Origin of the sequence: Pseudogulbenkiania ferrooxidans 2002 (genome assembly GCF_000174355.1) — a bacterium.
GTDB lineage: Bacteria > Pseudomonadota > Gammaproteobacteria > Burkholderiales > Chromobacteriaceae > Pseudogulbenkiania > Pseudogulbenkiania ferrooxidans.
On record NZ_ACIS01000002.1, the window covers coordinates 395695 to 452331 of the forward strand.

Annotated in this window: 51 protein-coding genes and 1 pseudogene (1 of these 52 only partly in view); 25 read left to right on the forward strand and 27 right to left on the reverse strand. The window is 64.2% G+C overall.

What is annotated here, in order from left to right:
* Positions 1-29: 29 nt before the first annotated feature.
* From FURADRAFT_RS20795 to pcaG, 4 genes are all read left to right on the forward strand, one after another.
* Positions 30-1175 (forward strand): sensor domain-containing diguanylate cyclase, encoded by a 1146-nt coding sequence (locus FURADRAFT_RS20795; RefSeq protein ID WP_008952938.1) that lies wholly within the window; start codon positions 30-32, stop codon positions 1173-1175.
* A gap of 59 nt (positions 1176-1234) precedes the next feature.
* On the forward strand, positions 1235-1933 hold the full coding sequence (locus tag FURADRAFT_RS20800) for a putative bifunctional diguanylate cyclase/phosphodiesterase (RefSeq protein ID WP_236261544.1): 699 nt from the start codon (positions 1235-1237) through the stop codon (positions 1931-1933).
* Between the two features lie 292 nt (positions 1934-2225).
* A complete protein-coding gene (gene pcaH / locus FURADRAFT_RS04535; RefSeq protein ID WP_008952940.1) occupies positions 2226-2966 on the forward strand; it encodes a protocatechuate 3,4-dioxygenase subunit beta in 741 nt (246 codons plus the stop codon).
* Entirely contained in the window at positions 2963-3592 is a 630-nt protein-coding gene (gene pcaG / locus FURADRAFT_RS04540; protein ID WP_008952941.1) for a protocatechuate 3,4-dioxygenase subunit alpha, read from the forward strand. The genes pcaH and pcaG overlap by 4 nt, the downstream gene beginning before the upstream one ends.
* Before the next feature lie 134 nt (positions 3593-3726).
* Here pcaG and FURADRAFT_RS04545 read toward each other — a convergent pair whose 3' ends face one another.
* Both FURADRAFT_RS04545 and FURADRAFT_RS04550 read right to left on the reverse strand, forming a co-directional pair.
* Entirely contained in the window at positions 3727-6252 is a 2526-nt protein-coding gene (locus FURADRAFT_RS04545) for a PEP/pyruvate-binding domain-containing protein (protein WP_008952942.1), read from the reverse strand.
* A complete protein-coding gene (locus FURADRAFT_RS04550; RefSeq protein WP_008952943.1) occupies positions 6249-6899 on the reverse strand; it encodes a TetR/AcrR family transcriptional regulator in 651 nt (216 codons plus the stop codon). Before FURADRAFT_RS04550 ends, FURADRAFT_RS04545 begins: the two co-directional genes overlap by 4 nt.
* Before the next feature lie 154 nt (positions 6900-7053).
* Between FURADRAFT_RS04550 and FURADRAFT_RS04555 the strand changes: the two genes are divergently transcribed.
* Positions 7054-8001, forward strand: a complete 948-nt coding sequence (locus FURADRAFT_RS04555; RefSeq protein ID WP_008952944.1) for a LysR substrate-binding domain-containing protein — start codon at positions 7054-7056, stop codon at positions 7999-8001.
* 79 nt (positions 8002-8080) lie between these two features.
* On the opposite strand, the gene FURADRAFT_RS04560 is transcribed toward FURADRAFT_RS04555, so the two are convergent.
* From FURADRAFT_RS04560 to FURADRAFT_RS04595, 8 genes are all read right to left on the reverse strand, one after another.
* Complete coding sequence (locus FURADRAFT_RS04560) at positions 8081-8509, reverse strand: universal stress protein (RefSeq protein WP_008952945.1); 429 nt, start codon at positions 8507-8509, stop codon at positions 8081-8083.
* Positions 8510-8524: 15 nt separating this feature from the next.
* The gene (locus tag FURADRAFT_RS04565; protein ID WP_008952946.1) at positions 8525-9262 is read right to left on the reverse strand and encodes a TerC family protein; all 738 of its coding nucleotides are present in this window, start codon (positions 9260-9262) and stop codon (positions 8525-8527) included.
* A gap of 90 nt (positions 9263-9352) precedes the next feature.
* A complete protein-coding gene (pcaC, locus tag FURADRAFT_RS04570) occupies positions 9353-9739 on the reverse strand; it encodes a 4-carboxymuconolactone decarboxylase (RefSeq protein WP_008952947.1) in 387 nt (128 codons plus the stop codon).
* A 35-nt stretch (positions 9740-9774) separates the two neighbouring features.
* Positions 9775-10554 carry a 3-oxoadipate enol-lactonase gene (gene pcaD / locus FURADRAFT_RS04575; RefSeq protein WP_008952948.1) on the reverse strand — a complete coding sequence of 260 codons (780 nt, stop codon included), beginning with the start codon at positions 10552-10554 and terminating at the stop codon, positions 9775-9777.
* Complete coding sequence (locus FURADRAFT_RS04580) at positions 10555-11895, reverse strand: 3-carboxy-cis,cis-muconate cycloisomerase (RefSeq protein ID WP_008952949.1); 1341 nt, start codon at positions 11893-11895, stop codon at positions 10555-10557.
* An 86-nt stretch (positions 11896-11981) separates the two neighbouring features.
* Positions 11982-13184: a 3-oxoadipyl-CoA thiolase gene (gene pcaF, locus FURADRAFT_RS04585; RefSeq protein WP_008952950.1), complete on the reverse strand. Its 1203-nt coding sequence runs from the start codon at positions 13182-13184 to the stop codon at positions 11982-11984.
* 8 nt (positions 13185-13192) lie between these two features.
* The gene (locus tag FURADRAFT_RS04590; RefSeq protein WP_008952951.1) at positions 13193-13849 is read right to left on the reverse strand and encodes a 3-oxoacid CoA-transferase subunit B; all 657 of its coding nucleotides are present in this window, start codon (positions 13847-13849) and stop codon (positions 13193-13195) included.
* Between the two features lie 12 nt (positions 13850-13861).
* On the reverse strand, positions 13862-14545 hold the full coding sequence (locus FURADRAFT_RS04595) for a 3-oxoacid CoA-transferase subunit A (protein ID WP_040652431.1): 684 nt from the start codon (positions 14543-14545) through the stop codon (positions 13862-13864).
* Positions 14546-15140: 595 nt separating this feature from the next.
* Here FURADRAFT_RS04595 and FURADRAFT_RS04600 point away from each other — a divergent pair.
* The 3 genes from FURADRAFT_RS04600 (at position 15141) to aroQ (ending at position 18538) form a co-directional block, all read left to right on the forward strand.
* On the forward strand, positions 15141-17078 hold the full coding sequence (locus tag FURADRAFT_RS04600) for a bifunctional sugar phosphate isomerase/epimerase/4-hydroxyphenylpyruvate dioxygenase family protein (RefSeq protein ID WP_008952953.1): 1938 nt from the start codon (positions 15141-15143) through the stop codon (positions 17076-17078).
* Positions 17079-17235: 157 nt separating this feature from the next.
* The gene (locus tag FURADRAFT_RS04605; protein ID WP_008952954.1) at positions 17236-18069 is read left to right on the forward strand and encodes a shikimate dehydrogenase family protein; all 834 of its coding nucleotides are present in this window, start codon (positions 17236-17238) and stop codon (positions 18067-18069) included.
* A 13-nt stretch (positions 18070-18082) separates the two neighbouring features.
* Entirely contained in the window at positions 18083-18538 is a 456-nt protein-coding gene (gene aroQ, locus FURADRAFT_RS04610; protein WP_008952955.1) for a type II 3-dehydroquinate dehydratase, read from the forward strand.
* Positions 18539-18690: 152 nt separating this feature from the next.
* On the opposite strand, the gene FURADRAFT_RS04615 is transcribed toward aroQ, so the two are convergent.
* The 10 genes from FURADRAFT_RS04615 to FURADRAFT_RS04660 all read right to left on the reverse strand — a co-directional run bounded on the left by FURADRAFT_RS04615 (position 18691) and on the right by FURADRAFT_RS04660 (position 30783).
* A complete protein-coding gene (locus FURADRAFT_RS04615; protein WP_008952956.1) occupies positions 18691-19419 on the reverse strand; it encodes a 4'-phosphopantetheinyl transferase family protein in 729 nt (242 codons plus the stop codon).
* A gap of 26 nt (positions 19420-19445) precedes the next feature.
* Positions 19446-20462: an NAD(P)-dependent oxidoreductase gene (locus FURADRAFT_RS04620; RefSeq protein ID WP_008952957.1), complete on the reverse strand. Its 1017-nt coding sequence runs from the start codon at positions 20460-20462 to the stop codon at positions 19446-19448.
* A 33-nt stretch (positions 20463-20495) separates the two neighbouring features.
* Entirely contained in the window at positions 20496-21458 is a 963-nt protein-coding gene (locus FURADRAFT_RS04625) for a TauD/TfdA family dioxygenase (protein ID WP_236261536.1), read from the reverse strand.
* A 66-nt stretch (positions 21459-21524) separates the two neighbouring features.
* Positions 21525-24098, reverse strand: coding sequence for a non-ribosomal peptide synthetase (locus FURADRAFT_RS04630; RefSeq protein WP_008952959.1), 2574 nt, complete (start codon positions 24096-24098; stop codon positions 21525-21527).
* A gap of 1 nt (position 24099) precedes the next feature.
* Complete coding sequence (locus FURADRAFT_RS04635; protein ID WP_040652363.1) at positions 24100-26556, reverse strand: Pls/PosA family non-ribosomal peptide synthetase; 2457 nt, start codon at positions 26554-26556, stop codon at positions 24100-24102.
* A gap of 14 nt (positions 26557-26570) precedes the next feature.
* Positions 26571-27584 carry a 2,3-diaminopropionate biosynthesis protein SbnB gene (gene sbnB, locus FURADRAFT_RS04640; RefSeq protein WP_008952961.1) on the reverse strand — a complete coding sequence of 338 codons (1014 nt, stop codon included), beginning with the start codon at positions 27582-27584 and terminating at the stop codon, positions 26571-26573.
* A gap of 11 nt (positions 27585-27595) precedes the next feature.
* Entirely contained in the window at positions 27596-28627 is a 1032-nt protein-coding gene (gene sbnA, locus FURADRAFT_RS04645; RefSeq protein WP_008952962.1) for a 2,3-diaminopropionate biosynthesis protein SbnA, read from the reverse strand.
* A gap of 413 nt (positions 28628-29040) precedes the next feature.
* Positions 29041-29457, reverse strand: coding sequence for a cupin domain-containing protein (locus FURADRAFT_RS04650; protein WP_008952963.1), 417 nt, complete (start codon positions 29455-29457; stop codon positions 29041-29043).
* A 34-nt stretch (positions 29458-29491) separates the two neighbouring features.
* The gene (locus FURADRAFT_RS04655) at positions 29492-30247 is read right to left on the reverse strand and encodes an SDR family oxidoreductase (protein WP_008952964.1); all 756 of its coding nucleotides are present in this window, start codon (positions 30245-30247) and stop codon (positions 29492-29494) included.
* A gap of 98 nt (positions 30248-30345) precedes the next feature.
* Complete coding sequence (locus FURADRAFT_RS04660; protein ID WP_008952965.1) at positions 30346-30783, reverse strand: carboxymuconolactone decarboxylase family protein; 438 nt, start codon at positions 30781-30783, stop codon at positions 30346-30348.
* A gap of 116 nt (positions 30784-30899) precedes the next feature.
* On the opposite strand from FURADRAFT_RS04660, the gene pdxR reads away from it, so the two are divergent.
* The 9 genes from pdxR to FURADRAFT_RS04705 all read left to right on the forward strand — a co-directional run bounded on the left by pdxR (position 30900) and on the right by FURADRAFT_RS04705 (position 38770).
* The gene (gene pdxR / locus FURADRAFT_RS04665) at positions 30900-32339 is read left to right on the forward strand and encodes a MocR-like pyridoxine biosynthesis transcription factor PdxR (protein WP_008952966.1); all 1440 of its coding nucleotides are present in this window, start codon (positions 30900-30902) and stop codon (positions 32337-32339) included.
* Positions 32340-32368: 29 nt separating this feature from the next.
* The gene (locus tag FURADRAFT_RS04670; RefSeq protein ID WP_040652365.1) at positions 32369-32566 is read left to right on the forward strand and encodes a hypothetical protein; all 198 of its coding nucleotides are present in this window, start codon (positions 32369-32371) and stop codon (positions 32564-32566) included.
* A gap of 139 nt (positions 32567-32705) precedes the next feature.
* Positions 32706-33689, forward strand: coding sequence for a LysR substrate-binding domain-containing protein (locus tag FURADRAFT_RS04675; protein WP_008952967.1), 984 nt, complete (start codon positions 32706-32708; stop codon positions 33687-33689).
* A 200-nt stretch (positions 33690-33889) separates the two neighbouring features.
* On the forward strand, positions 33890-34948 hold the full coding sequence (locus FURADRAFT_RS04680; RefSeq protein ID WP_008952968.1) for a proline racemase family protein: 1059 nt from the start codon (positions 33890-33892) through the stop codon (positions 34946-34948).
* An 11-nt stretch (positions 34949-34959) separates the two neighbouring features.
* Positions 34960-35898 (forward strand): ornithine cyclodeaminase family protein, encoded by a 939-nt coding sequence (locus tag FURADRAFT_RS04685; protein ID WP_008952969.1) that lies wholly within the window; start codon positions 34960-34962, stop codon positions 35896-35898.
* 130 nt (positions 35899-36028) lie between these two features.
* Positions 36029-36937, forward strand: a complete 909-nt coding sequence (locus FURADRAFT_RS04690; protein ID WP_236261538.1) for a DMT family transporter — start codon at positions 36029-36031, stop codon at positions 36935-36937.
* Positions 36938-37151: 214 nt separating this feature from the next.
* A complete protein-coding gene (locus FURADRAFT_RS04695) occupies positions 37152-37736 on the forward strand; it encodes a helix-turn-helix domain-containing protein (RefSeq protein ID WP_008952971.1) in 585 nt (194 codons plus the stop codon).
* The gene (locus tag FURADRAFT_RS04700; RefSeq protein ID WP_008952972.1) at positions 37736-38266 is read left to right on the forward strand and encodes a GNAT family N-acetyltransferase; all 531 of its coding nucleotides are present in this window, start codon (positions 37736-37738) and stop codon (positions 38264-38266) included. The genes FURADRAFT_RS04695 and FURADRAFT_RS04700 overlap by 1 nt, the downstream gene beginning before the upstream one ends.
* 63 nt (positions 38267-38329) lie before the next feature.
* Complete coding sequence (locus FURADRAFT_RS04705; protein ID WP_008952973.1) at positions 38330-38770, forward strand: DMT family transporter; 441 nt, start codon at positions 38330-38332, stop codon at positions 38768-38770.
* Positions 38771-38961: 191 nt separating this feature from the next.
* On the opposite strand, the gene FURADRAFT_RS04710 is transcribed toward FURADRAFT_RS04705, so the two are convergent.
* Positions 38962-39723 carry a class II glutamine amidotransferase gene (locus FURADRAFT_RS04710; RefSeq protein ID WP_201441921.1) on the reverse strand — a complete coding sequence of 254 codons (762 nt, stop codon included), beginning with the start codon at positions 39721-39723 and terminating at the stop codon, positions 38962-38964.
* Between the two features lie 360 nt (positions 39724-40083).
* Between FURADRAFT_RS04710 and FURADRAFT_RS04715 the strand changes: the two genes are divergently transcribed.
* The 5 genes from FURADRAFT_RS04715 to FURADRAFT_RS04735 all read left to right on the forward strand — a co-directional run bounded on the left by FURADRAFT_RS04715 (position 40084) and on the right by FURADRAFT_RS04735 (position 46609).
* On the forward strand, positions 40084-41475 hold the full coding sequence (locus FURADRAFT_RS04715; protein ID WP_008952975.1) for a purine-cytosine permease family protein: 1392 nt from the start codon (positions 40084-40086) through the stop codon (positions 41473-41475).
* A 15-nt stretch (positions 41476-41490) separates the two neighbouring features.
* The gene (locus FURADRAFT_RS04720) at positions 41491-42267 is read left to right on the forward strand and encodes an SDR family NAD(P)-dependent oxidoreductase (protein WP_008952976.1); all 777 of its coding nucleotides are present in this window, start codon (positions 41491-41493) and stop codon (positions 42265-42267) included.
* Positions 42268-42647: 380 nt separating this feature from the next.
* Positions 42648-43667 (forward strand): helix-turn-helix domain-containing protein, encoded by a 1020-nt coding sequence (locus FURADRAFT_RS04725; RefSeq protein WP_040652367.1) that lies wholly within the window; start codon positions 42648-42650, stop codon positions 43665-43667.
* A 452-nt stretch (positions 43668-44119) separates the two neighbouring features.
* Complete coding sequence (locus FURADRAFT_RS04730; RefSeq protein ID WP_050773212.1) at positions 44120-45268, forward strand: branched-chain amino acid ABC transporter substrate-binding protein; 1149 nt, start codon at positions 44120-44122, stop codon at positions 45266-45268.
* Between the two features lie 303 nt (positions 45269-45571).
* On the forward strand, positions 45572-46609 hold the full coding sequence (locus tag FURADRAFT_RS04735; RefSeq protein ID WP_008952979.1) for an IS5 family transposase: 1038 nt from the start codon (positions 45572-45574) through the stop codon (positions 46607-46609).
* Between the two features lie 277 nt (positions 46610-46886).
* Here FURADRAFT_RS04735 and FURADRAFT_RS04740 read toward each other — a convergent pair whose 3' ends face one another.
* From FURADRAFT_RS04740 to FURADRAFT_RS04755, 4 genes are all read right to left on the reverse strand, one after another.
* Positions 46887-48116 (reverse strand): MFS transporter, encoded by a 1230-nt coding sequence (locus FURADRAFT_RS04740; RefSeq protein ID WP_008952980.1) that lies wholly within the window; start codon positions 48114-48116, stop codon positions 46887-46889.
* A gap of 240 nt (positions 48117-48356) precedes the next feature.
* Complete coding sequence (locus FURADRAFT_RS04745) at positions 48357-49727, reverse strand: MFS transporter (protein ID WP_008952981.1); 1371 nt, start codon at positions 49725-49727, stop codon at positions 48357-48359.
* Between the two features lie 77 nt (positions 49728-49804).
* A complete protein-coding gene (locus tag FURADRAFT_RS04750; protein WP_008952982.1) occupies positions 49805-50683 on the reverse strand; it encodes a shikimate dehydrogenase family protein in 879 nt (292 codons plus the stop codon).
* A 501-nt stretch (positions 50684-51184) separates the two neighbouring features.
* Positions 51185-52270: a porin gene (locus tag FURADRAFT_RS04755; RefSeq protein ID WP_008952983.1), complete on the reverse strand. Its 1086-nt coding sequence runs from the start codon at positions 52268-52270 to the stop codon at positions 51185-51187.
* 617 nt (positions 52271-52887) lie between these two features.
* Here FURADRAFT_RS04755 and FURADRAFT_RS04760 point away from each other — a divergent pair.
* Both FURADRAFT_RS04760 and FURADRAFT_RS20070 read left to right on the forward strand, forming a co-directional pair.
* Complete coding sequence (locus tag FURADRAFT_RS04760) at positions 52888-53754, forward strand: IclR family transcriptional regulator domain-containing protein (protein ID WP_008952984.1); 867 nt, start codon at positions 52888-52890, stop codon at positions 53752-53754.
* Between the two features lie 52 nt (positions 53755-53806).
* Positions 53807-54299 (forward strand): annotated as a pseudogene (locus FURADRAFT_RS20070) (transposase).
* Between the two features lie 14 nt (positions 54300-54313).
* On the opposite strand, the gene FURADRAFT_RS04765 reads toward FURADRAFT_RS20070, so the two are convergent.
* Positions 54314-54838 (reverse strand): LexA family protein, encoded by a 525-nt coding sequence (locus FURADRAFT_RS04765; RefSeq protein ID WP_008952985.1) that lies wholly within the window; start codon positions 54836-54838, stop codon positions 54314-54316.
* Positions 54839-54841: 3 nt separating this feature from the next.
* Positions 54842-55882 carry a selenide, water dikinase SelD gene (selD, locus tag FURADRAFT_RS04770; protein WP_008952986.1) on the reverse strand — a complete coding sequence of 347 codons (1041 nt, stop codon included), beginning with the start codon at positions 55880-55882 and terminating at the stop codon, positions 54842-54844.
* A gap of 18 nt (positions 55883-55900) precedes the next feature.
* Here selD and mnmH point away from each other — a divergent pair, with 18 nt between their 5' ends.
* Positions 55901-56637, forward strand: partial view of a tRNA 2-selenouridine(34) synthase MnmH gene (gene mnmH / locus FURADRAFT_RS04775; protein ID WP_008952987.1) — the 5' portion only. It continues 304 nt past the right edge of the window; 737 of the gene's 1041 nt are visible here — the first part of the coding sequence; its start codon is at positions 55901-55903; the stop codon falls past the right edge of the window.

Genomic DNA, 56637 nt, shown 5'->3' on the forward strand with positions numbered 1-56637 from the left:
ACTGAAAAGTATGGTTGGAGGCAAAGATCATGACGACACCAAAGGTTGCGGGAAACGATGCGATCGGGGCGATCGGGGCCAGCTGCGTCACCCCGGCCGACTACGCCCGCCTGTGCCGCGCGCTGCGCACCCTGAGCGCGGGCAACCGGGCGCTGGCGCGGGCGCCGGACGAGCAAACCTTGCTGCAGGACATGTGCAACGCCATCGTCGAGCAAGGCGGCTACCGCATGGCCTGGATCGGCTACATCGAGCACGACGAGCACCAGACCATTCGCCCGATGGCCCATGCCGGCGTCGAAGACGGCTTCCTGCAACTGCTCGATTTGACCTGGTCCGAGCAGAGCACCACACCGTCCGGCCTCGCCATCCGTACCGGCCAGCCGCAGGTCGGGCATGACGTCCTGAACGACCCCGCCCTGGCCACACTGTTCGAGGAACAAAAACGGCGCGGCTATGCCGCGGCGAGCGCCTATCCGCTGGTGATCGACGGCGAAATCGGCGGCAACCTGAGTATTGTCGCCGGCGAATACAACGCTTTCGGCGAGGAAGAGTTGCGCGTGCTCAGCGAGTTGGCCGAAGACGTCGCCTACGGCATCAGCGCCCTGCGCAGCCGGGTGCGCCACCAGGAGGCCGAAGCGGCCATGCACCGCATGGCGTATTACGACCAGCTCACCGGGCTGCCCAACCGTACCCTGTTTCTCGAACAGCTCGGGCGCATGATTGCTTCCTCGAGCCCCCCCTTCCGCCCGTTCACCGTGGGCATCCTCAACGTCACCCAGTTCCGGGAAATCAACGACGTACTGGGCTACCAGCAGGCCAACGAACTCTTGCTGCAGGTGGCTGCCCGGCTACAGCCGCAGATCGACCAGGGGTATTTCCTCGGGCGCGTGAGCGATAACGAGTTCGCCATTCTGCAGCCCAACACCGACGCCGAGCGCGCCTCGCAAGAGGCGCTGCGACTGTTGCGCCAGTTCGACGAGCCGCTCACCGTGGCCGGCATCCAGGTCGATGCGCGGCTGCGCATCGGACTCTCGCTGTTTCCGGGGCACGGCCAGGAGCCGGACGCGCTGATGCGGCGTGCCACCATGGCGTCGCGCCAGGCCCTGCACTCGGCGGTGAACTACACCATCTTCAACGGCAGTCTCGACAAGAATGCACCCGCCACGTCTCGCTGATCGCCGAACTGCACCATGCCATCGAGCATGACGAGCTTCGCCTCTACTGCCAGCCCAAGATCCAGTTCGACACCGGCAAGCTGTGCGGCGCCGAGGCGCTGGTGCGCTGGCAGCACCCCGAGCGCGGACTGGTCGAGCCCGACCTCTTCATCAAGCTGGCGGAGCAGGCCGGCATGATCACCTCGCTCACGCATTGGATACTGGAAGCGGCCTTCCGGCATATCTACACGCTGGAACAGGCCGGGCGCCCCAGCCCGCTGGCGGTCAACCTGTCGGCGCGCGACCTGCTCGACCCGCGCCTGGCCGAGCGCATCCGCGGCCTGTTCCTCACCTGGGGCATCGACCCCACCCACCTGCAATTCGAACTGACCGAAAGCGCCCTGATGGACGACCCCGGCGGCGCGCTGGCCACGCTCAACCAGCTCAAGGCGCTCGGGGTGCAACTGGCGGTGGACGACTTCGGCACCGGCTATTCCAGCCTGAGCTACCTGCAGCGGCTGCCGGCCGACACCATCAAGATCGACCAGTCGTTCGTTGGCGCCATGATCGCCGACCAGGAGTCGGACACGATCGTACGCTCGACCATCGACCTGGGGCACAACCTGGGGCTGCACGTGGTGGCTGAAGGCGTGGAAAACCGCGACATCTGGAACCGGCTGGCGACGCTGGGCTGCGACATCGCCCAGGGCTACTTCGTCAGCCGGCCGATCCCGGTGGAGCAGTTCGACAGTTCCTGGCACACCACGCTCGCAGCCTGACCGAGCCTCGCCCGCGCACCCCACTCGCCGCTCAGACCCGGATGGCATGCCATCCGGCACGCCACTGTCGACAGGCCGGTGATGGCAGCGCCTCGCCGCTGCGCCACATAACCATAATTAAATATTATGGATAATTCGCCAATATCTCATTATCCATAACCTTGTTTCTTACATAGACTCTCCCTACCGACCTTGCTGCACATCAAGCATTTGCAACACCAGGCAGCAGGGTGAGGCAACACACAGTACCTGGCCCACCACAAAGATAGTGGCACCTACCAAGGAGACATGCATGAACCGCTCTAGCGATCAGTACGGCGAGTTCTACCAGCGCGACCGCAGCGTGCACCCGCCCGCTTACGCGCCCGACTACAAGACCAGCATTCTGCGTTCGCCCAAGAACGCCCTGATTTCGCTGCAGAACTCGCTGTCGGAAATCACCGGCCCGGTGTTCCGCCAGGACGAACTGGGTCCGCTCGACAACGACCTGATCCTGAACTACGCCAAGGACGGCCTGCCGATCGGCGAGCGCATCATCGTACATGGCTTCGTGCGCGACGAGAACGGCCGCCCGGTGAAGAACTCCCTGGTGGAAGTGTGGCAAGCCAACGCCGGCGGCCGCTACCGCCACAAGAAGGACCAGTACCTGGCGCCGATCGACCCCAACTTCGGCGGCTGCGGCCGCGTGCTGACCGACGACAACGGTTACTACTTCTTCCGCACCATCAAGCCCGGTCCGTACCCGTGGCGCAACCGCGTCAATGACTGGCGCCCGGCGCACATCCACTTCTCGCTGTCGGGCGACGGCTTCGCCCAGCGCCTGATCACCCAGATGTATTTCGAGGGCGACCCGCTGATCGCCACCTGCCCGATCGTGCGCTCCATCAACAATGAAGAAGCCGTGCGCACCCTGATCGCCCCGCTCGACCGCCATGCCTTCGTGCAGCTCGACAGCATGGCGTACCGCTTCGATATCGTGCTGCGCGGCCGTCGTGCCACGTTGTTTGAAAACCGCATCCAGGGGGCGAAATGATGGTCAACCAGCTCAACTACCTGAAAGAAACCGCCTCCCAGACCGCCGGCCCGTACGTGCACATCGGCCTGGCGCCGCACGCCGCCGGTTTCGACATCTTCGAGAACAACTTCTCCAACGTGCTGACGACCCCCGCCACCCGCGGCGAGCGCATCCGCATCGAAGGCCGCGTGATCGACGGCTCCGGCACGCCGCTGCGCGACGTGCTGCTGGAAATCTGGCAGGCCAACGCTGACGGCCGCTACAACCACCCGGCCGACACCCAGGACAAGCCGCTCGACGACAGCTTCCGCGGCTGGGGCCGCGCCTGCTCCGACTTCGAAAGCGGCCTCTACACCTTCGAGACCATCAAGCCGGGCGCCGTCGAGGGCCGCCACGGCCGCACCATGGCGCCGCACATCAACCTGTGGATCGTGGCGCGCGGCATCAACATCGGCCTCAACACCCGCATCTACTTCTCGGATGAAGCCGAAGCCAACGCCAAGGACCCGGTGCTCAACCTGATCGAATGGGAAGTGCGCCGCAAGACGCTGATCGCCCAGCGCGAAGAGCGCGACGGTGAAGTGGTGTACCGCTTCGACGTGCGCATCCAGGGCAACAACGAAACGGTGTTCTTCGACGTCTGATCCTCCCTACTCGCGTTTCTCCCTCGAGTTATTCAGGGGCCGCCCAGCGGCCCCTTCTTTTTTCCAAGGCCAGGTTGGCCGAAGGCGTCACGCGGCCCTGCCCGACACGCGGGACACGACCAGCCCGCCCCCGGTTACGTCGCCTGGCTGGGTGACCTTTCCATCCCATTCCGGCCCAGGTGGCGCACCTCGCCGCTCAGGCCATCGACTTCGATCTCGTCGCCATCCTGCAGGGCATCGAGGATGCCGGGCAGGTTGACCACGGCCGGCAGGGCGAATTCACGGGCGACGATGGCACCGTGCGAAAGGTAGCCGCCGGTTTCGACCACCAGCCCGCCCGCCCTCAGGAAGAGCGGCGTCCAGCCGGGATCGGTCGATGGCGCGACTAGAATCTCGCCGGCCTGCAGGCGCCCGCCGTCGGAGGGATGGCGCAGAATGCGCGCCCGGCCCTGCACCCGCCCCGTGCCGGTGGCGACGCCGCGCCAACAATGGCTTCCGTCGCTAGTGCTCAATGGCGAAGTCTTGGCTGGCAGCGTCGTCCCGGCCGCTTCGACCAACAGGAACTCCGGCGCCTCTTCCGCCTGCCACTGGCGGAACAGCGCTTGCCGCGCCGCAATGCGCGCCTGCAGGCCTGCGGCGGGGGTCTTCCCGCTCATGGCGGCGCGCTCGGCTTCGGAAGGCAGCAGCCAGAAGACATCCTCCGCCGCCCGCAGCCAACCCTGCGACTGCATCCAGGCGGCGGCGCCCAACCAGGCGTGCCGCACCGCGTCGAGATTGGCGATCAAGGCGCTGCGCGCCGCCTCGCGCTGGTTGGATTCGCGATTGGCGGCCTTGACCAGGCCCTTGATGAACAGCGTTTTCCACAACGGCACATGTTGGCGCAGGCGTTGCCAGGCCGCGTCGGCGGCGGCCTGCTGGCGCGCCGCTATCTCTTTCTCGTCGACCTGGGCCAGCGCCGGGAGTTGTTCGAGAATCGTCTCGGGCTGTTCGCGCCAGCGCGGCGAGCCGATATAGGTCTCGTAATGACCGCGATGACCGTACTCGTCGAGAAAGGCGGCGAAAGCGCGGGCAAACTCGGGGTGGTCCTGCGGGCGGTGGCCACAGCGGGCCGCCAGGCGCGCCAGCGCCAGCAAGGCGTAGCCCTGCTGCGCCGTGACACTGGCGTCGCCTCCCGCCAGCAGGGCGGCGCCGAGCGCCGCTCCTTCGCCAGGGAAGGTTTTTTCCAGTGTCTCGACCAAGAGGGACAGGCTGCCGCCCCCCGAGCCTTGCAGGAACAGCAGATCGACTTCCTCGCGCGCCGGCCTGCTGAGGCGGTAAAGCCGTTCGCGCCAGCCCTCCGCATTGCAGGGTGGCGTCTGGCCCAAGGCCTGGCGGGCGCTTGCCCGTATCCGGGCGATCGCCGCTTCGCCGCGCCGGCGTGTGGCTGGGGTGCCAAGGGCATAGCGCAGGATGCGCCCCAAGCGCCGCAACCGGGTGCCGAACGTAGGTGGTGTGATGACAACCACCGGCTGATGGCCGCCCAGTAACGCATTGAAATGCTCGGGGGTCAGTCCAATGGCGTCCCAGCCTTCCCACTGCAGGATGGCCGCTTCAAGGTAGAGCCGGCCGTGAAACAGCCCGGCGCGCTGGACCCCCGGCAACAGCGGGTAGCCGGCGAGCTTCCAGCCCTGCTCCAGCAGGTGGTTGACGCCGCGCCGGGAGAAGTTCCAGTCCATCGGCTGCAGCGGCTCGGGCATGATTTCGCAGGTATTGCCGCGCGTCCAGATCGCCGGCTGACCTTGCAGCGCGGCGTAGGTATGACGAGGGCGCCGCGTCACCGGCCGTGCCTGGGCCAGCCAGAAGCGTGTGCCGTCCCAGACCCATTCAAGATCGTAGAAAGGCGCGACGAAATCGAGCGCAACGGCGGCGTCTCGCAACAAGGCGGCCAGCGCTTCGGCTTGCGCGGTATCGAAGACGGAAGCCGAGGCCTTGCTCGCGGGGACCGCTACGCGCACCGTGCCCCCGCCCGCAGCGCTCACGCTCATCGTCGCCTTGCTGCCTTGGCGGCGCTCGATCAGGCGCCAGATGTCGCTCGTATCCTCGGCGAAAACGTACTCGTCGCCCGCTGCCTCGCCGCCCACCAGCGACTCGCCCAGCCCCCAGTTGGCATGCACGATCAGGCGATCCTCGCGGCCGCTGACGGGGTCGCAGGTGAACGCGATGCCGGATGCCTCGGCGGCGAGCAGCGGCATCACGATCACCGCCATCGTTGCCGGCTGCCGTTGGCCGATACCCTGGCGATAGGCGCTTGCCGTCTCGCTGTCGAGCGAGCTCCAGACCTCGGCGATGGCCGCCAGCAACGCAGGCAGGCCACGCACATTGAGGCATGAGCGATAGATACCGGCGAACGAGGCCAGCGCCGAATCCTCGCCCACCGCCGACGAGCGCACGGCGAGCGGGCGGTCGAGCCAGCCCCGTTCGGCCAACGTTGAGGCCAGCTGCGACGCCAGTTCCTCCGGAAACGCGCCGTGCCGGGCCTCGCTCCAGCACGCCGGAATCGTGACGAAATCCGGTACCGGCAGGCCGAAATGGCGCAACTGCGCGAGTTGCCAGGCCTTGCCGCCGACGGCGGTGGCGCCCAGCGCGAGGCTCTCTGCTTCATTGATGATGGCCGCCGTCATGCCCGCACCTCCAGGCCGCCGAAGAAGACATCGAGCATGCTCTCGAACTCGTCGGGCAGCGAGGGCGCCGCCTCGGTCAGCCAGCGCAGCAGTGCAGCGAGATAGAGGAATTCGAGGTACACCGCCAGCACCGAGGCGCTGACGTCCTGGCGGAAACAGCCGGCCGCCTGGCCGTCGGCGATCAGGGCCGCGAAGATGCGCTCCAGACCGCTGCGCTGGCGCTCATCGTTCGGATGGCGCGGCTCGGCCAGACGGTATTGCACGTAGGGCAGCAGGTAGCGGCGGTGTGGTTCCGACCACTCGGCGCTCAGCGCGAAGAACCGGCGCAGGCGGGCCGCGCCGGGCGCTTCGGCCTGGATCACCGGCGCCAGGCCGGCCTGGCCTTCGCGCAATTCACGGTGGAAGCGATGGCGAAGCAGCGCCTCCTTGACCGGGAAGTGCTTGTACAAGGTGCCCTTGGCGACATCGGCGGCCTCGGCGATGCGCTCCATGGTCACCGCTTCGTAGCCTTCTGCCTCGAACAAGGCCCAGGCGGTGTCGGCGAGATGGTCGAGTTGTTGCTGGCGCTTGCGTTCGCGCCGGCCGGTTTGCGCCGCCGACGGTTCGTCTGGCGTCGGGACGACGGAGTTGGACAGGTTGCCGGGCATGGTGGCACCCTCAAGACAATATAGACGACATCTATTTTTATACGACGTTCAGTTTTTATCAAGTCCACGCAACCATGCCACCCACTACCCTCGAAAACCGGCATCGGAATTCATGGAAATTGCCATGACACGGCTTCTTTCATAACATCGGGCTATGGAAAAGGATCGTTTCACCAGCCGCATCCGGCTGCGCCACCTGCATTGCTTCGTCGCCGTGGCCCAGGAGCAGAACCTGGGACGTGCCGCGGCACGCCTGATGTTGAGCCAGCCGGCGGTCTCGAAGACCCTGGCCGAGCTGGAGGAGATCGCCGGCGCGCGGCTGTTCGAACGCGGGCGCCTGGGTGCCACGCTGACGCAAGACGGCGAGGCGTTTCTGGTGCATGCGGTCGCGGTGCTCGACACCCTGGGCGCGGCGGGGCGCGCCGTGAGCAAGCATGACGCCCCGTCGCCGACCCTGCTGCGAGTCGGCGCCCTGCCGACCGTGGCGATCGACCTGCTGCCGCTGGCGCTGGGCGAGTTTCGCGCCCAACGCCCGCACACCTCGGTACAGGTGCAGACCGCCGCCAACGCCCCGCTGCTGGCCAGCCTCAAGGCGGGCGAATACGATCTGGCGATCGGCCGCATGGCCGATCCGGAAATGATGGTGGGTTTGAGCTTCGAACTACTCTACGTCGAACCGATGATCATGGTGACCCGGCCCGGCCACCCGCTGCAGTCCGACCATCCGCCGTCGCTCGAGGCGGTGCTCGATTACCCGCTGATCGTCTCACCCAAGGGCACGATTCCGCGCCACAACACCGAGAGTTTCCTGCAATCGCGCGGCCTGCGCCTGCCCGAGAGCCTGGTCGAGACCTTGTCGGTGTCGCTGGCGCGGCTGATGGCGCTGCGCTTCGATTACGTGTGGTTCATTTCGGCGGGGGCGGTGCGCGACGACCTGGAGCGGGGCCTGCTCGCGCGCCTGCCCCTGGCCACCGGCGGCACCGAAGAGCCGGTGGGGCTGCTGACGCGAAGCGAGGGCCGGCTGTCGATGCCGGCCCAGGAGTTGATCGCCACCATCCGCGATTCGGCGGCGCGGCAACGCGAGCGTCTGAAGGGCCAGTAATAAGCCCCCGCCGGATGCCTCGTTGGCTCCCGACGGGGCTTCGTCAGTATCGAGACGGCAGGCTGCCGGCGGCGCTCGCCTACTTCGCCACGGTCACCGGGACGTCAGCCAGCCGGATCACTTCCGACGTCACCGAGCCCAGCAGCAGATGGCCGATCCCGCTGTGGCCGTGCGAACCCATGACGATGGTGTCGATGCCGCGTTCGCGCGCGAACTGGGTGATGGTTTGCGCGCTATGCCCCACCGCGACGTGCACCGTGCAAGGGACGCCGGCCTGTTCCAGCCGCTCGCGCCCGGCCTTGAGCGCCGCCTGGCCTTGTTCGCGGTAATACTCCTGCAGATCCTCGTGGCTGATGAACATGCGCACGTGGCCGGATTCGAGCGGTATCTGCACGTTGAGCAGATGGACGTCCAGATCGCTCGCGGCGGCATGCAGCCGAAGGAGGTAATCGATGGCGCGCAGCGACGGCTCGGAGCCGTCCAGTGCCACCAGAATTCGCATCGTCATGACAGATTCCCCCGATTAGTCTTTGCCGCTGCGCGGTGTCTCGCCGCTCAGCGCAATCTCGTTAAGCGGTGCGGCGGCAGCGCGTTTTGCCAGCTGCGTGCCGACAGCCACCACCAGCACCGCACCCACCGAGCCCGAGAGGTAGTGCAACCAGTGCGGTGCGTCCGCCAGGTACGGCTTGACCATCACGTCGCCCAGCACCATGTCGCCGGCGATCCAGCCCAACAGCGCCGCGCCCAGCGTGATCACCACCGGGAAGCGGTCCATCAGCTTGAGCACGAACTGGCTGCCCCAGACGATGATGGGAATGCTGATGGCGATACCGAACGCCACCAGACCCAGCTCGCCCTTGGCGGCGCCGGCCACGGCGATGACATTGTCCAGGCTCATCACGGCGTCGGCCACGATGATGGTCTTGATGGCGCCCAACAGATGGGTGCTGCCTTGGACGTTGGCGTGGCCGTCGTCGTCTTCCGGCTGCAGCAGCTTGACGCCGATCCACAGCAACAGCAGCGCGCCCCCCACCTTCAGCAAGGGCAGAGCCAAGAGCTGCAGCGCGAAGAAGATCAGCACGATGCGCAGGGCGACAGCGCCGGCCACGCCCCACAGGATGCCTTTGCGGCGCTGCGCTTCGGGTAGTTTGCGGCAGGCCAGCGCGATCACCACGGCGTTGTCGCCGCCCAGCAGGATGTCGATGGCGACGATCTGCGCCACCGAGAGCCAGAAGCTGGCCTCGAACAAGAATTCCGGCATGACGTCTCCTCTGACGGTGTTTGGAGCGGAAAGACAATGAAGCCGGGCACAAGGCCCGGCTTCTCCCATGACGCGATGATACCGGAGCGGTTAGCCCTGCGCCTCCATCTCGGCGAACACCGCTTCGGCCAGATGGAAGGCGGCGTTGGCGGCGGGCAGGCCGCAATAGATGCCGGACTGCATCAGGACTTCCTTCAGCTCGTCGCGCGTCACGCCGTTATTAAACGCGGCCTTCAGGTGCATGCGCAACTCGTCTTCGCGGTTGAGCGCGATCAGCATGGCGATGGTGATCAGGCTGCGGCTGTGGCGCGGCAGGCCGGGGCGGGTCCAGATGTCGCCCCAGGCGTAGCGCGTGATGAACTCCTGGAATTCGGTGTTGAAGTCGTTGCGCTTGGTCAGGGTGCGGTCGACGTGGGCGTCGCCCAGCACGGCGCGGCGCACCGTCATCCCGTTTTCGTAGCGGTCTTTTTCGTCCATGTTGCTATCTTCCTTGTTCTGGGCGCTGCGCCGGCTCAGGCGAGCAGGAAATCGAGCACGGCACGGTTGAAGTCGGCGGCGGCCTCGACGTTGGAGAGGTGGGAGGCGTCGAGGTCGACGCGGGCGGCACCCGCCACGTGGCTGGCGATGAAGTCGGCGTCGAGCGGGGTGGTCACCGGGTCGAAGCGGCCGCCCACCGACAGCGTCGGCACCGGGATGGTGGCGATGACCTCGCGCAGGTCGGCGTCGGCCAGTGCCTCGCAGCAGCCGGCGTAGCCTTGCGGCGGCGAGTTGCGCAACTGGGCGATCAGCGCCTCGACCACCGTCGGCTGGGCCGCGACGAAACCAGGGGTGAACCAGCGCCCGGCGGCGCCGGCGGCCACTTCGGCCATGCCTTGCTCACGCACCAGCGCGGCGCGCGACTGCCAGCCCTCGGCAGTGCCGATGCGCGCGGCGGTGTTGCACACCACCAGCTTGCCCAGACGCTCCGGGGCGTAAACGCCGAGCCATTGCCCGGTCAGGCCCCCCATCGAGATGCCGCAGAAATGCGCGCGCTCGATGCCGAGCCCGTCGAGCAACGCGACCACGTCACGACCAAGGCGCTCCAGGGTGTACGGTGTCGTGCCCACGTCGCTGCCGCCATGGCCGCGGCTGTCGTAGCGCAGCACGCGGAAGTGCTGGGCGAAGGCGTCGACCTGCGGCTGCCACATATCGAGGGTGGTGCCGAGCGAGTTGGAGAAGACCAGCACCGGCGCGTCGGCCGGGCCGTCGAAACGGTAGTGGAAGCGGGTGTTGTCGATATCGAGGTAAGGCATCTAGTGATCTCCGGCACGTTCGAGGACGCGTTGGATGAAAGCGTCGGCCACGCCGACGGCGTTGAGCGGGTCGAGCAGACGGTCGAGGTCGGTCAGGCTCAGGTGGGCGAGGACGCGTTCGTCTTCCGCCAGCACCGCCTTGAGGTGACGGCCCTGCTCGCTCGCCTCGCGGCACTTGGCTTCGATCAGCTTGTGTGCTTCGAGCCGACCAAGCGGCTCGCCCAGTGCCATCGTCACCGCCTCGGCCATGATCAGGCCGCCGGTCTTGTCGAGATTGGCGCGCATGGTGTCGGCGCGCACTTCCATGCCTTCGACCAGTTCGGCGCTCACCGCCAGGGCGCCGGCCGACAGCCCGATCAGCTCGGGCAGCGCTTCCCATTCGGCGTGCCAGCCGCCGAGGCCGCGCTCGTGTTCCTGCACCATCGCCGAAAACACCGTGCCGACCAGTGCCGGCACGCGCACGGCGGCGGACAGCACGATGGCGGAGCTGACCGGGTTGCGCTTGTGCGGCATCGTCGACGAACCGCCCCGCCCGGCCCCAGCCGGCTCGAACACTTCGGCCACGTCGGTCTGCATCAAGAGCGACACGTCGCGCGCCAGCTTGCCCAGCACGCCGGTCAGCGAGCCGAACCAGGCAGCCACTTCGGCGATGCGGTCGCGCTGGCCGTGCCACGGCGTGGCGGGCAGGGTCAGCTCCAGTTCTTCGGCCAACCTTTGCGCCACCGCGAGGCCCGTATCGCCCAGCGACGCCAGCGTGCCGGCGGCGCCGCCGAACTGCACGGCCAGCACGCGCGGCTTGAGCTCGGCCAGGCGCTCGCGCTGGCGCAGCAGCGCGTCGAGGGTGCCGGCAAGCTTGAGCCCGAAAGTGGTGGGCAGCGCGTGCTGCATCCAGGTGCGCCCGACCATCACGGTGTGGCGGTGCTCGGCCACGCGCCGCGCCAGCGCCGCGATCAGTCGATCCAGATCGGCCTCGACAGCGAGCAGCGCCTGCTTCAATTGCAACACGAAGCCGCTATCGATGGCGTCCTGGCTGGTGGCGCCCCAGTGCACGAAGCGCGCCGCGGCCGCGTCGTCGGCCTTCACCCGCGCCGTCAGGTGCTTGACCAGGGGAATCGCCAGGTTGCCGGCGCGCGCGGCGTCGGCGGCGATGCCATCCAGGTCCAGCCGCTCGGCACGGCAGGCCGCCTCGATCGCCGGCACCGCGGCCGGCGGAATCACGCCGACCGCCGCTTCGGCACGCGCCAGCGCCGCCTCGAAGTCGAGCATGCCCTGCACCGTGGCGGCGTCGCTGAAGACGGCCTGGCATGCGCTACCCCGGAACAAGGGGTCCAGGAGTTTCATTCTTGGCTTTCCTTGAAAAAGCCGACAGGCCCGACCGGTTTGGGCGAGCCTGTCGGCGTCGTTTCAACGGGCTTTCGCCCTAAACATCATACCCGTTCGATGATCAGCGCGATGCCCTGCCCCACGCCGATGCACATGGTGCACAGCGCGTAACGGCCGCCGGTGCGGGCCAACTGGTAGGCTGCCGTGGTCACCAGGCGCGCGCCGGAGGCACCGAGCGGGTGGCCGATGGCGATGGCGCCGCCGTTCGGGTTGACGCGGGCGTCGTCGTCGGCGAGGCCGTGGTCGCGGGTCACCGCCAGTGCCTGGGCGGCGAAGGCTTCGTTCAGTTCGATCAGGTCGATCTGGTCCAGCGTCAGACCAGCCTTGGCCAGCACCTTGCGGATGGCCGGAGCCGGGCCGAAGCCCATGATGCGCGGCGCCACGCCGGCGGTGGCCATAGCCACGATGCGCGCGCGCGGGGTCAGGCCGTAGCGGCCGGCGGCGGCTTCGTTGGCCAGCAGCAGCGCGCAGGCGCCGTCGTTGACGCCGGAGGCGTTGCCGGCGGTCACGGAACCGTCCGGACGCACCACACCCTTCAGCTTAGCCAGCGCTTCCGGCGTGGTGGCACGCGGATGCTCGTCCTTGGCGAACACGATCGGATCACCCTTCTTCTGGGCGATGGTGACCGGGATCAGCTCGTCGGCAAAGCGGCCGGCCTCGTGCGCGGCGGCGTAGCGCTGCTGGCTGCGCAGCGCGAAGGCGTCCTGGTCGGCGCGGCTGACGGCGAAATCGACCGCCACGTTCTCGGCGGTTTCCGGCATTGAATCGACGCCGTACTGCGCCTTCATCAGCGGGTTGACGAAGCGCCAGCCGATGGTGGTGTCCTCGATCTTCATGTTGCGCGAGAAGGCGGTGTCGGCCTTCCCCATCACGTACGGGGCGCGGCTCATGCTCTCGACGCCGCCGGCGATCATCAGGCTGGTCTCGCCGCTCTTGATGGCGCGCGCGGCGATGCCGATGGCGTCCAGGCTGGAGCCGCACAGGCGGTTGACGGTGCTGCCCGGCACGTCTTGCGGCAGGCCGGCCAGCAGCGACGCCATGCGCGCCACGTTGCGGTTGTCTTCGCCGGCCTGGTTGGCGCAACCGTAGATCACGTCGTCGATGGCGCCCCAGTCGACGTTGGGGTTGCGCTCGATCAGGGCCTTGATCGGCAAGGCGCCGAGGTCGTCGGCGCGCACCGAGGACAGGGTGCCGCCGTAGCGGCCGAACGGGGTGCGGATGGCGTCGCAGATGTAGGCGTTTTCCATGGTGGTCCTTATGCGGCGGCGGCCAGCGAGGCCATCTTGAGGGGAACCGGGACGATGCGCTGCAGCTCGTCGAAGCTGTTGCCTTCGACCAGTTCACGCACTACCAGGCCGTCCGGGGTGACGTCGATGACGGCCACGTCGGTGTAGATGCGGTCGACGCAGCCCACGCCGGTCAGCGGATAGCTGCACGCCTCGACCAGCTTGCTCTCGCCGGTTTTGGTGAGCAGGTCCATCATCACGAACACCTGCTTGGCACCGACCGCCAGGTCCATTGCTCCGCCGACCGCCGGGATCGCGCCCGGTGCGCCGGTGTGCCAGTTGGCCAGGTCGCCGCTGGCCGATACCTGGAAGGCGCCCAGCACGCAGATGTCGAGGTGGCCGCCACGCATCATCGCGAACGAGTCGCCGTGGTGGAAGAAGCTGCCGCCTTCGAGCAGCGTCACCGGCTCCTTGCCGGCGTTGATCAGTTCCGGGTCCTCTTCGCCCGGTTCGGGCGCTTCGCCCATGCCGAGCAAGCCGTTCTCGCTGTGCAGGAAGATTTCGCGCTCTTTCGGCAGGTAGTTGGCCACCTTGGTCGGCAGGCCGATGCCGAGGTTGACGTAGGAGCCTTCGGGGATGTCGCGGGCAACGCGCTCGGCCATCTGGTCGCGGGTGAGTTTGTTCATGTCGCTACTCCTTTACGCCGCTTGCGCCACGGCGTTGCCGATGGCGACGACGCGCTGCACGAAAATGCCCGGGGTCACGATGACTTCGGGGTCCAGGGCGCCCAAGGGCACGATTTCGGACACCTGCGCGATGGTGACGGCAGCCGCCGTCGCCATGATCGGGCCGAAGTTGCGCGCCGCCTTGCGGTAGATCAGGTTGCCCCAGCGATCGCCCTTCAGCGCCTTGATCAGCGCGAAGTCGGCCTTGATCGGGTATTCCAGCACGTAGTGCTTGCCGTCGATCTCGCGCGTTTCCTTGCCTTCGGCCAACAGCGTGCCGTAGCCGGTCGGGGTGAAGATGGCGCCAAGACCGGCGCCGGCGGCCTGGATGCGCGCGGCGAGGTTGCCCTGCGGCACCAGTTCCAGCTCGATCTCGCCGGCGCGGTAGAGCGCGTCGAACACGTGCGAATCGGCCTGACGCGGGAACGAGCAGATGATCTTCTTGACGCGGCGGGCGTTCAACAGCGCGGCCAGCCCGATGTCACCGTTGCCGGCGTTGTTGTTGACGATGGTGAGGTCTTTCGCGCCCTGCGCGATCAGCGCATCGATCAGCTCGGCCGGCTGCCCCGCCGTGCCGAAGCCGCCGATCATCACGGTGGCACCGTCGAAGATGCCGGCCACCGCCTCCTCAAGGGAGGCAACGGTCTTGTCGATCATGGTCTCGCTCCCGTCCCACCCTTCTATAAGAGGGCGGGATCCTTTGCTCGGGTTGATGAACATGCCCGGCCAGGCGGCGCCAATCACGAACGGGCGCTGACCGAACATTGCGTCTATTAATGAACACAATGTAGGGTTCGCCATCCGCAGCGTCAAGGGCGATTATCGAAGTATAGTGCGACTATCGCACAAACTTTTCTGACCATCGCTCGCCCCAAATGGCGCCAAAGGCAATGCGCCTGGGCCTTGTGGCGCTCGCCCCTCCCCGCCTCGAGGTGAAAACGACACGTTCGCGGGCCACGCACAAAGCTATAGCAATTGTCCGAATACAGAACATATAATCGACTATCGAACAAAACTCCACCTCGGCGAAGGCGGAGACTATCCTGAGAATCTGTTCACGATCTGTCGCGGGCAGCCCTCAGCGGGGTGACGCGCAGCGCAGGAACCGGAATGGACATGGAGTCCATGAGGATTTCCGATCGCTGAGCCAATCGAAGATTGGCACGCAGAGCACATGAGCCCCGATCGGGGATGCGCAGCAAGATCGGGAACGGGTTCAGAGAAATACGCTCATTTCTTGTGAGGACCGACCATGCAGCATTCCATTGCCACGGTGTCGCTGAGCGGCACGCTGCCGGAGAAGCTCGAGGCGATCGCCGCCGCCGGGTTCGACGGCGTGGAGATTTTCGAGAACGACCTGCTGTACTTCGAGGGCTCGCCGCGCGACGCCAAGCGCCTCTGCGACGACCTCGGGCTCAAGATCATGCTGTTCCAGCCGTTCCGCGACTTCGAGGGCGGCCGGCGCGACAAGCTGCAGCACAACCTCGACCGCGCCGAGCGCAAGTTCGACCTGATGCAGGAGCTCGGCACCGACCGCATCCTGGTATGCAGCAGCGTGCAGCCCGACGTGATCCGTGACGACGCCGTGATCGCCGACGACCTGCACCAGTTGGCCGAACGCGCCGCCAAGCGCGGCATCCTGGTCGGCTACGAGGCGCTGGCCTGGGGGCGTTACGTCAACTCCTACCGCCACGTGTGGGACATCGTGAAGGCGGTCGACCACCCCAACCTCGGCATCATCCTCGACAGCTTCCACACCCTGTCGATCAAGGACGACCTGTCGCGGCTGGCCGAAATTCCCGGCGACAAGATCGTGTTCCTGCAGATGGCCGACGCCCCGGTGCTGGCGATGGATGTCATGGAATGGAGCCGCCACTTCCGCTGCTTCCCCGGCCAGGGCGAATTCGACCTGCCGGCCTTCCTCGCCCCGATCCTGCAAAGCGGCTACTCCGGCCCGCTGTCGCTGGAAATCTTCAACGACGGCTTCCGCGCCGCGCCGACCCGCGTCACCGCGGCCGACGGCCTGCGCTCGCTGCTGTACCTGGAAGAAACCACGCGCCAGGCACTGCAGGCGTCTTCGGCCAACCTCGAGAGCGCGAAAAGCGCCGAGGCGCTGTTCGCCCCGCCCGCGCCGTCCCGCTTCGACGGCGTGGAGTTCCTCGAATTCGCCGTCGACGACGACGCCGCGCGCCGCCTCGCCAAGTGGTTCCAGAAGCTCGGCTTCTCCCATGCCGCGCGCCACAAATCGAAGAACGTCGACCTCTACCGCCACGGCAGCGTCAACCTGATTCTCAACGCCGAGCCGGACTCGTTCGCCCACGCCTTCTTCGTCGCCCACGGCCCCTCGCTGTGCGCGGCGGCGTTCCGCGTCGACGACAGCCGCGCCGCGCTGGAGCGCGCCAAGCTGTACCGCGCCCGCCCGTTCGAAAGCCGCGTCGGCCCCAACGAGCGCCAGATTCCGGCGGTGCGCGCCCCGGACGGCAGCCTGCAATACCTGGTGGACAAGGGCCTGGACGGCCGTTCGATCTACGACAGCGACTTCGATCCGCTGCCGGGCGGCGTTGCCGCCGCGGCACGTACCACGCTGTCGGCCATCGATCACTTTGCGCTCGGCCTGCCGGCCGAAACGCTGGATACCTGGTCGCTGTATTTCCGCGCCGTGTACGGCTTCGAAGCCGAGCACGAGTGGGTGCTGCCCGATCCGTACGGCCTGGTGAAGAGCCGCGTGCTGCGCAGCGCCGACCGCACCATCCGCATCCCGCTCAACATCTCGGAAAACCGCAACACCGCCATCGCCCGCTCGGTCTCGACCTACCGCGGCTCCGGCCTGCAGCACGTCGCCTTCGCCGCCGACGACATCTTCGCGGCGGTGGCGGCGGCGCGCAAAGCCGGCCTGCCGCTCTTGGAGATTCCGCGCAACTACTACGACGACCTCGCCGCGCGCTTCGACCTGGAGCCGGAGTTCATCGCACGGATCGCCGCCGCCAACGTGCTGTACGACCGCGACCCGGAGGGCGGCGAGCTCTTGCACGTTTACACCGAGCCATTCGAGGAACGCTTCTTCTTCGAGATCATCGAACGGCGCGGCGGCTACCAGCAGTACGGCGCGGCCAACGTCGCGGTGCGGCTGGCGGCGCTGGCGCAGACCCGCGCGCGCGCCGGCCAGCGCGGCGCGAGCTGGGCCGACTAAAACCCATTCTGACAACGACTCGAACACAAGGCCGGGGATTTGGCCCCGGCCATGGCCATCCATCCGGCCCAAGCAACACCATCCCGCCCCTGGCACGGGGCGCCGTGACAAACGCCCGACGTTTGCATGACTAAACCAACAATGGAGGAATGACTCGATGATTAGCGGCAAAACCACCCTGATCGCCCACCTCGGCTACCCGACCGAAGCCTTCAAGGCGCCGATGATTTACAACCCGTGGTTCGAGAAACAAGGCATCGACGCCGTGGTGGTGCCGATGGGCGTCAAGCCGGACGACTACGCGGTCTTTCTCAAATCGCTGTTCCGGCTGAGCAATATCCGCGGCGCGCTGGTGACCATGCCGCACAAGATCACCACGCTCGACCTGGTCGACGACGCCACCCCGACCGCCAGGATCGCCGGCGCCTGCAACGCCATCCTGCTGCGCCCGGACGGCTCCCTGCTGGGCGACCAGTTCGACGGCGCCGGTTTCGTGCGCGGCGTCGAGCGCAAGGGCCGCCGCCTCGCCGGCACCCGCGTGCTCGTGTCCGGCTGCGGCGGCGTCGGCTCCGCCATCGCCGCGTCGCTGGCGGCCGCCGGCGTGGCGGAGCTGGCCCTGTTCGACACCCGCGACGCCTCGGCCCAGGCCCTGGCGGGACGCCTCGCCGAGCACTACCCGCAGCTCGTCATCCACACCGGCTCCAACGACCCGGCCGGTTACGACGTGGTGGTCAACGCCACCCCGGTGGGCATGAACGACGACGATCCGCTGCCGTTCGACGTCGCACGCATCGCCCCGAGCACCTTCGTCGGCGAGGTGGTGATGAAGTCGGAATACACCCCGCTGCTGCGCGCCGCGCTGGAAAAGGGTTGCCAAGTGCAGGTCGGCACCGACATGCTGTTCGAGATGATTCCCGCCTACCTGGAGTTCTTCGGCTTCGGCACCGCCACCCCGGACGAACTGCGCGCGGTATCGCAGATCAAGTATTGAACGAGGACGAACGATGAAAAAAATTCTGGTACTGAACGGCCCCAACCTGAACCTGCTGGGGACGCGCGAGCCGGCCCAGTACGGCCACACCACGCTGGCCGACGTCGAGGCGATGTGCAAGGAAACCGGCGAGCGCCTGGGCTACGAGGTGGAATGCTTCCAGAGCAACTGGGAAGGCGCCCTGCTCGACAAGATCCACGAAGCCGGCCAGGCGTTTCGTGACGGCACCCTGCTCGGCGTCGTCATCAACCCCGGCGCGCTGACGCACACCTCGATCGCGCTGCACGATGCAATCAAGGGCGTCGGCGACCTGCCGGTGATCGAAATCCACATCTCCAACGTGCACGCCCGCGAGTCGTTCCGCCACCACTCCTACGTCTCGCCGGCCGCCGCCGGCATCGTGGTCGGCTTCGGCGTGCTCGGCTACACCCTGGCGATGGAAGGGCTGGTGCGCAAACTCCAGGGCTGAGAGCCACTGACAAACCCCTCCTGGCGTTGTTGCGCGGCCTTGCCAAGATCGTTGCACAGGGGTTTGTTCGCGGCGCCAAGCCGGCCGCCCGGCGCCAGTCACCAAGACAAGCCATGACAGCGATGATGCGTGGTCATGGCTTTCGTGCCGTTTCACCCGCTTCCGTCATGCTCCCACTGGCGTTCACTCACGCGCCAGCCACGCCCCTCGATGGCCAGCGCCCCGATATAGCCCGGCGCCGGCTGGAGCGTGTACAGCGACCACGGCCTTTCCGGAGCGATCTCGCCGGAAGCGCCGTCGAGGTTTGCCGGCCCCTCACCCGGATCGGTCGTCAGGGGAACCGAAAAACCATCCAGCTGCCCGGCAAGGCCGTTGCCGCAGGCTTTCAGGTACGCCTCCTTCTTGGTCCAGCACGCGAGAAAGGCATCGGCGCAAAGCGGCTCCGGCAGCGCACTCAACTGGTCGGCCTCGGCCGCCGAGAAGAAATAGTGCGCGATGTCGGCGTAATCGGCTTGCTCCCGGAGGCGTTCAAGATCGATGCCGAGCCTGGCGTCGGCGGCGATGGCGACAAGGGCCAGATCGCCCGAGTGGGACAGATTGAACGCGAGCCGGCCGTCGAATTCAGGGCTGAGGCCCGGTTTGCCGAAGGCGTTGTACACGTAGCGTACGCGGTCGGCCGGGGTCTGAAGATAGTTCCCCAGAAGCGCGCGCAGCACGCCATGCGCGGCGACAAACCGCCGTCGATCGCGCTCGAAGCGAAACCGTGCGCTGCGTCGGCATTCGTCGTCTGAGAGCGTCGCCTGGAGGCGCGCCGACGTTTCCGGGGAAACGTCCAGACTGGCGCGCCAGACATGCACTTCGTGGGAGGGCAGTTGAAACATGACGGACTCCCGCCTGTGACGGAGCGCTACAACTGCTCCAGCATGAGCTGAGCGATCTCCACGCCGATCCGGGCCTGGGCCTCGCGCGTCGAAGCGCCCAAGTGCGGCGTGCAGATGACATGGGGATGGCGGGCGAGCCGCAGGTCGCTGGGAGGTTCCCCGGCGAACACATCGAGCGCGGCCCCGCGCACCTTGCCCGAGTCGAGGGCGGTGAGGAGCGCCTCCTCGTCCACCAAACCGCCACGCGCGCAGTTGACCAGCAGGACACCGTCCTTCATGCGCGCGATCTCCTTCTTCCCGATCACGGCGCGTCCCGCCTTGCTCGGCGGGGTGTGAATCGAAACGAAGTCGGCACACGCAAGGAGCGCCTCGAGCGAGAGCAGTGCGAGACCCTCGAAGCGTCCCACGGGTTCGGCGGCCTTGTCGGCCCCGACAACGACCATGCCGAGCGCGGCGGCACAACGCCCCAGGGCTCCCCCGATCCGGCCCACGCCGATGATGCCGAGCGTCTTGCCGGCGAGTTCGATCCCATCCGAGAACTCTTTCTTCGGCCAACCTCCCGACTTCACGGCGGCATCGGCCTGCGGGATGCGTCGCGCCAGGGCGAGAAGCATGCCCAGGGCCAGCTCGGCCACCGAGCCGGTCGAGGCCTTGGGCGTGTTCAGTACGGCGATCCCCTGGGACGCCGCCGCGGCAAGATCGATGTTGTCGGTGCCGACACCGGCGCGGACGATCAGCCGCAACCGCTGGGCCGCCGCGAGCTGCTGCGCGCCGAGCCGCGTGGCGGAGCGCACGACGACGGCGTCGTAATCGCCGATCAGTTCCTCAAGCATCGCGGGCGAGAGGCCGATCCACTCGTCCACCAGCAGCCCGCCTTCGCGCATCCGCTCGACCGCCACGCTAGGGATCGGGTCACAGACCAGGACACGGACATGTTCCACCGGGAGAATGGCTTCCGTTTCCGACTGGCGGCTCGGTCTCTGCTCGACATCCCAGAACACCGGCTCGTCCGGCAACACCGTCTCGAATTTTCCTGCTGACATTTGCAAGCTCCTTTAACGGCATGGCGGCCTTCGTCAATCGCCGGCCACCTCGATGGTCGGCGAGCAGTCGGCCACGTTCAGCGCGTCGGCCATGCCGACCAGCACCTCGCGCGGCCCCTCGAAGCGTTCCCTGGCGTGCGCGGTGCGGATGTTGTCCACCAGCATCAGGTCGCCGGACTGCCAGGCGTCGCGCACGGTGTGGGCGGTATAGACCTCGTTGATCGTTTGCACGATGTCCGGGCCGATCGGGTCGCCGTTGCCGAAACGCGTATTGAACGGCAGCCCGTCCTCGCCGTAGACGTCCACGAGGTATTCGCGCACCTCCGGGTCTATCGTCCACTCGTTGAGGAAGGCGATCTGGTTGAACCAGCAGCGCTGGCCGGTACGCGGATGGCGCACCACGGCGCTGCGGCGCTGCCAGGTGCGCAAGGCGCCATCGGGCTGCCACTCGAAGCGGATCGCCTGCGCACGGCAGTAGCTCTCGACGGCCTGGCGCTCGCCACTGCCGAAGGCTTCGGCGATCGACGCCCCGATCTCGTCGTTGTAGTTGCGGACCAACAGCCACCCCAGCCGCTCGAAGCGGTCGACCAGATCCGCCGGTAGCGCTCGCCCTATCACCGTCTCGTCGGCCAACGGCGTCGCGCCCTCCTCGGTGGGCGCGGTGAGACAGGCGAACAACATGAGGGAGGGAGATTCGAGCGCATAGCTGAGTTCGTGGTGCATGCACATGGGCTGGCTGGGCGGCCACTTCGACGAGGAATAGAGCCCATCGGCGTAGCGCTGCCGGGTGGCGAACGCCTCCCGCTCGATCATCGGGCGGCCCAGTTGCCCGAATACGACGCCCACCTCCTCCACGTCGCGCAAGCCGAGGCCGCGCACCAGCAGCGCGCCGTGTTCGACGACGGCGGCACGCAGCTCGTCGCGATGCTCGGCGACCCAGCGGCGTGCGTCTGCGCTGGCGTCCACCCGCAGCAACGGCGGCTTAACGGATCGCACCTCCACATCGAGCGATGAGGTCGGCACGGAAGATGATGCGGTTGCAAAGAGTGATGACATTTCGGATTACCTCCTTTGCTGACTGATGCGGTGGTGGCGGCAGGGCTGCCCTTCTGGCGCAGCCAGCCGCCGCTGTGCGGACCGCGCGTCCACCAGGCTGGCCAGATCGGCGAGCACCGGGTGATCCGCCAGGTCCTTCACCGAAACCGCGCGGTTCAACTTGATCGCCAGCCTCAGTGCCGACAGCGAGGTGCCGCCGAGTTCGAAGAAGTGAGCCCCCCGGCCCACCTGCTCCGGCGAAATGCCGAGAATCTCGGCCCATGCGGCCGCCAGCCGTTGCTCGGTCGGCGTGCTGGCGCGCTCGCCATCGGCTTTGGCCATGTCGAGCTCGCCGGCGAGAGCCGTCAAGGCCTTCCGGTCGATCTTGCCGTTGCCCGTCAAGGGCAGCGTTCTTTGCCAATGGAACGCCGACGGCACCATGTACGTGGGCAGCGACTCGCCAAGCTGCTTCTGCAGCGTGTCGGCATCGAGCTGCCGCTCGCCGGAATAAAAAGCCACCAAGTGCTTGCTGCGGTCTGCCCGCTCGGCGACGACGACCGCGCCGTCCCGCACCCCCGGCAAGCGCAACAGCGTGTTCTCGATCTCGCCCAGCTCGATCCGGAAGCCGCTGATCTTGACCTGCGCATCGCGGCGGCCGAGGAACTCCAGCTTGCCTTCGGGCAGCCAGCGGCCGAAATCGCCGCTGCGGTACAACCGCTGCCCCGGGCTGTTCGGGTCGGCCATGAAGGCGCGTTGCGTGCGCTCCGGATCGTTGACGTAGCCGCGCCCGACGCAGACCCCGGAGAACACGATCTCGCCCGGTGCGCCGAGCGGCACCGGCGACAACTGCTCGTCGACGACGTAGACATGCGCATTGTTGACGGGGCGGCCGAGCGGCACGCGCTCGCGGCTGGGCACGCCGTCCATCACCTCGTGATTGGTGTCGTCGGAGGTCTCGGTCAGGCCGTAAACGTTCACCAGCCGGATAGCGGGCTGGGCCGCGAACCAGCGTTGCGTCAGCTCCTTCTTCAACGCCTCGCCGGTGACCGCCACGCAGCGCAGGTCCGGCAGCGCGCGCGGGTGCCGCTTCAGCTCGCTCAGGACGACGTCGAGATAGGACGGCACCACCTGCAGCACGTTGACCCTGGCCTCGACGATCTTGTCGACAAAGCGCCTGGCGTCCATGATCACGTCCTGATCCACCAGCAGCGTCCGCCCGCCGACCAGCAGCGCGGACACCAGCTGCCACAGCGAGATATCGAAGCACTGCGGCGCCGTCTGGGCGACCACCGTTCCGGCACCGATGTTCAAGTCGTCGATCTTGGCGAACAGGTGGTTGAGCATGCCGGCGTGCTCGCACATCGCCCCCTTGGGTTCGCCGGTCGAGCCGGAGGTGAAGTAGATGTAGGCAAGCTGACCGGGCGTGACCTCGACCCCGACATCGCCCTCGGAAAAATCCGCCGCCCAGGCCGCATCGATGAACAGTTTCTCGATGCCCTCGGGGATTCCGGCTGGTGCATCGAGCGCCTGATCCAGCATCCCGGTGCTGCCGCGCTCGGCCAGCACCAGCCGGCAATCGGCCCGGTTGAGCGTGCGCGCGATGCGGTCGGCGGGGAAATGCGGCTCGATCGGCAGGTAGGCGCCACCGGCCTTGAAGATGGCGAGCACCGCGCTCAGCCAGTCCAGGTTGCGCTCGGTCACCACGGCGACCACGCCTTCACGGCCCAGGCCGTGCGCCAACAGCATCCGCGCCAGATGGTTGGCGCGGGCATTGAGCTGGCCATAGGTCAGCTGCCCGTCGCCGTGCACGGCCGCCACGGCATCCGGGTGCGCCCGCGCCTGTTCTTCGAACAGCTCGTGGGCCCGGCGCTCCGGCAGCGTGCGCTGCGGCCCGGCGAGGCCATCGAGCTGGAAACGCCACTCCTCGGGGGAGAGCAGACTCTGCCGTGCCGGCTCGGCATCGGGATCGGCCGCCAGCGCCGCCAGCGCGGCGAGGTGATAGCCGGCGATTCTGGCGGCGCACTCGCCGTCGATGACATCCGTCCGGTAACGCAGCCGCAGCGCGAGCCCCTCGCCTTGCACCAGGGCGAGATGGAGCACGATACCGTCGCCCAGCGCGGCACCGCGCGCCCGGGTGGTATCGAACACGGTTTCGAACAGGGGCTCGGTGAGGCCGAGTTCCCGTCTCAGCGCCTCGACCGGAAAATTCCGGTGCAACAGCAGCGCCGACTCCGCCCGCGCGGTTTCCAGCAGCACCTGCCGCCACGACCGGGGCCCGATCGACATCGGGAGCGGCAACGGCGGGCCGCCCGGCACGGCGTAGCCGGCGGTCACCTCGCTCTCCCCGCAGAGCGCGCCGAGCACCTTGGCGTGCGCGGTCAACAGCACCGAACTGAGCGGTACCGCCAGCTTATTCACCAGCCGGTACAGTGCCGTCACGAGTTCATCGGGAATCGCCGCTTCCACTTCCCCGACGCCGGGTACCGGATCGAGGGTCCAGCGCGGCAGCGCGGCGAAGTCGCCGGCGAGGAGGACATCGTGCCAGAACACCCGGCTGTGCTCGGCCGTGGCGCCGTCTTTTCGTAATGCGATAGGGTTCATCTCAGATCTCCCTGGCCGGGTTCCCGCCCCACTGAGCGTTGGCTGGCACCGTCTCTCCCTTCATGAGGAAGGAGTCCGCGGCGAGTACCGAGCCGTCGCTCATCGTCACGCCGTAGTGCACGAAGGCGCCCACCCCGACCGTGCAACCGGCGCCGAGCGCGGTATGGCCGGACTTGTAGGTGCCATCCTCCTGCGAGTCGCACTGGATCTTGCTGCGGTGATTGAGAACGCATTCGTCCCCGATGGTAGTCAGGGTCGGCTCGGAAATATGGGTACCGTCATCGAATACCCGCTTGCCCAAGCGCACCCCGATCAACCGCCACAGCACGCTCTTGAAGGGCGTACCGTCGAAGAGGTGGAGGAAGTTGATCGGGTGCAGCTTCCAGTTGCGTTCGACCCACCAGAAACCCGGGTCGTAGATGGAGCAGATGGCCGGCGGTGGCGGGCCGATCGCTTCGAAGCCGCGCTCCACCAGGGCGTAGTAGACCGCGGCGACAACCGCGCTCAGCGCGAAGAGCGCCGCCATGAGCACATGGGCGAACGTGTCGTAGAAAAACCGCACGGCGGCCACGTCGATGAGCACGATCAGGAAGACACCGACCCACCGGGTCAGCAGGAAAATGCCGATCGTCCGCAGGTTGAAGCGGTTCTTGGCAGCCAGGCCGCGACGCATCGCCTCACCCGTCCGCAGATGATCGAATCGGCTGTCGCGCTCGACCGAGCGCGGAATCTCGAAAGGCGGCGAGCCCAGCAAGCCCACCCCTTGGCGCACCCTGCCGTCGAGCGGCACCATCACCTTGATCGCGAGCAGGCAGTTGTCGGCCGTCCGCGCCCCCGGCGGGTAGGTCACGTAGTTGCCCACGAAGTTGCGCGACCCGATCGCCGTCCGGGACACCTTGAACGAGGTGCTGGAGATTTCGTCGTTGATCAGGTATAGGCCGTCGGAGACCATCGTTCCGCTGCCCACGGTGGTGAGCAAGGGGTTCGTGGTGATCACCTCGCTGCCGAAATTCGACCCGGTCTGCACCACGGGAGACAGGCGATAGCCGATCCACTCCAGGAAGTGGACGATGTACGAACTGTCGCCGAACAGCACCGGGAAGAACCTCAGCCTGCCCAAGCCCACGATGGCGCGATGCATGGCGTAGCGGAAGCCGTAGAGCGGGTAGACCGTGTCCGGCCTGAGGAACAGGTTCAAGACACGCGGCAGGGTGCCGAGGGCCAGCAGACCGACCAGCAGCATGCCGAAGAAGAAGACGGCCGAGAACACCAGCGCCTCGGTCAGCAGCCCCCGCGCCGTCAACACCCCGCCGCTCGTTTGCAGGGCCGGGTCCAGCATCTCGACCAGCGACGACACCTGGAGGAACAGCAGGCCGAGGCCCCACTCCAGGAGCGGCGCCCACACAAAGAGGACGATGATCAAGGTAAAAGCGGCATACGCGGCTCGACGCAGCCTGCCGCACGGCGCCGGCGCCACTCTCACATAGTTGGTATCGGTGCGCTGTGCCGGGGAGCCGTGCCAGCGCTCGCCGGCCGGCACCGACTGGCCGCGATGCAAGGCGGAGGTATGACCGAGCTGTGCCCCATCGCCCATGGCCGTGTCGATGTCGAGCACGGACATTTCACCGACAAACGCGTCCCGGCCCAGCGTCACCGGCCCGGTCTCGATCCGGCCGGCCTGCGCCCGGTAGCAGAGAAACATCGCATCCCGGCGGATCACGGTTCCGGCGCCGATCGTGAGCAGGTCGGTGCACACCGGAATGTGCCGCGACAGGATCACGACCCCCGGCCCGATTTTCGCCCCCAACGCCCTCAGATAGAAATTGTACAAGGGCGAACCGACGCATAAATAGACGCCGGGGTTCGACCAGATCAGGGCCTTGACCACCCAGAAGCGGACATAGCCCAAGCTCCAGAGCCGGATCTGCTGCGGCTTCCAGCGGCCGATCAGCAGCCACTTCACCGCGATCGGCAGCACGCTCACGGCGAAGAAAACCACGCTGCCGAACAGGGCCAGGCGCAGCACCTTCTCGACGCCCATGGCATCGGCCACCAGCCACTGATAGCCCGCAATGGCGGCAATGACGCCGAGGTAGGAATACCCGAGGTAGAACAACGCTTGCAGCACACCGCACACGACATGCTCGCGCGCGCTGGTCGGCGTCGCCGGCGCCAACGCTGCCGCCGGCGGCTTGCCGGTGGCGGGAGCCGCGTCCGCCAGCGCCGCGGCCAGGCTTCTGATCGTCGGGTGCGCGTAGATATCCTTCATCGATACCGACGGCAGGTCGCCGCGCTTTCTCAATCGCGCGCAGAAATGGGCCATCACCAGCGAATCGGCCCCTAACTCCTTGAAAAAGTGACTATCGGCTGGCACATGGTCGATATCCATGACCCCGGCCAGTACCTCGGCGAGGATGCTTTCTGTACGTATGGCGGTGCCGCCGTGCTGATCCGCCATCGTCGTTACGGCCCTCATCGTACGACCTCGTAGAAGAAGTCGGACAGACGCAGGTCTTGGCCGGCGGCGACCGCCTGGTCGTACACCCACTTACCGACCGCCAGGTCGAGTATCCCCATGCCGAAGGGCGAGAAGATGATCGGGCGGCGGCGATCGACCGAGCACTTCCCGAGCATGACTTCGGCCAACGTACCGGTCACGAAATCGCGGTTGCCCGTCTGTTGCAGGGCAAGATGAGGGGAGGTGTTGGCCTTCATGACGTGCTCGACATCGTCGACCACGTTCTGTGCACCCAGCAGTATCCCCGGCGCGAGATCGCGCAGGGAGATATGCAACACCAGCGGGTTGTGCTCGAACAGGGCCGAGTCGGTGATGTGGGGCGTCGCAGCGACGGTGGCGAACACGATCAGATCACAGGCCCTGATCAGCCCCTCCACATCGGGAGCCACCGTCACCCTGCGGTGCCGCTCGGGGTGGCACGCCGTCTTGATGAATTTCTCGCTCTCGAGCGGCGAGCGATCGTACAGCCGCACCTCCTCGATCTCCCACCCGGTATCGACCAGGAACTCATAGACGTAGCGGGCGATGAACCCGTTGCCCACGATGCCCAGCGAGCGCGCGCGGCGCGATTGCCCGTTCAGCCAGAACGCGGCCAAGGTGGCCGACGCGGCCGTGCGCGAGGCCGAGATGATCGAACTCTCGAGAATGGCGAAGGGATAGCCGGTGTCGTAGCGATTGAGCACGAGCACCGCCGAGGCGCGCGGGAAACCACGCTGGACGTTACCGGGAAAGCTCGCGATCCACTTCAACCCAGCCACATCGAAGCCGCCCCCGAGATAGGCCGGCAGCGCGATGATGCGGCAATCCGGCTTCTCGGGGAAACGCAGGAAGTAACTGTCCGGGTTGACGGAATGCCCGCCGGCATGCGCGAGGTAGGCGTTCTGGACAATCTCGACACAGGCGTCGCGCTGGGCGCGGATGATGTCGGAAACGGTCTTGCCGTTGATGATAGACAGCTCGAATTCCATGACATTCTCCTCTACTCCAGCCTGGCCGCCCACGCGGGGTCGTATACCGTGTCGAGGTAGGGCGTGCCGCGGTCGGCGCACAGGAACAACACGGTAGGCAGCCCGGATTCCGTCATCTTCGGCGCCAGCCGCTTCACCGCCGCGAACGCCGTCCCGCTCGACCCGCCGACGAACAGCCCATGAGTCGTGAGAAGTTCCTGGCACGCTGCGACGGTTTCGCGCTCGGGAATCAAGACCACCTCGTCAACCTCCGCCTCCGCCAGCAAGGGGGGGACGATGCTCGACCCGATGCCGGGAATATGGCGTTTGTGAGGCTCCCCGCCAAAGATGACGGAGCCTTCGCTATCGACGCCGACGATCTGGACCTTCGGGAAATGCTCCTTGAGGCGACGCGATACACCGGCGATGGTGCCCGCCGTACTGACGGCGACGAAGACATAATCGAGCGAATCGAAATCGGCGCAGATCTCGCCCGCCGTGAGTTCGTAGTGCGCTTCCAGCGCGTCCGGGTTGCCGTACTGGTTGGTCCAGTAGGCATCCGGAATCGTGGCGCACAGGTGCTTCACCATCTGCAGGCGGGTCTTCAGAAATCCGCCGGTGTCGTCACGTTCCTCGACCTTCACCACCGTCGGGCACAAGCGCCGCAGGAAAGACTCGTAGAGGCCCGAGATGTTGGGGTCGATCACCGGAATGAATTCAAGGCCGACCAGGTGCGTGAGCGTGGCGAGCGCGTTGGCGAAGTTGCCGGACGAGGACTCGATCACCGTCGTCGCTTCGTTGATCTGCCCGCGCTCGGCGGCTCGTTTGAGTATCCAGTAAGCGGAGCGGTCCTTGATGCTCCCGATCGGGTTGACATACTCGAGCTTGGCGAAAAGATTCATCCCGGCCACATCCAATCGCACATTGGGGGTGGGTCGCAGGGTCTTTCCGAGCATGTTGAGGCGGGAGACAAGATGGGACGCGGGCTGCCGGCCTCCCGCCGGGGGCTTGTCCAATTCTGCATCCCTACTCCGCGCGACTACCTCGTTGGCTGACAAACGCATGATCTGACTCCTATGGCAAGACCGATCAGGAGTGCTGTAAGCGTCGGCGCAGGAGCCGAAGTGAATACGCGGACACGAGTATAGAAGACGCAGCTTTCCCCCGAGCTGTGAAGACCTGTCTTCTACGCTCTTGAGTGTCCGCTAAGTAATTGATGCTGCGATGGAACGCCTCGAACATCGAGGAACCATGCGCTTATTTGAACGGGCTTTCGGCCCCCACCGTTGCACATACAGACGGTAACGTCTCCATTGAGCGGTGCGATACGGTGAACTTACCTAAGTGCGACCGAGACCGGCAAGGCAAGTTCCCATACTCTTCCGAGTATTCGACCCTCCATGCCCGGGCCGCGCCGCCCCGTCGCGTGCAAACGGGCCATCGCCGTGCTGGCGATGGCCCGTTGTCTTTGCATGCCTCAGTTCGCGAAGGGAGTCGTCAACTCCGCCTCGCCCGTATCCACCACGAACACCGCGAGGAGCTTGGCTGGCTGCGTCTCGCTGGCATTGGCGCTGACGGCGTGGCGGTCGCCGGGCATCTCGGCGAAGTTCTGCCCGGCCTTGTAGACCGTCACCGGCCCATCGTTCACTTGGCTCTTGATCGCCCCCTCCAGCACCGTCGCATAGATGAAGGCGGACTTGGCATGCGTGTGACCAGGCGAGTAGCCACCCGGGCCGTATTCAACGAGCACACCCTTGATGCTCTTGCCGGGAGCATTCGGCAACTCGTGCTGGTAGACGAGGGTCACCTTGGCGCTCTTCGCCTTCGGCGCCTCCGCAAGGGCGCTGCCGAACGGTAGGGCGGCAACCAGCAGCGAACAAAGAATGCGTTTCATGGAACCTCCTGTTATTTGGTTGGCGGATGCAGGATCAGGCCCCGGCCTGCGAGCGGCGTAACCATTCATCCAAACCGATGCTGCCGAGACGTGCCTCACCCAACGGCACCAGCGAATACTCCTCGACCCGACCGCCGAAGTATCGGGCCTCGGGGTCAGACACGACCTCACGCCGGTCGCCAATCGCCTTCAGATAGCGGGCGACGATTTCGTTGAACGGCGCACGTCCCGGCCCCGCGATCTCGACGATGCCGCTTCGCGGCGCCGTGAGCGCCACATCGGCGACAAGGGCTGCAACGTCGTCCGACGCGATGGCCTGGAACAGGCCGGGCGCAAGCCTGACCGTGTTTCCATCCGTACTTGAATCGGCGATGCCGCCGAGAAATTCCATGAACTGGGTCGAGCGAATGATGGTGTAGGGGATGCCGGAGGCCTCGGTCAGTTTCTCCTGGGCGACCTTGGCGCGAAAATAGCCATTGCCCGGCATCCGGTCGGTTCCGACGATGGATAGCGCAACATGGTGTTGTACGCCCGCTGCGGCCTCCGCCGCGTGAACGTTGCGGCCGGACGTTTGGAAAAATTCCAGGACCGCCTGGTCTTCCCAAGAGGGCGCATTGGAAAGGTCGATCACCACCTGCGCACCGGACATGGCCTCTTGGAGCCCCACGCCGGTGATAGTGTTGACGCCGCTTTTGGGCGAGGCGGCGACGACTTCGTGGCCAGCCTGGCGCAGAATGGGGACGGTCTTCGAGCCGATCAGGCCGGTACCGCCGATGACAACGATCTTCATGATTCACCCTCTGTTGTCGACCACTGAAACCCCTTGAATGGGGTCAAGTTCAAGTAAAAAAGATAGGAACAAGACCCCATGCCGGACGACTTGCCCTGTTACGCCGGCATCTTGCGGAACGCGATGGCAAACCGGTTCCAGCCGTTGATGGCCACGATCAGCAGCGTCAGATCCGCGATTTCGGCGTCGGTGAAGTACGGCTTGACCGCCTGCCAGGTCGCATCCGGCACGTGGTCCTGCGCCACCAGCGTCAAAGACTCGGTCCACTCCAGCGCGGCGCGTTCGCGGTCGGTGAAGAACGGTGTTTCGCGCCACGCCGACAAGGTGGCGAGACGGCGCTCGCTCTCGCCGTTCTTGCGCGCGTCGGTCACGTGCATGTCCAGGCAGAACGCGCAGCCGTTGATCTGCGAGGCGCGCAGGCGCACCAGTTCAAGCAGCGATTTTTCCAGACCGGACGTGCTGACCTGCTCTTCGAGACCCAGCATCGCCTTGAGAGCCCCCGGGCTGGCTTTGTAGAAATCGAGACGTTGTTCCATGGCGCACTCCTTTAAGTTCACGTTGCGTCCTGAAACCAGGACTATGAGCGTAAGCTTAGGCCGTACCGTGGCGTGTAAAAATAACCATTTTTGGGAAATTTAAGGTAACCAGTGCGATGGACATCCAGGTAACGATTCAAGGCAGCCATGACCTGGCCGGGCAGATCTACCGGCAACTGCGCGAGGCCATCCTTGCCGGCCGTCTCGCCGCCGGCGAGCGCCTGCCCTCAACGCGCGACCTGGCAGCGCAGCTCGGCGTATCGCGCAAGACCACGCTCGACGTGTTCGAACGGCTGGGCTCAGAAGGCTTCCTCCAAACCCGTCCCGGCGATGGCACCTTCATCGCTGGGAGCCTGACGCGCCTGCCGCCCAAGCCACCGCAACAGCCCGCCGCCCGCGCCACCGCCGCCCCGCTGTGGGACCGGCTTCCCGCCGGGCTGGCCCTGCCCAGGCCCGGCACCACCCTGCCCTTCGACTTCATGGGCGGTGTCATCGACAAGACGCCGTTCCCCTTCGACACCTGGCGGCGCTGCATCAACCACGCCCTGCGCATACAAGCGCGGGAGCGCGGCGCCTACCGAGACCCGGCCGGCGAACAGGAACTGCGCCTCGCCATATCGCGCTACCTCGCCTTCAACCGCGCCGTCACCAGCGCCTGGCAAGAGGTCATCGTCACCCAGGGCGCACAGCAGGCGCTGGACCTGATGGCGCGCGTGGTGCTTGAACCGGGCGACGTGGTGGCGGTGGAAGACCCCGGTTATCCACCCGCCCGCGCCTGCTTTACAGCACAAGGGGGCAAGGTGGTGCCGGTGCCGGTCGATGCGGAGGGAATCATCGTCGAGCAACTGCCGAAAAACGCCCGCATGGTCTACGTCACGCCCTCGCACCAGTTCCCGCTCGGCATGCCGATGAGCCTGGAGCGCCGCATCGCGCTGTTGGAATGGGCGCAGCGCTCCGGCGCGGTCATCATCGAAGACGATTACGACGGCGAGTACCGTTTCGAAGGGCGGCCGATGGAACCCCTCAAGAGCCTCGACCGCGCCGGCCTGGTGGCCTACGTCGGCACCTTCTCCAAAACCATCTTTCCCGACCTGCGCATGGGCTACGTCGTCCCACCTTCCTCGCTGCTGGCGGCGCTGCTCAAGGCCAAGCAGATCGGCGACTGGCACGGCTGCACCCTGACCCAGACCGCGCTGGCAAGCTTCATGCTGAACGGAGACTTCGCCAAACACCTGCGGCGCATGCACAAGCACTACACCGAACGCCGCCAAGCCCTACTCGCCCATCTCAAGGGCGAACTCAGCCCATGGCTCGACCCCATCGTCCCCGCCGCCGGAATCCACCTGATCGCCCGGCTCAGGCAGGGGCTGCAAGAACGCGACGTCGTCGCCGCCGCCCACAACGAGTCCATCGGACTGTACGGGATTTCAGCCTTCTATGCCGGTGAGCCCTCACAACAAGGGCTACTGTTCGGCTACGGCGGCATCGATGCCGACTCGATTGACATAGCGCTGGGGAAGTTGGCGGTGGTGCTGCCGGGGCTGGCAGAGAGATAACAGCATGTCGCCACACGATTTATCGCGGCGTGCTGGCCCGAGGGCCGGCTTACTTCGGCGAATCGGGCTTGGCCGACCTGCGCAAGAACGGGCTGCAAGTCTCGCCCGACCTGATTCCCACCATCACCAACGACGTGCTGACCGAGGTCGATAGTGGCGGCAGCGTCCGCACCCAAGTACGCATGCTTTCGGCCTATTGGCGTTCAGCAAGGGGATCTGGCCAGTGAGTGGCAGCCCCCTGATCCGGTGCAATAGTACGGTGCGCTTGAGCATTGCCTGTTAGGCTATGAGATTAGTGTCCTTGTCAGTGCAGACTCCGGCAGCCCCTAATTTCGGAGCATCCCCCTTAGGTCAGTAGCAATCGTTATGGCACTTCAATTTGAATTGAACGAAACATTGATCGGTGCGCTTTCTCTGCGCGCCATCAAATCCTTTCTAGCTGCTGCAAAGTTCAACAGTTTTACGGGGGCGGCCCATGCATTGAGCGTCACCCCCGCAGCGGTGAGCAAGCAAGTGCGGGAACTGGAGGACTACCTGGGGACGGCGCTGTTTGTCCGTTCGGGCAGAGCCGTCACGCTGACTGCCGATGGCGAGATGTTCAAGGATGCGGCCCAGCTTTCATTGATCAATATCCATCAGGCCGCTGAACGTCTGCGAAAGAGAATTCCAAGCCGGCAGACCCTCATCGTGTGCTGCTCACCCACATTTTCCGCACTGTGGCTGCACAAACGGCTACCCGAATTCATTCAAGACAATCCGGATATCGAGCTGACAGTGTTGGCCACCCAGAATTTCATCGCCATGGAGGCTGGGGTGCGGCCGGATGTGTACATCGCCAAGCTGGCCAGCATACGTGATGGCTATGACAGCGAGCACTTGTTTGACGACGAGGTCTACCCGGTTTGCACGCCGCACTATTTGCAGAACAATGGCCCCATCGAAACGCCGGAAGACCTGCTGGGCCTATCACTGCTGGATATCAGCGCCTACGGCCGTTCGCAGATTTCGGAGCATATCGACTGGAAAGTGTGGCTGGCACTGCACGATGTGGACACCAGTTGGAGCGCAACCATTCCGCGTCAGCTGTTCACCAGCAATGACTACCCGGGCATCGTACAGTTGGCCCTGGCCCACCAGGGGGTTGTTTTGGGCTGGCACCATCTGGTGGGCCCCTTGGTGGAAAGCGGTGACTTGGTGCGTCCGCTGCCGCACACCACCGTGATGAAAGATCGCGGTCACTACCTTTCTGTCCGCAAAGACAAGGTGGACGCCAGCGTATGCAAGAAGTTTTGCCAGTGGATCAGACAGCAACTCGCGCTTCACCCCACCCGCCCACTGGCGCTGAAGTGAGTTCCGCCCTAAGTCTGAAACGCTGAGTGCCAGTACCAAACCGCCCTTGCTCAGCATCCGGCCGCCATTTTGGCTGTGGTGATGTGCAACCAAAAGTTGAAGGAATGCTGGAGAAAACGTCGTTTGAGTTAGCCGCTGCGCTGACATAAATTTCCTTCTGCACCGCATAGGGCGGATGGCACGGAAGAGGAAGTCAGCACATGGGATTCAAGAGAACCATTCACGCGGTGGAAACGCATTCGGGTATTCCCATGCGCGTGGTCACCGGCGGCATTCCGCACATTCCCGGTGACACCGTCTATGCCAAGATGAAATGGCTGGAGGCCAATGATGACGGCTTGCGCAAGCTGCTGTTGCGCGAGCCGCGTGGCTACCCGGCGCACTGCTGCAACATCATCGTGCCGCCCTGCCACCCGGAGGCCGATGCGGGCTACATCATCCTGGAGCAGGTGGAGTACCCCATGATGTCAGGCGGCAATACCATCTCCGTGGCCACCGTGTTGCTGGAAATGGGCATGCTGCCGATGCAGGAGCCGGTGACCGAGCTGACTCTGGAGGCACCGGCCGGGCTGATCCGCATCACCGCCGAGTGCAAGGGCGGCAAGGTCAAGAGTGTGAAGTTCAAGAACGTACCGGCCTTTGCCGCGCACCTGGATGCCGTCATCGATGTGCCGCACCTGGGCAAGGTGCGGGTGGATGTGGGCTGGGGCGGCATGTTCTACGCCATTGCCGATGTGCGCCAGTTCCCGGGGCTTGAGCTCAAGCCCGAACATGGCAAGGAGATCACGCGGGTCTCCGCCATGATCCGGCAGGCGGCCATCGAGCAACTGCCCGTTGCGCACCCGGACTATCCGGGCGTGGGCATTACTATTTCACAACTCTCCGGCCCCACCGACGACCCACGGGCCGATTGGAAGAACGTGGTCACCATGCCCACCGGGCCGCTCTCCTGGGATGACCCCTCCACCTGGACCGGCGCGATCGACCGCTGTCCCTGTGGTACCGGCACCTGCGCCAAGATGGCCGTGCTGCACGCCAAGGGTGAATTACCGCTGCACCAGGACTTCCGGCATCAGGGCATCCTGGGCACCGTCTACACCGGCCGTCTGGTGGAGAATGCCCGCATTGGCAACAAAGCCGCCGTAGTGCCTACGCTGGCCGGCACCAGCTGGATTCATGGCATCAGCACCATCGTACTGGGCCACGACGATCCCTTCCCCGAGGGTTACACCCTGGGCGACATCTGGCCGCAACAGTAGGAACGTTATACATGCAGATCATTTCAGCAGAGCAGATCAGGTCGGTACTGGATTGGGATGGTGTCCTCAATGCATTGCACAACGGACATCTTGGTTTGCGGCCCATCGGTGATAGCTACTTCATTGGGGACGCCCGCTTTGGCCTGTTCAGCCGAGGCGTCATTCTGCCGGGCAAGGGGGCGGGGTTCAAAATGGCCTCCATCTATCCGGCGAATAGCACTGCCAGCCCACCCTTGCCAACGGAGCAGGCCGCGTTTTTGGTTCTGGATGAGCGCACCAAGGGCATCGTCGCCATGCTGGACGGCCCGGAAATCACGCGCTGGAAGACCGCGGCGGATTCCGCGCTGGCGGCAAGAAAACTGAGCCGTGAAAACAGCGAGGTGCTTCTCGTCCTGGGGGCCGGTCCAGTCGCCAGGTCATTGACCGATGCGTATCTGCACATCAGGCCGTCCATCCGTGAAGTGCTGCTGTGGAATCGCACCCCCTCCAAGCTGGATGCCATGCGTGCAGAGCTTGTGGCAAAAAACATCCAGGTACGTATTGTCGAAGACTTGGATGCGGCAGTAGCCCGCGCAGACATCATTACGGCAGCCACCAGTGCTGCCACCCCCACTATCCGCGGCAAGTTTGTTCGTCCTGGCACTCACGTTGATCTGGTAGGAGGGTACCGGCCAGACATGCAGGAGGCCGATTGCGAGGTGCTAAGAGGCGCCCGAATCTTTGTGGATGACCGCGAGAATGCAGCCCATTCCGGAGACATCCAGATCCCGCTGCAGGCGCAGGTGATTCAGGCAGACCAAATCGAAGGCGACCTGTTCGATCTGTGCCAGATGCCGGCGTTCCACCGCTCGGCAGAGGACCGCACGGTTTACAAAAATGCCGGAGGTGCGCACTTGGATCTCATCGTCAGCCAGCTTGTTGTGGAGCGACTGAATGCTCTCGCTAAATAGAACGTATTTGTGACGAGCGGAGCGTGCCGCTTAAGGCGGCCAATGGCGTTGGAGTTCATCTGTAGGCGAACCGGCCATGTGCAGCATTGCTGCAACGCCTCTCGACAATGATTACCGCTTGGATACTATCTTGAAACGCATCTACGCCGCCTTCGTCCTCCTTGGATTATTCGGGGGATCCAATTTCATCTATACGAAGTGGGCGGCTGTGCTCGTCAGCCCAGGTCAGATATCGCTTTTGCGCGTCTTTTTGGGCTTCGTACCCTTGGCCATTTTGGCATGGCGTAACGAGGTAATCAGACGTGATCAGGTGCGCTATTTGCATCACTTCTCGGTGATGGCGGCCTTGGCGACGGCCTTCACCTACTTTGCCATGGCAAAGGGAACCTCTCTGCTTCCGTCCGGCATCGCCGGCGTGCTGGGCGGATCATCCCCCTTGTTTACCGTGCTGGCATCGGGGCTGTTTCTCCGTCATGAGAAAATGAACCGGATGATGGTGTGCAGCGTAGTGGTGGGGCTGACGGGCATGGTACTGATTGCGCGTCCCTGGGAGAGCATGAGTGCTGGCGATACCATCAGTTTGGCGGGCGTCGCGTGGATACTGGCGGGCGCGATGGTCTTTGGGCTGTCGTATATCTACGTTCGGCGCTATCTGTCCCCTCTGGATATTGCCCCGTTGGCCATCGTCACATGGCAGACAGGCCTTGCCTTTCTGATGCTGCTTCTCTTTACCGACCTCAGTGGCATCAGCCAAATACTGCTCGACTGGCGCGCGGCGGCGGGCTTGGCGATCGGCCTGGGATTGTTGGGTACCGGTGCTTCATTTGTCCTTTACTACTTCCTGCTTCAGGAACTGGGCGCTGTGGCGGCCTCGGGCTGGATTTACATGACCCCCATTGTGGCGCTGCTCATCGGCTGGGCTACGGGTGAACGAGTCGGGTTGTTGGAAATACTGGCTGTTATCGTGATCTTCGGCAGCATTGCCATGCTGGAAGTGGGCCGCCAACAGGTCGCTCGGAAGGAAGCCGTGCCGCTGTAAGCTTCGATTGATCAGGCAGAACCGGCCGTTCAGGAAAAAGGAGCCACACCACGGTATTGCCCCCCTGCTCCGGATCGTCAGGCGCGGTACGGTGCCAGACCTGGTCAAGGCGGCACCATTACCCCTCTTCGTGAAAATCCTCACCAAGCCGTCGTCACTGGTGCCTCGCAATAAATTCTTGTTTGATAGATTTTAATTCCTGTATATTGGAATTATGAATCTAGACACCCGCCTCGCCAAACGCATCCACTCCCTGCGAAAGAGCCGCGCTTACTCCCTGGAAAAGCTCGCCGAGCTCAGTGGCGTCAGCCGCTCGATGATTTCGCTGATCGAGCGTGCAGAAACCAGTGCCACTGCGGCGGTGCTGAATAAACTTGCCGATGCGCTGGGCGTCAGTCTGGCCTCGCTGTTTTCCGAAGAAGCAGAAGAGCTTGTGGCCTCGCCACTATCGCGCGCTGAAGAACAGCCTGTCTGGCAAGACCCTGCGTCCGGTTACCTTCGACGCCAGTTGTCACCACCTGGCTATGGGTCTCCGATCGAGTTGGCCGAAGTGACCTTCCAGCCCGGACAAAAGGTGACTTTTGACAATGCAATGCGCAGCATCGTCACGCACCAGCAGATCTGGATGCTCGATGGCGAAATGGACATCACAGTAGAGGGACGGACATGGCATCTCCAGCCTGGCGACTGCCTGGCGATGGTGCTTGGCCAACAGATCGTGTTCCACAACCCCACTTCACGTTCGGCGCGTTACCTCATCGCACTGACCGCAACACCATCCTCGACAGGGAGACAGTAATGAGTGAGCACAGGCTTGTTGATTGCGATTTTGACCGTCATGCGGCAGCCATCCTCGATATCTTCAATGACGCCATCGTCAACTCGACCGCGTTATACGACTACAAGCCCCGCCCGGCCGAGAGTATGGTGAGCTGGTTTGAAACCAAGAGAAAAGGCGGTTTTCCCGTCATCGGCGTTGAAGACAGCGATGGCCAGTTGCTGGCATTTGGCAGCTACAGCACCTTCCGGGCCTGGCCGGCATTCAAGTACTCGGTTGAACACTCCGTCTACGTGCACAAGGATTATCGTGGCCAGGGCTTGGGCAACACGGTGATGAAGGCACTGATTGCCGCCGCGCGGCAAAACGATGTGCACGCCATGATGGGCGGCATCGACGCCAGCAACGCCGGCAGCATTGCCCTGCATGAACGGCTGGGCTTCAAGCACGTCGCCACCCTGCCCGAGGTGGGTTTCAAGTTTGGCCGCTGGCTTGATCTGGCCTTCTATCAGTTGCTGCTGGATACGCCGCATACGCCTGTGGATGGCTAATGCCCGGTGCCGGTTGGTGATCTTGATGCCAGCGCCAAGGCTGGCGGGCAAGGAGCGCAGATCATGAATGCTTATCTTGTTTTCCCCCTGCTGACCGCAGCCGGGGTGGCGCTGGTGATACAAAACCTGTTGATGGTGCGGATAACCGAGTCCGTCTCGACAGTAATCATTACACTGGTCATCAACTCCGCAATGGGGCTGGCGCTTTTGTTGGGCACCTTGCTGGCCCGCAACGGCTTGGCGGGCGTCAGCGAAGCCATCCAGGCGATCCGCCCCTGGGTTGTTCTGCCTGGCCTGCTGGGCTCGTTTTTTGTCTTTGCCGGTATCGTGGGCTACCAGTCGGTTGGGGCATCGGTGACCATTGCCGTGCTGGTCGCCAGCCAGCTCGGCACCGGCCTGCTGGCGGATGCCTACAAGGCACAGACGCCACCCAGCGCCCTCTCGCTGCTGGGGGCCGCGCTTCTCGTCGCCGGCGCAGTCCTTATCCTTCGGGGGAAGGGGTAACAGCATGCAGGTCGATCCTGCCCCTGCGGGCATTGCGATCAGGCCACATGCGGATAAAGAGAAGACTCCGATGCCGCGCAGAACAATGTACGGCGACCCTACGTCGGCCCCGAACGCCCCAGCAAAGCCACACACCGACCGCGCCTCTATCGTCGACGCAGAATGAAAGTCGTCCAGGCGGCCCTAACACCTCAGGGCAGATGAGGGTTGAAGCGGTGCTGCATGATCGTGCCGGCACGCGCCACGATGGCGGTTTGCTCCGGCACCTCCTCCCACACCTCGGGCAGGTCGACAAGCGGTTCGGACAGCACGAGGAAGGCATCGTCGCCGGCCGCCGTGATACGCGGATCGTCCGGATACAGTTCGTGCAGGTGGTGAAACGACGTGCTGTGAAACAGCGAGCGCGATTGTGTCTCGCTGGAATAGCGCACGGCGACCATCTGCTGCCCGTCGGTCGCGCACATCGTCATGGTCAGCGGCGCTTCCACCCCATGGCGCCGCCCGGTCTCCTCGACCAGCGCCGCCATCCGCTCCAGCGCCTGCACCGGCTCGGTCGCCAGGCCATACGTCAGGGCGAGAAAGAACAACAGCTCGGAATCGGTCGTCCCCTCTATCGAGGCAAACAGTTCAGGGGCCACCGCCAGCATCAGGTCGCGACGCACGGTGTGGTAGTTGCGCACCAGGCCATTGTGGACGAACAGCCAGTGCCCGTGCCGGAACGGATGGCAGTTGGTCTCCTGCACCGGCGTATCGGTGGCGGCACGGATGTGGGCCAGGAAAAGCGGCGAATGGATGGCGCGCGCCGCCTCGCGCAGGTTGGGGTCGTTCCACGCCGGGTGCACGCTGCGGTAGCGATATGGCGTCTCGCCCGGGTGGCCGTACCAGCCAAGGCCAAAACCGTCGCCATTGGTGGTCGAGACGCTGAGCCGTGAGTGCAGGCTCTGATCGATCAAGGAATGTTTTGCTTGAAACAGCACCGTTTCAAGCGGAACGGGGTTTCCCGAGTAAGCGAGCCAGCGGCACATGATCGGACTCCGGGGTGAAAATCCATTATGGCACTGTCCCATCTCCATATTGGGCGCCAGGTGGGTGCCCCACACGTTAACGTCGCTCAAGGCCTGCAACAGCGGACCTCCCGCTCCTTCCGTCAAGTACGGCTGACCAATCCATACAATGTTTTCCACCCTTGCCAATATCTGATAGTGGCTGCCACTGCCTTGACTTAGATTTTCCCCCATGGATCGCTGGCTCATCTTTTCGACTGAGTGCGGTCTTACGGAAAAAATTTATTACACATCCGGACGGGGAAATATATGGAGATCGAAAACAGAAGTGTTGAGTTCATTCCGGAGAATGAACGTTATGGTTCAGCCAAACGGCTGTTTACCATTTGGTGCAGTGCCAATATGCAAGTGACAACCATGGTGATTGGTGCGCTGGGCGTGGTGGCAGGGCTTAACCTTGGCTGGACATTCATCGGGCTGGTCCTGGGCAACCTGATCGGCTCCATCTTCATGGCCGCCCACTCCGCGCAGGGGCCGCATCTGGGCATTCCGCAGATGATTCAAAGCCGGGCGCAGTTTGGCGTGATCGGCGCCGGGGTGCCGCTTGCCATTGTGGTGCTGGCGTACATCCTGTTCACCGCGGCCAATGGCGTGGTGATGCGGGACTCCATCAAGGCAGTGGTGCCTGTCTCGGATAATGACGCGATTATCCTGTTCGGCGCACTCACGCTGGTGGTCGGTTTCATCGGCTATGAGCTGATCCACAAAATCGGCGCCCTCATGAGTGCCATTTCCGGCGTCATTTTTGTGATGGCCGCCTATATCGTGCTGCAGAAAGGCCTGCCGGCCGGTGTGTGGATGGTATCGGGCAGCACCTTCAAGTTTGCCACTTTCTGTCTGGTGGTAACCCAGGCTGCCTCGTGGACCTTGGGTGCCGGTCCTTACGTGGCCGATTACTCGCGTTATCTGCCATCCCATATCTCTACCCGATCGACTTTCTGGTACAGCTACCTGGGTATTGTGGTCGGCTCCACCGTTGTCATGCTGCTGGGTGCCATCATGGCCGCCGCTGCGATGGATGTCACCACCGATCCGGGCAGCGCCATTGCCAAACTGTTCCCGGAACATCAGCAGTTGGCGTACTACGTGATCATCATCGGCGTGCTGGAATGGAACGTGATGAATCTGTACAGCTCGTACATGTCCACCACCACCATCTTTACCGGCTTCAAGGGCGCCACCAAGGTTGGCATGCTGTCCAAGTTCATCATCATGGCCATCGTCGCCGTTATCGTGACCTGGATCGCCATTGCCGCCCAGTACAACTTCAACGCCTACTTTAGCGACATCCTGATTGGCCAGGTTTATGTGCTGGTGCCATGGAGTGCCATCAACCTGGTGGATTACTACCTGATCCGCAAGGGCCGTTACAGCGTGCCGGCGATGTATGACGTCAATAGCATTTACGGCAAGGTGAACTGGAATACCCTTTCCATCTATGCAATTGCCGTGGTGGCACAGATTCCGTTCATGGAGCTGTCTTTCTACAAGGGTCCAATTGACCAGGTAGTGGGCACCGATATTTCCTGGCTGCCGGCTCTGGTGATTCCAGGCGTGTTGTATTACCTCGTCAACCGCAACAAACAGCTGCATCTTGACGTATTTGAAACCGCCGAATTGGCCTCTGAACCCACTCGCTAAACAGGCAGGATAAAAATGTCGAATATGTCAGGACGCCTTGCCGGCAAAACAGCCATCATCAGTGGTGGTGCCAGTGGCTGCGGTGCGGCAGCAGCACAACTCTTTGCCCGCGAAGGTGCAAAGGTGGCCATTGTGGATCGGAATATCGAGCTGGCCAGAGGCGTGGCCGCAGAAATTCGCGATCAGGGAGGAGCGGCATCGGCGCACTACGCTGATGTGGCCAAGCAAGCAGAAGTCATGGCGGTCATTGCAGAAATACAGGCCCGCTACGGTGACGCCGATATTCTGTTTAACCATGCCGGAACGCTGATTGTAAAACCCTTTCTGGAGATTCAGGAAAGCGAATGGGACTGGCTGATGGGGGTCAACGTCAAAAGCATGTTCCTGATGACGCAAGCCGTATTGCCCCAGATGCTCAGAAAAGGCAAAGGCAGCATTGTGTGCACCTCTTCCATCTCTGCGGTCTGCGCAACCCCAGGCGAGGTGCTCTACGATGCCACCAAAGGCGCTTGTCACATGTTTGCCAGAGCCATTGCGGTGGAGTATCGCGACAAAGGCATCCGCTGTAATGCCATTGCCCCCGGCTTTATCCGCACGCCGCATGGCATGAAGGAATTGCAAGATCTTCAGGCCATGGGCGTGGATGTCGGCGAAGCCGCGATTATTCAGCAACAGGGGCGGCTATGCGAGCCTTCCGAAGTCGCCAGTGCCGCCTTGTTCCTGGCATCTGACGAATCCAGCTTCGTGAATGGCACGCATCTGTTTGTCGATAACGGGTTCTCTGCCATGTAGCGTCCCGGAGTAGGTTTTACCGTAGAGTCACCTCAATCACTTGAGGTGACGTTTTTTGCATTTTCTTGTCGCAAGCACGGCATCCACTGGAGCGGAAATTGCTTGATAGTATTGGGTCGCCTGCGCCCGGTGATGCCGGTTCTGAAGCCGTTACATGCGCTGCTCTCGGGTGTGGGTGGGCCCAGTCGATCCAGGCCACAACGGCGGATGACTTTCAGGCTTTTGCGCTGTATTCATGCGGGCGGCCTTGCTGCCACGGAGCGGGGGATCAAGCCCGGACAGGTAACCCGTAAAGAATAGCCAGCGATGCAAAGGCAAAGCCAACACGCAGATTTACGCCGGCAAGATTGCAATCCATCGTCGAATTTGAAAGATGCCATATGCCAATAGATAGGCAAGATTCAAATGCCTTTCAGGCCGCACAGCATGCCTCTTTTTGCGTGAATGCCAATGTTGAAGATCAGGCCCGCTCATTTTCTGAGTGGCATCTCTCGTACACCCAGATATCCAACGGTGTCTTTCGTGGGTCTTCGGCAATTGCCTCTGCGGGCGGGCTGTATTTTCTTATCGAAGACTTGAACAAAAAAATACTGCAACGAGGAGCGGTTCCCGCAAACAGGCTTGCTATTGGCATTCCCCTGGAGCTGGAAGGGCACTCCCAGATGTGCGGTGAGCAAAGCACAAGAGATACCCTGCATGTATTTTCCTGCTATTCCGGCTTTGAGTTTTTATCACCCGAGCGCCATGTGGTTGCCAACGTTGAATTTGATCTTCCATCGCTAAGCTCGGAATTGACGCGGCAGCTAGGTCAGACACTGCATACAAAATTGTCGTCGCCCGTTGTCTTGCTGAGCCCCGATACGGCAGAAAACATCAGGCTGCTATTGCGGCAAGCGTTGGGGTCGATTCAGGTGAGTGAGGCGGCTACCCCTGAGCAGTACAAAGAGCGGCAGTCCTTGCTGGAGCGGAATTTACTCTATGGCCTGATGGAGGCCGTGTCCGACTTTCCGGAATTGGCGGCGGATCGTTCTCCGAAATCAAGCAAGAATTGGGAACTGGTCAAGCGGGTGCAGCAGTTTTTGCAAAACCCGGACTCATGCGTTCTGTCGATTGCCGAGCTTTGCATCGAGCTGAACCTGAGCCGCCGCACCATCCAGTATGCCTTTGAAAACGCTATTGGAACAAACCCGGCCAAGTACCTTAGGGCTGTGAGGCTGAATCATGTCCGGCATGATTTGATGCGTGGGCTGTCTGTGACGGAAGCCGCAATCCGCTGGGGCTTTTTGCATCTAAGTGCTTTCGCCCACGATTATCGTGTCTTTTTTGGCGAACTTCCTTCCACCACCTCTAAACGCTATGGCTACGCCCAATCCTTGATGGCCCATCAGTCATCTGATTAAGGCGCATGATGACTATCGCGCATGGCGACATCTTCGGGCCGACATACCGTCTACGGCCAGCACGGTGTGCACTTTTACACACGGCACAAGCCAATCTCTCCAGCCACGAGGCCTCGCCGTTCACTATTCCCGAACCTTTGATTACCGAAACTCGAATTCCAAGATAAGCGAACCTCGATTCCAGCAAGCGCGACATTCTTTCTTTGTCGACCCGTCAGAGCTATGCGGCAACCAACCTTGGCCGGCACCTGATTTCAAACGCCCTCGCGACACATGTCCAAAAAAGAACAAAACCTGTCGAATGGCGACCAAAAACTATGACGTGCGCACGTTACAAATGACAAAGACGTTCATTTTTGCCACCCCAGTCTGCCATTCGGTATTTACAGGATGAGCAGACGACATTGGCGACGCAGCACTTGCCAATGAAAACATGTCTACAACGGAGAAACATGATGGCCAACGTTCGTCACTTTCGTACCAAATTTGTTTTCGCAGCAGGGTTGGCGCTCACCCCGTTACTGGGGTTCGCGGCAGAAGAAATGACCGTCAAGATCGGGCTGACCGGCCCGCTCACCGGCCCGCAAGCCGCTATCGGTAAAGACCATGAGAATGGTCTGAGAATGGCCATGGATCGCCTCAATGCCCAAGGCATCGTCGTGGGCGGCAAGAAAGTGCGTTTTGAGATGATGTCGGAAGACGATGGCGCCGACCCCCGCACCGGTATGACGGTAGCGCAGCGATTCGTCGATGCCAACGTCAAGGCCGTGATTGGCCCCTACAACTCGGGCGTGGCCATCCCCATCTCCAAGCTCCTCAACGACGCGGGCATCGTGATGGCAACCGTCGCCTCCAACCCGAAGGTCACCCAGAACGGCTACCCTTACGTTTTCCGGATCGGTGCCAGCGATACCCAACTGGGTACCAAAATGGGGGTATTCGCTGCCAAAAACCTGAAAGCGAAGAGTTTTGCCATCATCGATGACCGTACGGCTTACGGCCAGGGCGTTGCCGACGAATTCATCAAGGCGGCAAAAGCCAACGGCATCCAGATTGTCGCCCGGGAATTCACGACGGACAAATCGACCGACTTCTCGGCCATTCTGACCAGCATCAAAGCCGCCAAACCGGATGGCATTTTCTACGGGGGCTATTACTCGCAAGGTGGGCCGATGCGCCGCCAGATGGCGCGCCTGGGGCTGAAAGCGTATCTGCTGGGAGGCGATGGTATCTGCAACGAAGAGTTGGCCAAGCTGGGGGGGACTACCGTCGATGGTGGCGTTTATTGCCCACAGGGCGGGCCGGTGCTCGAGCAGACCAGCGAAGGCAAGCAATTCACCACCGAGTACAAAAAGCGCTTCAGCATCGAGCCGCTAGTCTATGGTGCGTCCATGTATGACGGTCTCAACATCATTGCCAAGGCCATGCAGAAAGCTAACTCGGTCGAACCCAAGCAATACCGCGCGGCACTGGCGGCCAGCAACCAGCAGGGCGTAGCCGGCACCTACCAGTTCGACGACAAGCGAGACCTCAAGAACTCCCCCATTACCGTGTACTCGTTCAAGAACGGTCAGCCGGTCCCGGTAGCCGAGGGTAAATAGCCGCCAACACACAGTACGACCCTGCACGTGATCGGTTAAACGACGAGCGGGCGAGGAAGGCTTATTTAAGAGATTAATGTTGTTGCTGTGGGGGTATGGCCCTTTATCCCGCCGCTCGATCCGAGCGGCGGTTTTTTTTTGCGGGCGCTGTGGACGGGCACGCCAACGCATGCAATACAGACCGGTTTTAAGAGGCTGGATTCTTGACGAAATCACAGTAAATAAAGGGCACCTCGAAAAACCTCGACGTGCCCGCCGACAGGTAAAATTACTCCGTCCTGAACTTCGTTGGGTCCGAGTCCGATGAAACAGCGCAACGCCATCAAGAACGACCTGTTCGCCGCCGACCACCACCGGCAGAAGATCGACCGTCTGGGCGATCCGCTCGCTGAGATCGAGAAGCACATCAACTTTGCCGCCTTAGCGGCCGAGGTCGATCGGGTAGCGCCTCGACCAGTCAGCCCGCAGGGCGGCCGGCCGCCGTTTCCAACCGAGACGATGGTGCGGATTCTGGTCCTAAAGCGGCTGTACAACCTGTCCGACGAGCAAATGGAGTACCAACTGCTCGACCGGATGAGCTATCAGCGTTTCTGCGGGCTGGGCCAGGCGGTCAACATTCCCGACCGCACCACGATCTGGACCTTCGAGAACCGGATCGGTGAAGCCGGCGGTCAGGCACTGTTCGATGGTGTGTCGGCGCAGCTGCTCAAGCAAGGCTATATCGCACGCGGCGGCCAGATCATCGACGCGACGCTGGTGCCGGCGCCGAAGCAGCACAACAGCAGAGCAGAGAAGGAGCTGCTCGAGCAGGGCGCAACGCCGGTCGGTTGGAAACCAGCCAAACGGCGTCAGAAGGACCAGGATGCGACCTGGACCAAAAAGCACGGCAAATCCTACTTCGGCTACAAGCTGTCGGTGAACGTCGACAACAAATACAAGCTGATCCGCAAGTTCAAAACTGACACGGCCAGTACGCACGATAGCCAGCATTTCGACAACGTCTTTAATACTGGCAATACAAGCCGGGATGTCTACGCCGACCGAGGCTATCCGTCCGAAGCCCGTGAAGCTCAGCTTGCACGGGACGGATTCCGGAACCGGATTCAGCGCAAGGGACACGCCAACAAGCCGCTGTCCGAGTGCCAGCAGCAGCGCAACCGCCGCATCGCCAAGGTGCGTGCCCGCGTCGAGCACGTGTTCGCCGTGATCGATCAGATGGGCGGCAAGTTGGTCCGCACAATTGGCCAAGCGCGCGCGAACTTTGCGCTGACGATGATGGCGACCTGTTACAACCTGAAGCGCTTGGTGTTCCTCCGAAAGGCCGGAATCGTGGCCTTCTGAGCCCTCGAATGGGCTGGATCGCTGCTTTGAGCGGCGATCCGTTGAAGAAAACGAAGCGAACGTCACCGCTGGCATCATGCTGCGGCTGGGTTTACTGAAAATCTCGGGTTATTCGAGGTGCCCTAAAGACGAAATCGCGCCACGGGGCCATCCTGGCCTGTTGCCGGCCTTCACGCCATAACCTGAGTTCGCGGCGCACCGCTACAACCCGCTTCCCGCCACCACCACACAGCAAGAGTCCCATACCGCTCGAACCGACCGCCTGGCCGGGTCACGCTCACGCGGCCGGCGCTGCGGTCCCCTTCCCCGCCATGCTGTGCAGCAGGCTGCTCAGCATGGCCGCCAGCGCGACGGCCAGCGCGGCCAGCAGAAACACCGACGCATACCCCAGCCGATTCGCCACGACGCCGGCCAGCGGCCCGGTCACGCCGAGCGCCAGATCGAGAAACAGCGCATAAGCCCCCAGGGCCGCGCCGCGATTGCCGCTGGGCACCCGACGCACGGCCTCCATGCCCAGCGACGGAAACACCAGCGCAAAGCCGAACCCCGTCAGGGCCGCGCCGGCAAAGGCCTGCCAGGGTGCGGCAGCCAGCCACATCAGCAGCAAGCCGGAGGCCTCCACGACTAGCGACACCAGCGCCACCGGAAAACCGCCGAAACGGTTGATGCTGCCGGCGAACAGCAGGCGCGCCGCGATGAAGAAGACGCCCAGCAGGGTGAGCGCCAGCGCCGCATCCGGCCAGTGCCGGCTGGCAAAGAACAAGGTGACGAAGGTGGAAATGGCACCGAACCCGACCGAGCCCAGCGCCAGGCACAGCCCGAACGGCACCATGCGCCGGAACACCTGGCTGAACGGCAGCCGCTCGCCGCCGGATGGCGCCACGGCCGGCTTACGCCGCGCCAGGAACCACGAGGCCAGTGTCATCGCCACGGTGGTCAGGCCCAGCGCGCCAAAGCCCCAGCGCTCGGCGAGCACCACGCCCAAGGGCGCACCGATGGCCATGCCGCCGTAGCTGGTCATGCCGTTCCAGGAAATGACCTTGCCGGTGTGGGCGCTACCGGCCCGGGCAATCCCCCAGGTTATGGTGCCGGTGGTGACGAGGCTCTCCCCGGTCCCCAGCAGCAGGCGCCCCACGATCAGACTGGCCAGGCTGCCCGCCGGCGTCAGGCCCGACAGCCCGGCAATCCAGAGGCAAACCCCGCTGGCACAGCACAGCGCCATGCCCGACAGGACCGAGCGCTTGGGCCCGTGGTTGTCACACAGCCGGCCCGCATAGGCCCGGCTCAGCAAGGTGGCCAGGTACTGGATGCTGACGGCGAAGCCCGCCACCACCTCGCCGTAGCCCAGCGGGCCGTGCACGTAGCCCGGCACCACCGCCATCGGCAGGCCGACCGCGAGGTAGGCCACCAAGTTGAAGAACACGATGGCGATGATCGGCCCGGTGGCAGAGCCCGTGGTGGCGGGGGCCGCCGGCGTCGCGGCGGTTGCGGAGGTATTGTCTGGCATCGGCTGAAATCGGATAACGGGTTAGAACAGGACGGAAGCGCTGCAAACGCCCGGAGCCCTCCCGCCACAAGACGATGCGGGGAGGCGCGCGAGCAGCGTAGTTTAGCGTGATCGACGACAGGCAAAAAAAGGCGAACGTTCGTACGTTCGCCCAAATCCCCGGGTCACAAGGAGTTCAAATCATCGCTTACGGCCGGAACGCCACGGCGAGCCGTGGCCGTCCGCCCGTGACGGAAAGGATCACTTGCCGGCATAGAGCGCAACGTCCCGCCCGGCCGCCTGGCGCTGACGCGCACCGTTGATGCCCTTGGCCAGGATGGCCAGCGCGGTGAGTGCGGCCGGCACCGACAGCGCGCCGAACACCTGCGAGAAGGACCAGCCCATGGCCAGCATCTGGGCACCGGCGAAGGCGCTCAGCACCGCGCCCCAGCGGCCGATACCGTGCATCCAGCTGGAGCCGGTGGCCCGTGCCTCGGTCGGGTAGAAGCTGGCCGACAGCGCATTCATGCCGGTATTGGCACCGTTGAAACAGAAGCCGATCACGAAGGAGAGCAGCACCACCAGGGCGAAGTGACTCGACACCATGCCCAGCACATAGAGCATTGCGCCGCCGAACAGGTAGGTCAGCGCCAGCAGCTTGTGCGGGTTAGTGCGGTCCATGCACCAGCCGAGGAACAGCGAGCCGATCGGGCCGCCCAGCTGGAAGAACGCCGTCACCACGGCGGCGTCGCTGACGCTGTAGCCGGACTCCTTCACCAGGGTCGGCATCCAGCTGCCCATCAGGTACACCAGGAACAGCGCCGAGAAGTAGCCGAGCCACAGCATCAGGCTGCCGAACTTGTATTGCTTGGACAGCACGATCTTGACCGGGCTCTCGCTCGAGGTCGCTACCGGGGCGCTCGGCATCGCGAAGGTGGAGTGCTCGTTGGCCACACCCGGAGCGAGCCGGTCGACAATCTTGCGGATGCGCTCGGCCGGGGCACGTTTGGTGACCAGGAAGCGCACCGATTCCGGCAGTTTGAAGAACAGGATCGGCGCCACGATCAGCGGCAGCACGCCGCCCAGCACCAGCACGCTGGCCCAGCCGAAGTTGGGAATCATCCAGGCCGCCAGAAAGCCGCCGCCGGCCGCGCCGACGGTGAAGCCGCAGAACACCACCGTCACCAGGAAGGAACGGCTGCGGTCCGGGGCGTACTCCGACACCAGCGTGCCGACGTTCGGCATCGCCGCGCCCAGGCCCAGGCCGGTCAGGAAGCGGAACATGATCAGGTGCGTGATGTCGGTGGACGCCGCCGTCGCCAGCGTCCAGACGCCGAAGAAGAACACGCTGCACACCAGCACTACCTTGCGGCCGAAACGGTCCGCCAGCGGGCCAGCGACCAGGGCGCCGATGGCAAGGCCGGCCAGGGCGGCGCTGAGCACCGGCCCCAGCATCTGGTTGGTCACCCCCCATTCCTGCTTCAGTTGGGGCGCGATGAAGCCCATGATCGCGACGTCGAAACCATCGAGCGCGATGATGCAAAAGCCGAGCAACACCACCAGTTTCTGGCACAGCCCAATGGCACGGTCATTGATCAACGCGCGAACGTCGATAGCAGTGGATACAGTCACGGTTTATCTCCTCCATTACATCAAAAGTGACGCAAGCGGGGCTTGCGCGACGGGCTCTCCCTGTCTTTGTGCGTCCGTCAGGACGCCTGCAGGGTGTCGAGCAATTCTTTGGGGTAAATCATGTCCCTGAGCGCGGAGGCATCGTTCTCGATGCCGGCCGCCGCGGTCTCCAGGCCGAAAAAGCGCAGGTACAGCGGCGCCTGCTGGATCAGCATCTCGAAGCCGGGCTCGGCCTTGAGCGCGCGGGCGCGTGCCGAGCGCAGCAGCGGCGTCGGCTGATTCTTCATCAGCACGTCGAACACCGCGGCGCCGGCATCGAGCCGCGCCACGTCGAACGGCGCCGGGTCGCCCTGCTTCATGCCCAGCGGCGAGGCGTTGACGACGAGATCGTAGCCGGCCGGGTCGTTGCTGGCGGCGGCACGGGTCTCGACCGGGAAGGCCTCGGCGATGCGCGCCGCCAGCTGCGCGGCCTTGTCGCCGGCTGGATCGAAGACGGCGATCTCGGCGCTGCCGCACGCCGCCAGCGCGGCGGCAATCGCCGAGGCGGCACCGCCGGCACCGATCAGCAGCACACGCTTGCCGGCGTAGGGAATGTGGGCGCGCTCCAGTGCCTTGACGAAGCCCAGGCCGTCGAACAGGTCGCCTTCGAGCGCGCCGTCCGGAGCGCGGCGTACCGCGTTGACCGCCCCAGCCACCTGCGCCAGCAGGGAGCAGCGGTCGGCCACCGTCAGCGCCGCCGGCTTGTGCGGAATCGACAGGAACACGCCGTCCACATTGGGCGCCTTGAACAGCGCCCTGAGCGTGGCATCGAAGTCTTCCGGCTTGACGTTCAGCGGCACCACCACGGCGTCGATGCCGTACAGACGGAATACCAGGTTGAACAGTTCAGGCGCGCGGACCTGGTCGATCGGATCGGCGATCACGAAATACACGCGGGTGGAACCGGTGATCTTCATCAGACTCTTCCTAACTGGCTTTTCCGTCCCCGGGGCATGGATGGCCTGCCGGGAGCGAGGCGGCGATCGGCTCATGATCGCCAGGGCGGTGGATCCGGCCGGCAACGGCCGTCTGCGATGGGGTCGCGTTAGCGCGATGTGCTCGTTCGAAAAGCGTGACGGAGAGCGGGAAGTCGATTGGAAGGGGATGCGATCGGACCGGCCAGCAAGACGCTCGCGTGAGCGGGCTGACGGGTGGAAACGAGGGACGGGGCCACGGCGTTGATCATGATCATCCTCCAAATCGTAATGGGCGATTAACGCCCTTATGTTCTTATATCGAACTACAATGTAGGTCGGCCATTACACGCCGTCAACACCGATTATCGAATTATCGTTCGACTATCGAACACAATAAAACTAACCGTGTTGACCGGCCCGGACTCCACCCGGCTTCGGCCAACCTTGGCCAAGAAAAAGACCCGCACCGGAGGGGGCGGGCCTGGCGAGAACGGCAAACGCTCAGAAGTTCTTCCACATGCCGATGGCGATGGAGTGCTGCTTCGACATGACCGCGCCCGCCCCCGGCTGCACGGCGTTCGAACCCAGCACGTAGCCGGCGTTGTCATCGTTGTGCATCAGGGTGTACAGCGCGTACACCTGGGTGGTCTTGCTCAGGATGCGGTTGTAGGCGATCGAGCCCATGCGCGCGCCGCTGTCGGCCACCCCGGCCGCCCCGGTCCACGACGCCGCCTTGCCGAACTGGGCCGAGAACACGTTGAGGCCGGCGGTGTAGCTGGCCATCGCGCCGTAGTAGTTGCGGCTGCGGTCGTTGCCGCTGTTGTTGATGTTTTCCAGCTTGATGTGCTCGTACAAGCCGCCGAGGTAGAAGTCGCCGAAGACATAGCCCGCGGCCAGCATGTGGGCGGTGCCGTCCTCGTAGAAGTTGGATGACAGGCCCTGCATGTCGCGGTTGTTCTGGAAGCCGTAGCCGACGCGCAGCGGGCCGTCGTCGTACAGCACGTTGGCCGAAACCACCGATGCCCCGTTCGACTTGGCTTCCTTGCCATTGGTGGCGTCCGTGGTCAGCGAATACTGGATGCGCGAGCTGAAGCCCTTGTACTTGGGGGTCTGGTAACTGATCGAGTTGCCCAGGCGCGTATCGAAGCCGCCGGTCTTGAGATCACCGCCGTTGGCCCACATCGCGGCATCGTTGGAAATACCGGTGCCCTGCTGGAAGTTGTTGCCGGCGATGTAATGCAGATCGTCGTAAGGCACCAGGAAGTTGCCGGCCTTCAGGGTACCGAAGGTGGCGTCGCTCAAGCCCAGGAAGCTCTCGCGCGAGGCCCAGGTGCCGCCGCCGGCATCGACAGACACCCCCGACTCCACCTGCCAGATCGCTTTCAGGCCGTTCCCCAGATCCTCACTGCCCTTGAAGCCGATGCGCGAGGCGTCGTTCTGCACCTTGGACAGCGACGGCGTCTCGGTCGTACCAGCCTTGGTGCTTTCCAGGTCCATGTGGATACGGCCGTAGAGCGTGACGTCGGCGTAGGCAAACGAGGTCATGCCCAGTGCCAGAGCGGCGATCAGGTTTTTCTTCTGCTTCATGAATCTTTCTCCTAGATGGACACAGCTTTTTTGGTGTGGGGGCAGCCTCGAACACGTCACCCGCCATTCCAGCGCGCGGCCGATCCATCGGGATCGGGCATCGGGGACGGGGAACAAATTCGAAACCGCCGGCGGCCAGGCAAAACCCGGCCGCCTTTGACAGGAACGCCGATCGTTGGCGGTCCGATCAAATCGGGTGCAACACGGAAACGCGCGACGCCATGAAAACGCGGCGCACGCCCGCGGCCGGGTCGAACGTCAGGGAGGGGAAAGCTGGTGATGGGCCATGACTGTCTCTCCTAAGTCTGTTTTGTGCGTTTATCGCACATCTATTTGTTTATCGAACAAACTGTAGCCAGCCGCCCTCAGCACGGTCAATACCGATAATCGAAATATTGTGCGATAGGCGAATAATCAACTATCCTGACGGTGCCGGTGAATGCGAGGCGATGCGGAAGGAGCAGGCCGACAGCCTGCATTCACGGAGACATGCGCTCCGCCACAGGGCGGAGAGTGAACGATTGAACGAGGCGAAGGCGGCATGGACGCTTTAACGGAAATGGCACACGCTCATCTGCGTCGTTGGCCAGCCGCCCCGCCATGACAAGAGACGGCCCATGTACAACACTGAAGACCGCCCCGCAGAGGACCTGGAAGAGCTGTCCGGTCCCGACGAGAGCAGCGAAGACACCCCTCAGACCGCCGCGGATGACATCGCCTCGCAGAGTGGCGATCCCAACTTCATGACCTCGCTCGCACGCGGCCTGACCGTGATCCAGGCGTTCTCGCAACAGCGCCGCCTGATGTCGATCTCGCAGATCAGCCAAAAGACCGGCATCCCGCGCGCCGCCGTGCGCCGCTGCCTGTACACGCTGAACAAGCTCGGCTTCGTCAGCGCCGAGGACGGCCGCAACTTCGCGCTGCGCCCGCGCATCCTGTCGCTGGGCCACGCCTACCTGGCCTCCACCCCGCTGGCCAAGGCGGCCCAGCCGGTGCTGCGTCACATCAGCAACACGCTCAATGAATCGAGCTCGATCGCCATCCTTGACGGCGACGACATCCTCTACATCGCGCGTGCCTCGACCTCGCGCATCATGACCATCGACCTCGACATCGGCAGCCGGCTGCCCGCCGCCTACACCTCGATGGGGCGCGTCCTGCTGGCCAGCCTGCCCGCCGAAGAGCGCGAGGCCCACCTGGCCCGCGCCAAGCTGATCAAGTACACCTCGCACACCCTGATCACCGTGGACGATCTGCGCGCCGAACTGGAAAAGGTACGCGCGCAAGGCTACGCCATCGTCGATCAGGAACTGGAAATCGGGCTGCGCTCGATCGCGGTGCCGATCGCGGCATCGGACGGCAAGGTGGTGGCGGCGATGAACATCGGCGTGCAGGCCGGGCGCGTCTCGCTGAGCGACCTGGAAACCCGCATCCTGCCGGTGCTGCGCGCCGGTTCCAACGAGCTGTCGCTGCTGCTGCCCTGAGAGCCACTACAAAGTCCCTCTTCTTCCCTGTCGAATGAGAGGAACTTTGGAAATGCGGAAAAGCGACCCAAGTGACATCAGCCGTGGACAAGAAGCCATCAGGCCACGGCTGAAAAGCGCACGCGCGAAGACAAGTCCTCGATGAGTGGATTTATGCGAAGTGTTTTGCGCCGAGCTGTATCTGCTCCGGAGCGGCTGCCAATGCCGCATGCTTCCCGAGGCATTTCCCCAAGTGGCGCACGGTACATTCGCACTTCGCCATCCGGAGGGAGTCGCGCAACGGCGACCGTCGGCTGGAGCGGGCCCTTAAAAAATCAGGTTGGCGAGACCCGCGTGAAGAGGCCCGCGAGAAACTGGGGCGCGACATCTGCAGCGCGCTCTTGATCGTGGATGCGCAAGGTGATGTCCAAACGCTGGATCATCGAACGCAGCTTCGGTTGGCTGGAAAAGAACAGGCGGTTATGGAAGAACTGCAGGCGGCGGCTCGACACCAGCCTGCAATCGTCCAGCTTGCCTTCTTGTGCCTCATGCTCAAAAGACGTTGAACAGATTCTTAAGCCTAATGAGGTGGCCTGAGCGAACGCACCACCGCCGTGACCACGCCCCACACGTCGAAGCCGGCCTCCGGGTTGGCGCGCAGCGCCGGATAATCGGGATGATCCGGCACCAGCCAGGGACCGTCGGCGCGCAGCTCCAGCCGCTTTACCGTGAGTTCCCCCGCCACCACCGCGATCACCACGTCGCGGTGGCGCGGCCGCAGCAGGCGGTCGACCACCAGCATGTCGCCGTCGAAGATGCCGGCGCCGCTCATCGATTCACCGGACACCCTGACAAAGAAGGTCGATTCGGGGTGGCGAATCAGGTAGTCGTTGAGATTGAGTGAGGCTTCCAGGTAGTCATCGGCCGGGGATGGAAAGCCCGCCGGCACACGGGAAGCATAGAGCGGTAGCTCGGTCTCGGAGAGCACCTCCGCCGCCCGGAACGCCTGGCGCGGAAAGCGCGCGATCAAGGCATCCAACGCCTCGCGCCCAGGCGGCGCGACCGGGATGCCATCAGAGGAGTCGGAGGAGAATGGTTCGGCCATGACTCAGCGCACGCTGATCCGCGGTTCGCCCTGATGCAGCGAGCCGATCACCGCGGCGTAGCCGAAGCCGCTCTCCTGGAAGCGCGCCAGCACCGCCTCGGCCTGCTCCGGCGCCACCGCCACCAGCAGCCCGCCGCTAGTCTGGGGGTCCGCCAGCAGGCGGCGCTGCCACTCCGGCACCGCGTCGGCGAAACGGACATGGGCGCCGAAACTTGCCCAATTGCGCTCGATGGCGCCAGGGCCGTAGCCCTGTTCCGCCAGCGGGCGCGCCTCGGCGATCACCGGCACCGCCGCCATCTCGACCTCGGCCGTCAACCCCGAGCCCTTGCAGATTTCCAGCAGATGCCCCAGCAGGCCGAAGCCGGTGACGTCGGTCAGCGCGTGCACCCCGGACAGTGGCGCGAGCTCGGCGCCGACGGTATTGAGCTGGGTGGTGGAGCCGATCAGTGCGGCGTAGCCAGCGTCGTCCAGCACGCCCTTCTTCATCGCCTGCGCCAGCACGCCCACGCCCAGGCCCTTGCCGAGGATCAGCACGTCGCCGTCGCGCGCGTCGCAGTTGCGCTTGAGCTGGTCCGGGTGCACCACGCCCAGCGCCACCAAGCCGTAGATCGGCTCGGGGGCGTCGATGGAGTGGCCGCCGGCGAGCGGAATGCCGGCCTCGCGGCACACCGATTCGCCACCGTCGAGGATGTCGCGGATGGTCTCCAGCGGCAGGGTGTTGACCGGCATACCGACGATGGCCAGCGCCATGATCGGCGTGGCGCCCATGGCGTAGATGTCGGACAGCGCGTTGGTGGCGGCGATGCGGCCGAAGTCGCGCGCATCGTCGACGATGGGCATGAAGAAGTCGGTGGTGGCGACGATGGCCTGGCTGTCGTTGAGCTTGTACACCGCCGCGTCGTCGCTGGTTTCAGCGCCCACCAGCAGGTTGGGAAACGGCATTTTCTCCTTGGCGCCAGACAGGATGGATTCCAGCACCGACGGGGCAATTTTGCAGCCGCAGCCGCCGCCATGAGACAATTGGGTCAATCGAATTTCAGCCATCGGTTCTCACCACATACCATGTATTTCAAGGTCGCGAACGTATCACAGCTCACCGGGTTTGACGAGATCATCGACGTGCGCACCCCGGCGGAATTCGCCGAGGACCACATCCCCGGCGCCATCAACTGCCCCGTGCTCGACGACGAGGAGCGTATCCGCGTCGGCACGCTGTACAAGCAGGTCTCGCCGTTCGCCGCGCGCAAGGTCGGCGCCGCGCTGGTGGCGAAGAACATCGCCCGCCACATCGAAGAACGCTTCCACGACCGCCCCAAGTCGTGGAAACCGCTGATCTACTGCTGGCGCGGCGGTCAGCGCTCCGGGGCGATGGCCATCGTGCTCGCCCAAGTGGGCTGGAACGCCCACCAACTGGAGGGCGGCTACAAGGCCTACCGGCGCCAGGTGCTGGAGGAACTGGCCGAGCGGCCGGCGGCATTCAACTTCCGCGTGCTGTGCGGCCCGACCGGCTCGGGCAAGAGCCGTCTGCTGGAGGCGCTGGCGGCGGCCGGCCACCAGGTGCTCGACCTGGAGCGGCTGGCCTGCCATCGCGGCTCGGTGCTCGGCCTGCTGCCGCGCCAGCCCCAGCCGACGCAGAAAGGCTTCGACAGCCAGTTGGCGCTGCAGTTGCGCCAGCTCGATCCGGAACGCCCGGTCTACATCGAGGCGGAGAGCAAGAGGATCGGCCAGATCGCCCTGCCCGACGCGCTGTTCAAGGCCATGCACCAGGGCGAGTGCCTGCGCCTCGAGGTACCGCTCGC

Bases quoted from the DNA above. Each gene is read 5' to 3' on its own strand.
- FURADRAFT_RS04685 (WP_008952969.1), top strand. From the start codon at position 34,960: ATGCAGATCATTTCAGCAGAGCAGATCAGGTCGGTACTGGATTGGGAT.
- FURADRAFT_RS04605 (WP_008952954.1), top strand. From the start codon at position 17,236: ATGATTAGCGGCAAAACCACCCTGATCGCCCACCTCGGCTACCCGACC.
- FURADRAFT_RS04655 (WP_008952964.1), bottom strand. From the start codon at position 30,247: ATGAAGATCGTTGTCATCGGCGGTACCGGCCTGATCGGCTCGAAGACC.
- FURADRAFT_RS04705 (WP_008952973.1), top strand. From the start codon at position 38,330: ATGAATGCTTATCTTGTTTTCCCCCTGCTGACCGCAGCCGGGGTGGCG.
- FURADRAFT_RS04565 (WP_008952946.1), bottom strand. From the start codon at position 9,262: ATGCCGGAATTCTTGTTCGAGGCCAGCTTCTGGCTCTCGGTGGCGCAG.
- FURADRAFT_RS04730 (WP_050773212.1), top strand. From the start codon at position 44,120: ATGATGGCCAACGTTCGTCACTTTCGTACCAAATTTGTTTTCGCAGCA.
- FURADRAFT_RS04765 (WP_008952985.1), bottom strand. From the start codon at position 54,838: ATGGCCGAACCATTCTCCTCCGACTCCTCTGATGGCATCCCGGTCGCG.
- FURADRAFT_RS04550 (WP_008952943.1), bottom strand. From the start codon at position 6,899: ATGCCCGGCAACCTGTCCAACTCCGTCGTCCCGACGCCAGACGAACCG.
- pcaF (WP_008952950.1), bottom strand. From the start codon at position 13,184: ATGGAAAACGCCTACATCTGCGACGCCATCCGCACCCCGTTCGGCCGC.
- FURADRAFT_RS04720 (WP_008952976.1), top strand. From the start codon at position 41,491: ATGTCGAATATGTCAGGACGCCTTGCCGGCAAAACAGCCATCATCAGT.
- FURADRAFT_RS04555 (WP_008952944.1), top strand. From the start codon at position 7,054: ATGGAAAAGGATCGTTTCACCAGCCGCATCCGGCTGCGCCACCTGCAT.
- FURADRAFT_RS04715 (WP_008952975.1), top strand. From the start codon at position 40,084: ATGGAGATCGAAAACAGAAGTGTTGAGTTCATTCCGGAGAATGAACGT.
- FURADRAFT_RS04750 (WP_008952982.1), bottom strand. From the start codon at position 50,683: ATGAAGATCACCGGTTCCACCCGCGTGTATTTCGTGATCGCCGATCCG.
- FURADRAFT_RS04660 (WP_008952965.1), bottom strand. From the start codon at position 30,783: ATGGAACAACGTCTCGATTTCTACAAAGCCAGCCCGGGGGCTCTCAAG.
- FURADRAFT_RS04725 (WP_040652367.1), top strand. From the start codon at position 42,648: ATGCCAATAGATAGGCAAGATTCAAATGCCTTTCAGGCCGCACAGCAT.
- pcaG (WP_008952941.1), top strand. From the start codon at position 2,963: ATGATGGTCAACCAGCTCAACTACCTGAAAGAAACCGCCTCCCAGACC.
- FURADRAFT_RS04630 (WP_008952959.1), bottom strand. From the start codon at position 24,098: ATGAACCCTATCGCATTACGAAAAGACGGCGCCACGGCCGAGCACAGC.
- FURADRAFT_RS04755 (WP_008952983.1), bottom strand. From the start codon at position 52,270: ATGAAGCAGAAGAAAAACCTGATCGCCGCTCTGGCACTGGGCATGACC.
- FURADRAFT_RS04580 (WP_008952949.1), bottom strand. From the start codon at position 11,895: ATGAAACTCCTGGACCCCTTGTTCCGGGGTAGCGCATGCCAGGCCGTC.
- FURADRAFT_RS04700 (WP_008952972.1), top strand. From the start codon at position 37,736: ATGAGTGAGCACAGGCTTGTTGATTGCGATTTTGACCGTCATGCGGCA.
- FURADRAFT_RS04595 (WP_040652431.1), bottom strand. From the start codon at position 14,545: ATGATCGACAAGACCGTTGCCTCCCTTGAGGAGGCGGTGGCCGGCATC.
- FURADRAFT_RS04600 (WP_008952953.1), top strand. From the start codon at position 15,141: ATGCAGCATTCCATTGCCACGGTGTCGCTGAGCGGCACGCTGCCGGAG.
- FURADRAFT_RS04695 (WP_008952971.1), top strand. From the start codon at position 37,152: ATGAATCTAGACACCCGCCTCGCCAAACGCATCCACTCCCTGCGAAAG.
- FURADRAFT_RS04680 (WP_008952968.1), top strand. From the start codon at position 33,890: ATGGGATTCAAGAGAACCATTCACGCGGTGGAAACGCATTCGGGTATT.
- pcaD (WP_008952948.1), bottom strand. From the start codon at position 10,554: ATGCCTTACCTCGATATCGACAACACCCGCTTCCACTACCGTTTCGAC.
- FURADRAFT_RS04560 (WP_008952945.1), bottom strand. From the start codon at position 8,509: ATGACGATGCGAATTCTGGTGGCACTGGACGGCTCCGAGCCGTCGCTG.
- FURADRAFT_RS04740 (WP_008952980.1), bottom strand. From the start codon at position 48,116: ATGCCAGACAATACCTCCGCAACCGCCGCGACGCCGGCGGCCCCCGCC.
- FURADRAFT_RS04590 (WP_008952951.1), bottom strand. From the start codon at position 13,849: ATGAACAAACTCACCCGCGACCAGATGGCCGAGCGCGTTGCCCGCGAC.
- FURADRAFT_RS20795 (WP_008952938.1), top strand. From the start codon at position 30: ATGACGACACCAAAGGTTGCGGGAAACGATGCGATCGGGGCGATCGGG.
- sbnB (WP_008952961.1), bottom strand. From the start codon at position 27,584: ATGGAATTCGAGCTGTCTATCATCAACGGCAAGACCGTTTCCGACATC.
- pcaH (WP_008952940.1), top strand. From the start codon at position 2,226: ATGAACCGCTCTAGCGATCAGTACGGCGAGTTCTACCAGCGCGACCGC.
- sbnA (WP_008952962.1), bottom strand. From the start codon at position 28,627: ATGCGTTTGTCAGCCAACGAGGTAGTCGCGCGGAGTAGGGATGCAGAA.
- pcaC (WP_008952947.1), bottom strand. From the start codon at position 9,739: ATGGACGAAAAAGACCGCTACGAAAACGGGATGACGGTGCGCCGCGCC.
- selD (WP_008952986.1), bottom strand. From the start codon at position 55,882: ATGGCTGAAATTCGATTGACCCAATTGTCTCATGGCGGCGGCTGCGGC.
- FURADRAFT_RS04635 (WP_040652363.1), bottom strand. From the start codon at position 26,556: ATGGCGGATCAGCACGGCGGCACCGCCATACGTACAGAAAGCATCCTC.
- FURADRAFT_RS04650 (WP_008952963.1), bottom strand. From the start codon at position 29,457: ATGAAACGCATTCTTTGTTCGCTGCTGGTTGCCGCCCTACCGTTCGGC.
- FURADRAFT_RS04735 (WP_008952979.1), top strand. From the start codon at position 45,572: ATGAAACAGCGCAACGCCATCAAGAACGACCTGTTCGCCGCCGACCAC.
- FURADRAFT_RS04620 (WP_008952957.1), bottom strand. From the start codon at position 20,462: ATGTCAGCAGGAAAATTCGAGACGGTGTTGCCGGACGAGCCGGTGTTC.
- FURADRAFT_RS04545 (WP_008952942.1), bottom strand. From the start codon at position 6,252: ATGACGGCGGCCATCATCAATGAAGCAGAGAGCCTCGCGCTGGGCGCC.
- pdxR (WP_008952966.1), top strand. From the start codon at position 30,900: ATGGACATCCAGGTAACGATTCAAGGCAGCCATGACCTGGCCGGGCAG.
- FURADRAFT_RS04760 (WP_008952984.1), top strand. From the start codon at position 52,888: ATGTACAACACTGAAGACCGCCCCGCAGAGGACCTGGAAGAGCTGTCC.
- FURADRAFT_RS04675 (WP_008952967.1), top strand. From the start codon at position 32,706: ATGGCACTTCAATTTGAATTGAACGAAACATTGATCGGTGCGCTTTCT.
- aroQ (WP_008952955.1), top strand. From the start codon at position 18,083: ATGAAAAAAATTCTGGTACTGAACGGCCCCAACCTGAACCTGCTGGGG.
- FURADRAFT_RS04615 (WP_008952956.1), bottom strand. From the start codon at position 19,419: ATGTTTCAACTGCCCTCCCACGAAGTGCATGTCTGGCGCGCCAGTCTG.